This window comes from Pseudarthrobacter sp. NKDBFgelt (assembly GCF_046097905.1).
Classification (GTDB): Bacteria; Actinomycetota; Actinomycetes; order Actinomycetales; family Micrococcaceae; genus Arthrobacter; species Arthrobacter polychromogenes.
Genome location: NZ_JBJURL010000017.1, coordinates 1 through 57025 on the forward strand (window position 1 = coordinate 1; position 57025 = coordinate 57025).

General features: G+C 62.8%; 50 protein-coding genes and 2 pseudogenes (1 of these 52 cut by a window edge). 24 read left to right on the top strand and 28 right to left on the bottom strand.

Going from position 1 to position 57025, the window contains the following annotated elements:
* Positions 1–351: 351 nt before the first annotated feature.
* Positions 352–1695 carry an MFS transporter gene (locus ACKAE7_RS06725; protein WP_408978757.1) on the bottom strand — a complete coding sequence of 448 codons (1344 nt, stop codon included), beginning with the start codon at positions 1693–1695 and terminating at the stop codon, positions 352–354.
* A gap of 257 nt (positions 1696–1952) precedes the next feature.
* Between ACKAE7_RS06725 and ACKAE7_RS06730 the strand changes: the two genes are divergently transcribed.
* The 3 genes from ACKAE7_RS06730 to ACKAE7_RS06740 all read left to right on the top strand — a co-directional run bounded on the left by ACKAE7_RS06730 (position 1953) and on the right by ACKAE7_RS06740 (position 4829).
* On the top strand, positions 1953–2534 hold the full coding sequence (locus tag ACKAE7_RS06730) for a PadR family transcriptional regulator (RefSeq protein WP_408978758.1): 582 nt from the start codon (positions 1953–1955) through the stop codon (positions 2532–2534).
* A 152-nt stretch (positions 2535–2686) separates the two neighbouring features.
* Positions 2687–3784: an aromatic ring-hydroxylating dioxygenase subunit alpha gene (locus ACKAE7_RS06735; protein ID WP_408978759.1), complete on the top strand. Its 1098-nt coding sequence runs from the start codon at positions 2687–2689 to the stop codon at positions 3782–3784.
* 34 nt (positions 3785–3818) lie between these two features.
* Positions 3819–4829, top strand: a complete 1011-nt coding sequence (locus tag ACKAE7_RS06740; protein ID WP_408978760.1) for a PDR/VanB family oxidoreductase — start codon at positions 3819–3821, stop codon at positions 4827–4829.
* A gap of 99 nt (positions 4830–4928) precedes the next feature.
* Here ACKAE7_RS06740 and ACKAE7_RS06745 read toward each other — a convergent pair.
* Positions 4929–6277: pseudogene (locus ACKAE7_RS06745) on the bottom strand (CynX/NimT family MFS transporter).
* 69 nt (positions 6278–6346) lie between these two features.
* A complete protein-coding gene (locus ACKAE7_RS06750; RefSeq protein ID WP_408978761.1) occupies positions 6347–7675 on the bottom strand; it encodes an MFS transporter in 1329 nt (442 codons plus the stop codon).
* A gap of 229 nt (positions 7676–7904) precedes the next feature.
* On the opposite strand from ACKAE7_RS06750, the gene ACKAE7_RS06755 reads away from it, so the two are divergent.
* Both ACKAE7_RS06755 and ACKAE7_RS06760 read left to right on the top strand, forming a co-directional pair.
* Positions 7905–8738, top strand: a complete 834-nt coding sequence (locus ACKAE7_RS06755) for a shikimate dehydrogenase family protein (protein WP_408978762.1) — start codon at positions 7905–7907, stop codon at positions 8736–8738.
* Between the two features lie 203 nt (positions 8739–8941).
* Positions 8942–9733, top strand: coding sequence for an IclR family transcriptional regulator C-terminal domain-containing protein (locus ACKAE7_RS06760; RefSeq protein WP_408978763.1), 792 nt, complete (start codon positions 8942–8944; stop codon positions 9731–9733).
* Positions 9734–10233: 500 nt separating this feature from the next.
* Here ACKAE7_RS06760 and ACKAE7_RS06765 read toward each other — a convergent pair whose 3' ends face one another.
* The 15 genes from ACKAE7_RS06765 to ACKAE7_RS06835 form a co-directional block, all read right to left on the bottom strand.
* A complete protein-coding gene (locus ACKAE7_RS06765; protein ID WP_408978764.1) occupies positions 10234–10449 on the bottom strand; it encodes a hypothetical protein in 216 nt (71 codons plus the stop codon).
* Positions 10450–10747: 298 nt separating this feature from the next.
* Positions 10748–10999: a hypothetical protein gene (locus ACKAE7_RS06770; RefSeq protein WP_408978765.1), complete on the bottom strand. Its 252-nt coding sequence runs from the start codon at positions 10997–10999 to the stop codon at positions 10748–10750.
* Between the two features lie 259 nt (positions 11000–11258).
* Positions 11259–11837 carry an adenylate kinase gene (locus ACKAE7_RS06775; protein WP_408978766.1) on the bottom strand — a complete coding sequence of 193 codons (579 nt, stop codon included), beginning with the start codon at positions 11835–11837 and terminating at the stop codon, positions 11259–11261.
* Between the two features lie 178 nt (positions 11838–12015).
* Positions 12016–13059, bottom strand: coding sequence for a branched-chain amino acid ABC transporter permease (locus ACKAE7_RS06780; protein WP_408978767.1), 1044 nt, complete (start codon positions 13057–13059; stop codon positions 12016–12018).
* 2 nt (positions 13060–13061) lie between these two features.
* A complete protein-coding gene (locus tag ACKAE7_RS06785; RefSeq protein ID WP_408978768.1) occupies positions 13062–13928 on the bottom strand; it encodes a branched-chain amino acid ABC transporter permease in 867 nt (288 codons plus the stop codon).
* Position 13929: 1 nt separating this feature from the next.
* Complete coding sequence (locus tag ACKAE7_RS06790) at positions 13930–14652, bottom strand: ABC transporter ATP-binding protein (RefSeq protein ID WP_408978769.1); 723 nt, start codon at positions 14650–14652, stop codon at positions 13930–13932.
* Entirely contained in the window at positions 14649–15407 is a 759-nt protein-coding gene (locus ACKAE7_RS06795; RefSeq protein ID WP_408978770.1) for an ABC transporter ATP-binding protein, read from the bottom strand. Before ACKAE7_RS06795 ends, ACKAE7_RS06790 begins: the two co-directional genes overlap by 4 nt.
* Complete coding sequence (locus ACKAE7_RS06800; RefSeq protein ID WP_408978771.1) at positions 15404–16714, bottom strand: ABC transporter substrate-binding protein; 1311 nt, start codon at positions 16712–16714, stop codon at positions 15404–15406. Before ACKAE7_RS06800 ends, ACKAE7_RS06795 begins: the two co-directional genes overlap by 4 nt.
* Before the next feature lie 182 nt (positions 16715–16896).
* Positions 16897–18903, bottom strand: a complete 2007-nt coding sequence (locus ACKAE7_RS06805) for an acetoacetate--CoA ligase (protein ID WP_408978772.1) — start codon at positions 18901–18903, stop codon at positions 16897–16899.
* Positions 18904–18964: 61 nt separating this feature from the next.
* On the bottom strand, positions 18965–19855 hold the full coding sequence (locus ACKAE7_RS06810; protein WP_408978773.1) for an HAD-IIA family hydrolase: 891 nt from the start codon (positions 19853–19855) through the stop codon (positions 18965–18967).
* Positions 19852–21438, bottom strand: a complete 1587-nt coding sequence (locus ACKAE7_RS06815) for a pyruvate/oxaloacetate carboxyltransferase (RefSeq protein ID WP_408978774.1) — start codon at positions 21436–21438, stop codon at positions 19852–19854. Before ACKAE7_RS06815 ends, ACKAE7_RS06810 begins: the two co-directional genes overlap by 4 nt.
* Entirely contained in the window at positions 21435–22826 is a 1392-nt protein-coding gene (locus ACKAE7_RS06820; RefSeq protein WP_408978775.1) for an acetyl/propionyl/methylcrotonyl-CoA carboxylase subunit alpha, read from the bottom strand. The genes ACKAE7_RS06815 and ACKAE7_RS06820 overlap by 4 nt, the downstream gene beginning before the upstream one ends.
* Positions 22823–23365, bottom strand: a complete 543-nt coding sequence (locus ACKAE7_RS06825) for an acetyl-CoA carboxylase biotin carboxyl carrier protein (protein WP_408978776.1) — start codon at positions 23363–23365, stop codon at positions 22823–22825. The genes ACKAE7_RS06820 and ACKAE7_RS06825 overlap by 4 nt, the downstream gene beginning before the upstream one ends.
* Complete coding sequence (locus ACKAE7_RS06830) at positions 23362–24465, bottom strand: PEP/pyruvate-binding domain-containing protein (protein WP_408978777.1); 1104 nt, start codon at positions 24463–24465, stop codon at positions 23362–23364. Before ACKAE7_RS06830 ends, ACKAE7_RS06825 begins: the two co-directional genes overlap by 4 nt.
* Before the next feature lie 103 nt (positions 24466–24568).
* Positions 24569–26458 carry a PEP-utilizing enzyme gene (locus ACKAE7_RS06835; protein ID WP_408978778.1) on the bottom strand — a complete coding sequence of 630 codons (1890 nt, stop codon included), beginning with the start codon at positions 26456–26458 and terminating at the stop codon, positions 24569–24571.
* Positions 26459–26673: 215 nt separating this feature from the next.
* Between ACKAE7_RS06835 and ACKAE7_RS06840 the strand changes: the two genes are divergently transcribed.
* The 7 genes and pseudogenes from ACKAE7_RS06840 to ACKAE7_RS06870 all read left to right on the top strand — a co-directional run bounded on the left by ACKAE7_RS06840 (position 26674) and on the right by ACKAE7_RS06870 (position 32325).
* Positions 26674–27474, top strand: a complete 801-nt coding sequence (locus tag ACKAE7_RS06840) for an IclR family transcriptional regulator (protein ID WP_408978779.1) — start codon at positions 26674–26676, stop codon at positions 27472–27474.
* A complete protein-coding gene (locus ACKAE7_RS06845) occupies positions 27467–28303 on the top strand; it encodes an IclR family transcriptional regulator (protein WP_408978780.1) in 837 nt (278 codons plus the stop codon). Before ACKAE7_RS06840 ends, ACKAE7_RS06845 begins: the two co-directional genes overlap by 8 nt.
* A gap of 130 nt (positions 28304–28433) precedes the next feature.
* Positions 28434–29264 (top strand): amidohydrolase family protein, encoded by an 831-nt coding sequence (locus tag ACKAE7_RS06850; RefSeq protein ID WP_408978806.1) that lies wholly within the window; start codon positions 28434–28436, stop codon positions 29262–29264.
* 301 nt (positions 29265–29565) lie between these two features.
* Positions 29566–30756, top strand: a complete 1191-nt coding sequence (locus tag ACKAE7_RS06855) for a 4-hydroxybenzoate 3-monooxygenase (protein WP_408978781.1) — start codon at positions 29566–29568, stop codon at positions 30754–30756.
* Positions 30757–30796: 40 nt separating this feature from the next.
* A pseudogene (locus tag ACKAE7_RS06860) lies at positions 30797–31150 on the top strand (FCD domain-containing protein); the annotation flags it as partial.
* 207 nt (positions 31151–31357) lie between these two features.
* Positions 31358–31999 (top strand): biotin transporter BioY, encoded by a 642-nt coding sequence (locus ACKAE7_RS06865; RefSeq protein ID WP_408978782.1) that lies wholly within the window; start codon positions 31358–31360, stop codon positions 31997–31999.
* Positions 32000–32013: 14 nt separating this feature from the next.
* Positions 32014–32325, top strand: coding sequence for a CHY zinc finger protein (locus ACKAE7_RS06870; protein WP_408978783.1), 312 nt, complete (start codon positions 32014–32016; stop codon positions 32323–32325).
* A 1491-nt stretch (positions 32326–33816) separates the two neighbouring features.
* Here the strand turns inward: ACKAE7_RS06870 and ACKAE7_RS06875 are convergent.
* The gene (locus ACKAE7_RS06875) at positions 33817–34758 is read right to left on the bottom strand and encodes a 2-hydroxyacid dehydrogenase (protein WP_408978784.1); all 942 of its coding nucleotides are present in this window, start codon (positions 34756–34758) and stop codon (positions 33817–33819) included.
* Positions 34759–34913: 155 nt separating this feature from the next.
* Between ACKAE7_RS06875 and ACKAE7_RS06880 the strand changes: the two genes are divergently transcribed.
* Positions 34914–35462 (top strand): gluconokinase, encoded by a 549-nt coding sequence (locus ACKAE7_RS06880; RefSeq protein ID WP_408978785.1) that lies wholly within the window; start codon positions 34914–34916, stop codon positions 35460–35462.
* A 74-nt stretch (positions 35463–35536) separates the two neighbouring features.
* Here the strand turns inward: ACKAE7_RS06880 and ACKAE7_RS06885 are convergent, their stop codons facing one another.
* From ACKAE7_RS06885 to ACKAE7_RS06900, 4 genes are read right to left on the bottom strand one after another with little or no spacing between them, the layout of a single operon-like run.
* The gene (locus tag ACKAE7_RS06885; protein WP_408978786.1) at positions 35537–36358 is read right to left on the bottom strand and encodes an ABC transporter ATP-binding protein; all 822 of its coding nucleotides are present in this window, start codon (positions 36356–36358) and stop codon (positions 35537–35539) included.
* Positions 36359–36363: 5 nt separating this feature from the next.
* On the bottom strand, positions 36364–38124 hold the full coding sequence (locus ACKAE7_RS06890; RefSeq protein ID WP_408978787.1) for a dipeptide/oligopeptide/nickel ABC transporter permease/ATP-binding protein: 1761 nt from the start codon (positions 38122–38124) through the stop codon (positions 36364–36366).
* The gene (locus tag ACKAE7_RS06895) at positions 38117–39169 is read right to left on the bottom strand and encodes an ABC transporter permease (RefSeq protein ID WP_408978788.1); all 1053 of its coding nucleotides are present in this window, start codon (positions 39167–39169) and stop codon (positions 38117–38119) included. Before ACKAE7_RS06895 ends, ACKAE7_RS06890 begins: the two co-directional genes overlap by 8 nt.
* A 15-nt stretch (positions 39170–39184) precedes the next feature.
* A complete protein-coding gene (locus ACKAE7_RS06900) occupies positions 39185–40765 on the bottom strand; it encodes an ABC transporter substrate-binding protein (protein WP_408978789.1) in 1581 nt (526 codons plus the stop codon).
* A 295-nt stretch (positions 40766–41060) separates the two neighbouring features.
* On the opposite strand from ACKAE7_RS06900, the gene ACKAE7_RS06905 reads away from it, so the two are divergent.
* The 9 genes from ACKAE7_RS06905 (at position 41061) to ACKAE7_RS06945 (ending at position 49272) form a co-directional block, all read left to right on the top strand.
* Positions 41061–41693 carry an RraA family protein gene (locus ACKAE7_RS06905; protein WP_408978790.1) on the top strand — a complete coding sequence of 211 codons (633 nt, stop codon included), beginning with the start codon at positions 41061–41063 and terminating at the stop codon, positions 41691–41693.
* Positions 41694–41741: 48 nt separating this feature from the next.
* Positions 41742–43091 (top strand): MFS transporter, encoded by a 1350-nt coding sequence (locus tag ACKAE7_RS06910; RefSeq protein ID WP_408978791.1) that lies wholly within the window; start codon positions 41742–41744, stop codon positions 43089–43091.
* A gap of 92 nt (positions 43092–43183) precedes the next feature.
* Entirely contained in the window at positions 43184–43987 is an 804-nt protein-coding gene (locus ACKAE7_RS06915) for a LamB/YcsF family protein (protein ID WP_408978792.1), read from the top strand.
* A 48-nt stretch (positions 43988–44035) separates the two neighbouring features.
* Positions 44036–44833 carry a carboxyltransferase domain-containing protein gene (locus ACKAE7_RS06920; protein WP_408978793.1) on the top strand — a complete coding sequence of 266 codons (798 nt, stop codon included), beginning with the start codon at positions 44036–44038 and terminating at the stop codon, positions 44831–44833.
* Positions 44817–45857 carry a biotin-dependent carboxyltransferase family protein gene (locus ACKAE7_RS06925; protein WP_408978794.1) on the top strand — a complete coding sequence of 347 codons (1041 nt, stop codon included), beginning with the start codon at positions 44817–44819 and terminating at the stop codon, positions 45855–45857. The genes ACKAE7_RS06920 and ACKAE7_RS06925 overlap by 17 nt, the downstream gene beginning before the upstream one ends.
* Before the next feature lie 129 nt (positions 45858–45986).
* Complete coding sequence (locus ACKAE7_RS06930; protein ID WP_408978795.1) at positions 45987–46790, top strand: SDR family oxidoreductase; 804 nt, start codon at positions 45987–45989, stop codon at positions 46788–46790.
* 56 nt (positions 46791–46846) lie between these two features.
* Positions 46847–48019, top strand: coding sequence for a pyridoxal phosphate-dependent aminotransferase (locus ACKAE7_RS06935; protein ID WP_408978796.1), 1173 nt, complete (start codon positions 46847–46849; stop codon positions 48017–48019).
* Between the two features lie 8 nt (positions 48020–48027).
* Positions 48028–48642: a TetR/AcrR family transcriptional regulator gene (locus tag ACKAE7_RS06940; RefSeq protein ID WP_408978797.1), complete on the top strand. Its 615-nt coding sequence runs from the start codon at positions 48028–48030 to the stop codon at positions 48640–48642.
* A gap of 30 nt (positions 48643–48672) precedes the next feature.
* On the top strand, positions 48673–49272 hold the full coding sequence (locus ACKAE7_RS06945) for a TetR/AcrR family transcriptional regulator (protein WP_408978798.1): 600 nt from the start codon (positions 48673–48675) through the stop codon (positions 49270–49272).
* A 40-nt stretch (positions 49273–49312) separates the two neighbouring features.
* Here the strand turns inward: ACKAE7_RS06945 and ACKAE7_RS06950 are convergent, their stop codons facing one another.
* The 4 genes from ACKAE7_RS06950 to ACKAE7_RS06965 are packed head-to-tail and all read right to left on the bottom strand — an operon-like array spanning position 49313 to position 51888.
* Positions 49313–49819 (bottom strand): hypothetical protein, encoded by a 507-nt coding sequence (locus ACKAE7_RS06950; RefSeq protein ID WP_408978799.1) that lies wholly within the window; start codon positions 49817–49819, stop codon positions 49313–49315.
* A 1-nt stretch (position 49820) separates the two neighbouring features.
* Positions 49821–50030, bottom strand: a complete 210-nt coding sequence (locus ACKAE7_RS06955) for a hypothetical protein (protein WP_408978800.1) — start codon at positions 50028–50030, stop codon at positions 49821–49823.
* A gap of 20 nt (positions 50031–50050) precedes the next feature.
* Positions 50051–51109, bottom strand: a complete 1059-nt coding sequence (locus tag ACKAE7_RS06960) for an L-idonate 5-dehydrogenase (RefSeq protein WP_408978801.1) — start codon at positions 51107–51109, stop codon at positions 50051–50053.
* A 2-nt stretch (positions 51110–51111) separates the two neighbouring features.
* Positions 51112–51888, bottom strand: a complete 777-nt coding sequence (locus ACKAE7_RS06965) for an SDR family oxidoreductase (RefSeq protein WP_408978802.1) — start codon at positions 51886–51888, stop codon at positions 51112–51114.
* 524 nt (positions 51889–52412) lie between these two features.
* Between ACKAE7_RS06965 and ACKAE7_RS06970 the strand changes: the two genes are divergently transcribed.
* Complete coding sequence (locus tag ACKAE7_RS06970; RefSeq protein ID WP_408978803.1) at positions 52413–54830, top strand: hypothetical protein; 2418 nt, start codon at positions 52413–52415, stop codon at positions 54828–54830.
* Between the two features lie 303 nt (positions 54831–55133).
* Here the strand turns inward: ACKAE7_RS06970 and ACKAE7_RS06975 are convergent, their stop codons facing one another.
* Positions 55134–55700, bottom strand: a complete 567-nt coding sequence (locus ACKAE7_RS06975) for a recombinase family protein (RefSeq protein ID WP_408978804.1) — start codon at positions 55698–55700, stop codon at positions 55134–55136.
* 474 nt (positions 55701–56174) lie between these two features.
* Between ACKAE7_RS06975 and ACKAE7_RS06980 the strand changes: the two genes are divergently transcribed.
* A protein-coding gene (locus ACKAE7_RS06980) for a tyrosine-type recombinase/integrase (RefSeq protein WP_408978807.1) crosses the window boundary here: on the top strand, positions 56175–57025 show its 5' portion. The gene runs 274 nt beyond the window's last position; the window shows 851 of its 1125 coding nt (coding positions 1–851); the start codon lies at positions 56175–56177; its stop codon lies off the right edge, out of view.

Consider the following 57025-nt stretch of genomic DNA (forward strand, 5'->3'; position numbering starts at 1 on the left):
TCGCACTGACCTATCGAGCCGGCGTCGTCCTGTACGCCGTCGTCATCTGGCTACGCCAATAAGGAGACACACCCTAGACCATGCAGAATTTCAAGCGGTGAAATTTGATCAAGGCAGACCGTCATCGGATCGGCGACGGTCTGCCCTTCATCGCGGAGGGGAATTACGATGACTGCTGTTCAGTCCATGAGCTCGACGACCAACAAGGTGCTGGGCGGCATGGTCAACGCCTGGTATGTGCCCTCGTGCCCCCGCGTAAGAGACAACAGCCAAAAGGAAGTCGGGCTACTCGCCGAAACTTCCCACAACTCGAGCCACACAAGGGCCCCTTCTACAACTGCCACAAAACCCTCATGCCCGCAGCGTACGTTCTTTTTCTCTTTCATTCAGAGCACCGCCGTCTTGCTGTGATGGCCTCATTGCAGCGACCGCGCCACCGGCGACGAGGACTACCACGCCGACGCCCATGTAGAGCATGGATGCGGTCCAATGCGCGTCCAGGAGGGCTCCGGTGATGAGTGGGGCGACGATGGCGCCAATGCGGCCAATCCCGATCGCCCATCCGACGCCGGTGCTGCGGACGGACGCCCCGTATAGTGCCGGAGTGATGGTGTACATGCCGGCAATGCAACCGTTGATCAGCATGCCGACTACTCCGCCTGCCACGAAGGCCAGGGCAAGGATGCCTGCGGTGGAAATAAACATCACCATGGTGGCTGCAGAGAGCACGGCAAACACAACCATTACCTTGCGGCTGTTCCAGCGAATGGTTAGTAGGCCGTAGAGCAGGGATCCGAAAGTGCCGCCGAGGGTTAGCATGAGACCCCCGATGACGCCTTGGCTTTCAGTCATGCCTGCCGTGACGAGGAGTCGCGGCGTCCAGCTGTTCACGAAGTAGAACCCGAACATGGTCGCAAAGAAGGCAAGCCACACGAGCCATGTGGAGCGACGGTTAGCAGGAGTGAATAGTTCGGAAAGCTTGTTCTTGCGGTCCGCTTTTACTGAGTGGGTCGGGAGCTCTGCCACTTCTGGCTGCCCAATTTTGCGGGCAATCTTGTTGAGGCGACTGAGGACGTTACGGGGACGGCGGGTGGCCAGGAAGTCCACGGACTCCGGCAGCAGGATGGCCAGAAGAATCAGGACGGCGCCGGTGCAGATCCCGCCAAACAGGAATACCGAGCGCCAGCCGAAGCTTGCCTGGAGGGTTACCGCGGCGGCGCCGCCCAAGGTTGCACCGATGCCGTAACCGGCTGTGTAGATACTGATGGCCAGCCCACGCCACCGTTTGGAGGAGTATTCGCTGGCAATGACGTTAGTACAAGCGAGGATGCCGCCGATCCCCAGGCCGGTGACAACGCGCCATATCCCCAGTTCCACCGCCGATTGGGCAATGGAGGCGAGCAGCATCCCGGCGGTGGCTAGGCCAACGGAGATCAGGACCATGGGTCGGCGTCCGATGATGTCGGCGAAGGGGGCCAGGCCCAAGGATCCGATGGCCATGCCGACCAGTCCGGAGCTCAGCAGGATGCCCAGTTCCGCTCCGCTGAGGCCGAAGTCGCGTGTCACGCTGTTGGCTGTGAAAGCCATGGCCAAGACATCGAAGCCGTCGAGGGCGTTGAGGACAATGCACAGGCCTACGATCAGCCATTGGTACAGGGACATGCTGGACGCGTCGATGCGTTCTTGGAGTTGCATGGAGCTACTTTCTGGAGGCCGCGGACAAGCCGGGCAGGTGCTAAGTTTCATGCGGACGGGCAGGTGTGCCCGCCGGGACCAAGGCCGGCGCAGCCCTCATCGTCGAGCACGGCAGCCAGGCGACTATCTATACTGATAGTTAGATGTGGCGCGAGACACAGCATAACTATGAACATAGTTAGTTGACAAGAGGTTAGTGGACGCGGTGCCCGGCATGCGGTTATGCAGGGCGCCCTGACGGAGAGGATTGGTGGCAGATGAGTCTCCGCTACGCCCTGCTTGCATTGCTCACATCCCAGCCTCTTACGGGCTATGACGTTTTCAAGCACTTTGAGCAATCCGTCGGGTACGTCTGGCACGCTCCCGACTCGCAGATCTATCCCGAGCTCCGCAAGATGGAAAAGGATGGTCTTCTCAGTGGTATCGAGGAGCCTTGGGGGAAAAGGGGGAAGAAGAAGCGGTACCACATTACGCCGGAAGGGATCGAGGCCTTCCGGTGCTGGATGAATACCACTCTGGACTACGCCCGCGAGCGTGACCCGATCCACCTCAAGGCGGCCTACCTGGAGTGGGCCGAACCGGATGCTGCGCGGACCCAGATGCATGCCCACATTGCGTATCACTCTTCCCGCGCGCAGCAATGGCGGGAAATGATCGCCACCCTTGAGGACCGGACTAATCCCATCCTGGTGACGCGCCTCGCAGCGGCCCCTGAGGAGGATCGGGCCAAGATTGCGGGCTACAAAATTTTCACTTACGAAGGCATGATCGACCGCGCTAAGGCCGAAATCGAATGGGCCCGGCGCGGCCTGGAGCTGATTGACAAACTCGAGTCCTGACTAAAGCAGGCACGCAGACTTCCGGCCTGCACCTGCCTTCCGCGCCTTGCTGGACCTGGCTGCCCCGAAGAACGTTTGCCACTATCTATCAACATAGTTATGCTGTGATGCAGACCACTACCTATGTGGATAGATATAGCGAAGGAATGACCATGACCGCGCTGATGCAGTCCGTGAGTTCGACAACCAACAAGGTGCTCGGGTATCCGCTTAATGCCTGGTACGTGGCCGCCTGGGACCACGAGGTGACCCGGAAGCCGATGTCGCGGCGGATCGCGGACCGTCCACTCGCCCTTTACCGCACTGAGGACGGCAGGGCCGTGGCGTTGGCGGACGCCTGTTGGCACCGGTTGGCACCGTTATCCATGGGCAAGACCCTCGGCAAGGATCAAATCCAGTGCCCTTATCACGGCATTGTCTATAACTCCGCAGGCCGCTGCGTCTCCATGCCGGCGCAGGAGACCATCAACCCGAGCGCCACGGTGCCGTCCTTCCCTGTGATCGAGCGGTACCGGTATGTGTGGGTCTGGCTGGGCGATCCCACCTTGGCAGACCCGGACCTGATCCCGGACATGCACCAGATGAGTTCGAACGAGTGGGCTGGCGATGGTGAGACCATTTTTGCCCCGTGCAACTACCAGCTGGTGCTGGACAACCTGATGGATCTCACCCATGAGGAGTTCGTCCACTCTTCCTCGATCGGGCAGGACGAACTGAGCGAGTCCGATTTCGTCGTGACCCAAGAAGGCACGACCGTCACCGTGTCCCGCTGGATGCTCGATATCGACGCGCCGCCGTTCTGGCTCAAGAACATGCGCGACAAGTTTCCCGGTTTCGAGGGCAAGGTGGACCGCTGGCAGATCATCACCTTCCAGTCTCCGTCGACCATCAACATCGACGTCGGCGTTGCGAAGGCAGGCACGGGCGCGCCGGAAGGTGACCGCAGCCAGGGTGTGAACGGTTTCGTCATGAACACCATCTCACCGGAGACCGCCAAAACCTGTCATTACTTCTGGGCCTTCATGCGCAACTACCGCCTGGAAAGCCAGCTGATCACCACCCAGCTCCGCAATGGCGTGCACGGTGTGTTTGGGGAGGACGAGGCGATGCTCAAAGCCCAGCAGGAGGCCATCGACGCCAATCCCGACTACGAGTTCTACAACCTCAACATCGACGCCGGCGGCATGTGGGTGAGGAGGCTGATCGAGCGCCAGCTCGCTGACGAAGGCCGACTCATCCCAACCGTATGACCCGCACCAGTCCACCAAGAAGTTAGAAGAAGTCATGGCAGCAACGAACATAGAGGTCTGGCAGACCGGAACCGTCGTCGAAGCGCAGTTCGTCACCGCAGAGACTCGCCGCCTGGTCCTGTCCCAGCCGCTACCGAAGAAAGCGGAGCCCGGCTCGCATATCGACGTGATGGTCACGATCAATGGCGAACGGCACAAACGCTCCTACTCCGTAGTGGATTCAAGTGAGGACGGTCAGCGACTGGCCATAAGTGTCTTCCGGGCCCCACAATCCCGCGGCGGTTCGGTGTTTATGCAGGGACTGGAAGTAGGGGACCAGCTGGAGATCACCCAGCCCCTGCAGAACTTCCCGCTCCGTGTGGGCGCCCCGCGCTACGTGCTGCTGGCCGGCGGCATCGGCATTACCGCAATGGTCAATATGGCCCGTGTGCTCCGCAACATCAACGCCGATTACACGCTCGTCTACGTCGGCCGCAGCCGCGCCGCCATGGCCTACCTGCCCCAGCTGGAAGAGCTCCACGGCAACGCGCTCCAAGTCCACGTGGACGACAAAGGAACGGCACTGAAAGTCGACGAATTGCTCGCCGGGATGGACCCTGATACAGAGCTCTACATGTGCGGACCAATCCGGCTGATGGACGCAGTGAAACGAAGCTGGGACGCACGCGGGCTCAGCGTACCCAATCTCCGCTACGAGACCTTTGGCAACAGCGGCTGGTTCGACCCCGAGGAATTCGTCGTCCGTGTTCCACGCCTGGGCGTAGAGACGACCGTTCCAGCCGGAAAGTCGATGCTGGAAGCTCTCGAAGACGCCGGCGTAGACATGATGTTCGATTGCCGCAAGGGCGAATGCGGTCTCTGTGAAGTGCGGCTGCTGAGCCTACAGGGCGCCATTGACCACCGCGACGTCTTCTACAGCGAACGCCAGCAGAACGCCGCGGCCAAGATGTGCTGCTGCGTCTCCCGCGTCGTCAGCTCCGGAACCGGAACCGGCGCCCGTGCGCACTCGGCTGCGCCATCTGCCGTCATCACCATCGACGTTTAAGTGGTACATCCTTGGATCCTCCGAACCCGTAAGCCGTAATTCAACGTGCAAAACAAGAGGGCGCGCAACCCTCGTGCAGGCGTTGGAACTATATAGAGCTCAGAGCCGCCGACTCGGGCAGGGTCCTTGGGGTTGCTCATCTTCCAGCATGCGGGGCCCGTTGACCATCAGCAGCCCGGCGGTGAGGGCCAGCAGCCACCCACAGAGCAGCCCGAAGGACGTGATCCATGTACCGCTGATGTCGTGTAGGAGGCCGAACAGCAACGGACCGAGGCCGGCAAGGGAGTAGCCTACGCCTTGGGCGAATCCGGAGAGGGCCCCGGAGCCGGCGGTGGTGCGGGTTCGTTTGTTGATCATCAGGAGGGCGAAGGAATAGGTGCCTTGGCCAAGTCCGAACACGATGACCCAAAGAGGTGAGCTGGTCCCGGGTGCAAGGAGAAGTCCCCCGTAACCGAGGGCGAACAAGAGGGTAAAGGACAGGCCGATGGGGAACGGCCGTTGCATCTTCGCTACGAGCAAGGGCACGACCAGGCTGGTGGGCAGTCCAATGATGGCGTAGAGGGCGAGCATGGAGCCTGCTTCTCCCGGTGTGAAGCCGCGGTCAACAAGGACGGCAGGAAGCCAGGTGAAAATAGCGAACGTGTTGCTGGAACAGCCGGCGAAGATCAAAGCCAGTCCCCAACCGATAGGTGATCTCCAGGGCCTCGTGGTCCGGGGACGGGCCGGGAATTCCGGGTTAGGCGCGCCTTTGCCCGTCGTTCTGCCCGGTCACGTAGGAGCACGATGATCCAGGGCAGCGCGGCCGCAGCGCCCACGAGTGACCAGACGCCAACCGCCACCCGCCAGCCTGCTTCCTCCGAGATGGGCACCGCCAGCTGCGGAGCCACTGCGGTGCTGATGGCAAACAGCGTGACGTACAGGGCGGTGAGGAGCCCGACCCTGTCCGGGAAGTGCTTTTTGATCAACGGCGGCAGGACAATGTTGCCCAGGCCCAGCCCGATCATGGTCAGCAGGGAAAGCACCAGGAAGGCTGCAACGCTTGTTCCCAAGGCCCTGCCCAGCTGTCCGGCAACGGCCAGCAGTATCGCTGCCAGCATCAAAGGCTCAAGTCGGACGCGCGGTAACAACTGCGGGGTCAGGAATCCCATCAGGGCGAATCCCGCCGTCGGGAGCATCCCGAGCATGCCAATCGAAACTGCATCGAACGGCAGGTCCGTGGCTAGTAGGGAGATGATGGGCGAAACCCCTGCCACGGCCAGCCTGGCACTCAGGGCCATGAGAAGGATGCCGAGGAGTACCATCCACCGGCCGGAAGTAAGCGAACGCTTTCCCGTGTGCTGGTTCCCGCCCTTTGCCCTGCGCTGCCCGGTGCCCGTGGCTGCGATAACGTCACCTCGATCTTCGTCCTGGGGAGCCTGTCCCTTTTGCTGGTGACATACACACTGCATGACCACAGGCGGGGGAACCGGGGGTTGCTTGATTCCCCCGCCTGTAGCGCTAATGATTGCGGCTTGGTACTAGGGGACAGGGTTGCCCAGTTCGCGCAGGGGTGTCTTGGATGTTTCTTTGGCCCAGAGTGCGCCGGCGACGGCCAGCACGGAAGAGGCTGCGACGATCCACGCCGCGGGTCCCCAGTTGGCTTTTTCTGCTCCAACAAGGGCGGTTCCGAGCAGGGGGGTGAAGCCGGCGCAGAGGATACCGATCTGCAGGCCGATGGCCATGCCGGAGTAGCGGACCTTGACGTTGAAGAGTTCCGAGAACCAGGCCGGGTAGACCGAGTTCGAAGCAGCATAGGTGCCGGCGGTGATGAGCGTGCTGGTCAGGAAGATCATCGGAATGTTGCCGGTGGAGATGACGGAGAAGTAGACGAAGATCATCAGGCCCGAACCCAGTACGCCGGTGATGAAGACTTTTCGCCGCCCGAAGATATCGGACAGGCGGGCGAACAGCGGCTGGGACACGATGGCGATCACGTTGCCGACGATGCTGACCCAGAGCATGGTGGCTGCGGGGACACCGACGGTGACGGCGTAGGCCAGGCCGAAGGACTGCATGAACGTGTTGGTGACGACTTGGAATGACATCAGTGCCACCTGGATGAACTGCGCAGGGTGGGTTTGGAGCATCTTGGCGAACGGAAGCTTTACCAGCTCGCCTTTGTCATGCTTCTCTTCAAAGACTTCCGGTTCTTCCAGGGAGCGGCGGACCAGGAACGCGACGATGAGCACGAGGATGGAAAGCCAAAACGGGATGCGCCAGCCCCAGGACAGCCGGTCGGCTTCGCTCATGGCGGCAACGGGAAGGAAGGCCAGCGAAGCGAGCACAATGCCGGCGGAGATGCCGCTCATGGCGAAGCTCGCGAAGAAGCCACGGCGGCCTGCAGGCGCTTCTTCCATGGTCAGGGCAGAAGCACCTGCTGTTTCGGCGCCCGCGGACAGACCCTGCATGAGGCGCAGCAGCACCAGCAGGGCAGGGGCCCAGTAACCGGCTGTGTTGAAGTCCGGCAGGACACCGATGAGGAAGGTTGCAGCACCCATCAGGACCAGCGTCATGACCAGCGTGTTTTTCCGGCCCAACTTGTCGCCGAGGTGCCCGAAGAGCACCGCGCCGAAGGGCCGGGCGACGTAGGCGACGCCGAAGGTAGCGAATGATGCCAGCAGGGCGACAGTGGGATCGCCGGCGGGGAAGAAGATTTTGGAAAAGATCAGGGACGCCGCGGTGGCGTAGATGAAGAAGTCGTAGTACTCCAGGGCGCCGCCGAGAAACGCGGCAAGGGCGGCCTTCTTGGCGCGCTTGAGCCGGCGTTCGTCTGCGGAAACCGTGGGGCCGGTTGCAAGGTTGGTCATGGGGAAGGTCCTTCCACTTTGAAAGACGTGGGTTGTAAGGGAGTCTGAACTACACTTTGTTCGTATGTCGAACTCGCGTGCGTAAAGCGCGCATTAGGGCTAGAGTACATCACAGTGAGAGGCGTCACAAGGCAAGTGATATTGCCGGGATCGAGCCGCTCATCGGCGGCAGGGGTCGGATCCTGCTCAGCTCGCCAATTTGCCGTCAGCAACGTACGAGGGAGTCGTTATGAAAGATCTGCCGACGCGCAGGCTGTTCCTTATCGGTTCGGAGGCATCGAAGGCCATGTCACCGGCGTTGTGGAATCCTGTGTTGAATGAGGTTGGAGCGGGCTGGATTTACGAGGCCTGGGATGTACCGGCCGATCAGCACATGGCAGGAGTCCGCCAGGGGCTGCTTCAACCGGACGTTGTCGCTGCAAACGTGACGATGCCTCACAAGCGATGGGCGGCCGGGACGGCAGATGAGGTAACAGAACAGGTCCGGCTCAGTGGCGCCGCGAATTTGCTGGTGCGCCGTGGCGAAACATTGTCTGCTCACAACACCGACATCAGTGCCGTTGAGGAGCGTCTGGCAGGCAAGCATCAGAGGCATGCGCTGATGCTCGGCGCAGGAGGAGCGGCAAGAGCGGCAGTAGTTGCCCTTCGGGGCAACGTCGACAGGATAACTGTCACCGACCGCGATCCGAGCGCCTCGCAGCAGTTGGTGGCTCTCGCTGCGGGCCTGGGCATTGCGGCGTCCACAGCCAGTTGGGGCGAAGCCCAGGACCAGGCCCGCGACGCCTCGCTGATAGTCAACGCGACACCCATCGGGAAGAACCTGGACGACCCCCCGGCTTGGGGAAGCGCAAGGCTGGACCCCGGCGCGCTTGTCTACGACTTTGTGTACTCGGACCACGTCACCGCAACTATCTCCATGGCAAGGACACAGGGAGTAGAGTGCACCGACGGCTGGGATCACTTGCATGCACAGGCCGCGGCCATGATCCCCCTCCTCGGGCTTCCCTTGAGAACCCACGCCTTACTGCATCAGGCGCTGTCCCATGTGCACATGCAGGCCTAAGGCCTCCTTGCGCTTCTGGTCGTGCGCCCGTGGTGCCCCAGTTGCCGGCAAAGTCGAAAGTACAATCTCGGGCCCTCTGCTGCCCGCGCAGGTCGCTGATCTCCTCCGCGAGGAATAGCGGTGCGGGCCGTCGGGATATGCTCGATATAACCCGGCCGATAGCAGTGGTCGTCGGGTGCCCGGTACTTGCGGAAGGGAAGTTCATGGACGAGCATCCGGCGTATTTTGTGAAGTCCGTCGAGAAAACCTTTGACGTCCTCCGCGCTTTCAGTCCAGACACCCCACGTCTGACCGTCTCCCAAATCGCAGCACAGGCAGACCTGACCCGCGCCTCGGCTCGACGCTTCCTGCTCACGTTGGTGGACCTCGGCTACCTACGAACCGACGGAACACATTTTGAGCTCACTGCCCGAACATTGGAAATTGGGTCTACATTCATCGCCGGCCAGTCCCTTCCAGGCGTCGCCGAACTGCACCTGAAATCACTTGCCTCCGAGCTCGGTGAAACGGCCTCCCTCTGCGTTCTCGACGGCACCGACGTCGTCTATATCGCCTGCGTCCCGTCCCCGCGAATCCTCAACGTGTCCATCAGCGTTGGCACCAGGTTCCCGGCCTGGGCCACATCCATGGGCCGCGTTCTACTCAGCGCCCTGCCTCCCCAAAAACTGGATGCATACTACGAATCAGTGCAACTGCAACGATTCACCGAACAATCGATCGGCAGCCTGGACGCCCTACGAGCCGAGATACAGCAGGCCCGAAAACAGGGCTGGGCCATGGTTTCCCAGGAACTGGAAGACGGCCTCAGGGGAGTGGCCGTTCCTGTCTGGAGCGGGGATAAAGCTGTCGCCGCGGTCAACGTTTCCCTCCAAACAAATCGATCGGCTCCGGAAGTCATCGAGCAGGATGTTGTCCCTCTCCTCCAAAAAACCGCCCATGAAATCGGGCTGGACTATACCGGACGAACAGCCCACCGCTTCAGCACTGCATCATAGGTCTGGGGAAAGTCAGACCTAGGCCGTAGAGCCATCAGGCCTGCAGCGAATCTAGGGAGCCCGAGGAACAGAGTTCCGGCAGCGGACAGCGCTGACGGAACGGCTGACCCTCACATCGCCGACTGTGGTGTGGCGCAGCTACTGGTAGACCGTCTCCCGGCTGATCCCGTAATCGTGGGCAAGGACGCTTCCTAACACCGGCGCCGGCGCGCTGGATCGGTTCGGCCGCCCTGCCTTAAACCTACGAGTCCGCAGTGACGATAAGAACTAATCCGTCGGCCTGGCCCAGTTGAAGGGCATACGCGGGAGTGGTGGCCGCACCTGCTTCCACTCGTCCGTCAAATGTGAGGGACGCCATGCAGGTGGGTGAGGCGATTGTTGGCGGATCTCTCCGAGCTCGAATGATCTGCAATTACGTCATGCAAGTCCATGGTTAAGCTCAGGAGCCAAGGAGCGTTGTTGGACACAACCACGCATTTATGCTGATGCCTCCGCACTTCCTACAGCTCGCCCATTCTCCTGATCGTGTGTTCGTGAATGTCGAGCAGCATGCGTTCGCCTTGGTGTGTATGTATCCACACCAAGCCCTTGGGAGGGTGCGTGATATCCACTTTTCCTCCCCAGCGGGCACCGCTTGGGTCGGAGGCTTCGACGTTATCCCCAGGCACCAGTGAAAACACAAGCCGCACTTCTTCCGCCGTCAGTACTTCTTTCATGCCGAAACCTCCTGATGCGCAGTCGTGGGATGGGGTTTAGTCATGCTTGCTGACAAACCAATAGGTCCCTGGTCCAAGTCAATCCCCGGGTCATTGAGTATTCGTCCCGAAAGAAAGTCGTCATGCTGGCGGCGGCACGTCGGTGGGTTCTAACGGGTTTCGTTGACGTTGTGAAGACAATCCCGGGTGATGCGGGCAGGTCATTGTTGGGATGGTTCTTCTGCCGGACTGCGTGGTTGTATTCCTGTGTCGTTTGATACCGAGACCTGCCGTAGGGGGTGCACGTGGTCGTTGGGCTTCAGAACGCCTTCGGGTCTGTGAGTGTTTGGTAGATGTCCGAATGGTGGAACAGCTTTCGGCCTGCTCCGTCGTCTTGGAGTATCCACATGATGTCCCCATCCGTTGTTACGGCGTCAACGGTTCCAGATACTCGTTCTTTGCTGGTTCCGACGAGAAGTACTGTGTCCCCCGGGCGGAGGTCGTTCCAGTTGGTGACGACAGATCGGCGGAATCCAAACCGGGTCGGTTTCCGGTCTGGATCGTCGACCATGTCTGCACTGTGGTGCGTCCTGGTTCTGTCGGGCATGGCTTCCCTACTGGTTTGCAGGGTCATGTTCTTCTCCTGTCAGGATGATGAGTTGTCGAAAATGTGTCGCAGTGTTTGTCGAAGCTGATGCCAGTGAGCGCAGGATGCGACGCGGGGCGGGGGCACGTATTTAGAGATAGCCGTTTCCTGCCGCTGCCCCGAAGCGGACCTGCTGCCCTCGGCGCAGGGGCCCGCTCGGTGTGGAGGCACCGCCGTCGGCCAATCAAGGAAGAAGGAGGCTGTGGCCTGCCTTAATGGCACGCTCGGTGACCTCATCCATGGTGCCGATACCGTCGATTTGGGTCAGGATGCCGCGCTCGGCATACTTGGCCACGACGGCTTCCGTTTGCTCGTGGTAGAGGTCGAGCCGGTGGCGGATGACGGCCTCGTTGTCGTCGCTGCGCCCCGTTTCCTTGGCACGGCCCAAGAGTCGCGCCACGAGTTCCTCGTCGTCGGCGGTCAGCTGCAGGACGACGTCGAGGCTCTGGTTTCTGTCGGCCAGGATTTCGTCCAGGTAGTCGACCTGGGCCGTTGTGCGCGGGTAGCCGTCAAGCAGGAAGCCGTCTTCGACGTCGCTTTCACTGAGGCGGTCGCGGACCATCTTGTTGGTCACGTTGTCCGGAACAAAGTCTCCTGCATCCATGTACTTTTTGGCTTCGACGCCGAGCGGTGTTTCGCTTTTGACGTTGGTGCGGAAGATATCTCCGGTGGAGATGGCGACGACATCCAGGCGCCGGGAGATGCGTTCCGCCTGCGTTCCCTTACCGGAACCGGGTGGTCCGATAATCAATATTCTGGTCATGGCAATAGCCTTTCGTCGTGATGTGTGTCGGGGAGGCTTTTCGGTTAAGGGCCGCTGTGGGACGTCGGTGACGAACGCCATCGGAAGCAGTTGCCGCAGAGTGTGGGCGCCAGGAAGCGTGTTTCGTCCAGCTGCCCTGGTGGGTAGGTTTCCTGCCGTTTACGCGTGTCCTGCTGCCTTACGTCCGCACTGACTGCGCAGGTGGCCGAACCATAGGTTCATCGAGTTTGATCCGGTAGGTGACGGGGAAGAGCTGAACGCCTGTCTTCTCGGTGATCTTTCCCCAGATGCCGTGAGGCAACCAGATGGCGGCCGCGGCTCCGATGAGGCCGAGAACGATCATGTACCAGGATCCGTAGCCGGCGAGCAGTTGCTGCAGCACGAAGAAAACGATCGCACCGATCAGCGGTCCCTCCAGGTAGCCGATGCCGCCGACAATGACGATGAAGATCATGTAGGCGGACCATTGGACGTTGAAGATCGCTCCGGGTTGGACGCTTAGGGCGTCGATGATTAGTAGTCCGCCGGCTGCGCCACATCCTGCGGCGGAGACAAGGTAGACGAGGCGTTTGGACCGTGTGACATCCACTCCGTTGGCTTTGGCGGCTGTTTCGTCGTCGCGGACCGCTGTCAAGGCGAGACCGGTGCGGCCGCGCAGCAGCAGATAGCAACCCAGGATGGTCAACACCGCAAGGCCCAGCGCCGCCCAGTAGACCAGGGCGCCCCGGAATACTGGGTCAAGGCCCCTGAGCCCGGGCAGCGATTTGCCGCTTGCACCTCCCAGATCAGCGAAGCGGATGACGATCAGCCGATAAACCTCCGCGATGACCCAGGTGCCCACGGCGAAGTAGTCGCCGCGTAGTCGGAAGGCCAGCCACGAAGTTGGAATTGCGAACGCCGCGCAGGTCACTGCTGCCAGCGGCAGCGCCAGGAAGGGCTGGATGCCCATAGTCGCGAATGCCAGCACCGAGTAGGCTCCGATGCCTACATAGGCCTGCTGGCCGATCGAGACCATGCCTCCGAAGCCGGCGAGCAGATTCCACATGCTGGCCATGATCAGCAGCACGAAGAACATGACGAGGGAGCTGGTCGTGCCTGTGTGGGCCACGTACGGCATGGCAACCAGGGCAAGGGTGGCGGCTGTGAGGAGAACAGCCCACGTTTTGGAGGCACGTCCGGACCGGATGACGATGGCCGGGAATGAGGGTGAGAGGGTTTTCATATTTATACGGCTCTCTGTGGAATCAGGCCTTGGGGTCTGAAGGCAAGGACGGCGAGGAACACCAGGTGGCCGGCCAGCAGTGTGCTGGAGGGGTCGATGTGCGCGGCGAACGCTTGTGCCAGTCCAAGCACGGTGCCGCCCAGAAGGGTTCCCCACAGTGAGCCGAGGCCTCCGATGACTACGGCTTCGAAGGCGAGGATCAGTTGGGCGGGGCCAATGGAGGGTTCGAACGAGGATCGGGCACCGGACATGATGCCGGCCAGGGCTACGGTGCCGAAGGCCAGGGCCGTTGCGACGGCGTAGAGGTGTCGGGAGTTGGCGCCGACCAGCGAGGCTGCTTCGGCATCATCTGAGACCGCCCTCATCATGCGTCCGGTCTTGCTTCGTTTCAGGAACAATTGGATGCCGACGATGACGCCCACTGCGAGCAGCAGGGTCAACAGGCCGACGTATGACACCGATACTGAGTCATTCAGTCGGAACGCTCCGGTGTTTAGAGCGCCCATGTCAATGGAGCGGGTGTCGGCGGAAAACGCCTCCAGCAGGCCGTTCTGGATGATGATCGAGAGGCCAAAGGTGACAAGGAGAGTGGACAGCGGTCCGGCTTTTAGGCTGCGGCTGAAGACGGAGCGGTGTAGGGCGTAGCCGAGGACCGCAAAAATGGGAAGGGTCACCAGAACTACCAGCCACAGGGGAAAGATCGTCCCGCCCAGGAAGGTCAGAACGATGTAGGCGGCGACCACTGCCAGATCGCCGTGCGCGAGGTTAACCATCCGCATCACGCCGAACATGATTGACAGGCCAGCCGCGAAAAGCGCGTACAGACCGCCCAGCAGGAGTCCCTGCACCAGGGTGTTGACTAGATCCATGTCAGTTTCCTTCCCTCACGGCAGGTTCGAGACCAAAATAGGCCTGTTCCACCTGGGCGGGCGTCAGGTCAGCGGGTTTTCCTGAGAGCACGGTCCGTCCTTCGAGTAAGCAGTGCACTTCGTCGGCGGCGGCCAGGGCCTGTGAGACGTCCTGCTCCACGATGAGCACCGCTGTTCCCCGGGCCGCGATTCCGGGAAGAATTTTGTACATCTGTCTCACCACAGACGGGGCGAGTCCCAGCGAGAGTTCATCTATGAGAAGGACTGTGGGGTTGGTGAGGAGGGCCCTGCCGATGGCGACGGCCTGCTGCTGGCCCCCGGACAACGAAGCGGCGTTCTGATCAGCCCGTTCACGCATCCAGGGGAACAGGTCCATGACGGCGCCAACATTCCAGTCTCCCGGGCGGGCCCGATAGGTTCCTGTGGTCAGGTTCTCTTCCACGGTCAGTGACTTGAAAAGCCTTCTGCCCTCGGGAACCAGTGAGATTCCTGCTGCCACCCTGCGATGCGCCGGAAGGCGGGTAACGTCGCTGCCGTCCAGGAGCACGCGGCCGCGCGCTGGAATATGGGCTCCGGCTATGGCACGCAGGAGCGTCGATTTGCCCGCCCCGTTCGCGCCGATGACGGCTATGGTCTCACCCTGAGTTACGGAGAGGTTGAATCCCCGGAGGGCCTGGAGCTGGCCGTGGTAGACATCCAGGTCCTCGACTTCGAGCAAGCTCATTGCAGGGCCTCCGTGTCATTGGCAGGAGCCAGGTCCGGGCCGGTGCCGAAGTACAGTTCAAGCACCGCCGGATCGTTGAGGACATCCTCAGGCAGTCCGTCCGCGACGAATCTGCCTCCGGCCAGGCAGAGCAGCCGGTCAACTGATTTCACAAGTGCATGGACGACGTGCTCGATCCAGATAACGGCGACACCGTCGGACTTCACATTCGAGATGAGCTCCACGAGCTCATGCACTTCCGGATCCGTCAGTCCGCCGGCAACTTCGTCCAGCAACAGGATCTGGGGCGAAGTGGCCAGGCCTCTGGCCACTTCAAGACGCTTTCGCTGCAGCAGCGACAGCGAGCCCGCGCGGGCGTTGGCGATGTTGTAGAGCCCGGCAGTGCCCAGCACGTGGGCGGCTTTATCGGCGGCGGCCTGGCCACGCAGCCCTGCCCCCTGTGTCGCCGGAACCAGGACATTTTCAAAGACGGTCATTTTTTCGAACGGCCTGGGAACCTGGTAGGTCCGGCCGATGCCGTCACGGCATCTTCGATGGGCTGGCATCCCGGTCACATCTGTTTCCTTGAAACGGATGTGACCGGCATCTGGGGCCAGGTCGCCGGAGATCATGGCGAACAGGCTGGACTTGCCGGCCCCGTTCGGGCCCACTATGCCGATGGCTTCTCCGGCTTGGACCGTCAGATCAACTCCATCGGCGACGACGACCTGGCCGAACCGTTTGGCAAGGCCCTGCAGCTCCAGCAGGGCTGTCATGCGCTGGTCGCCTCCAGTTCTGCACCAATTGGGATGTCCTTGTTCGGGGTGTTGTCGACCACGGTGATGTCCCAAGGGAATTTCGAGCCGGGACGCCACTGGCCGCCGACCGGGCGCAGGAGGGCGATTCCCGGCTGGGGCCCGGTGGTGAAGTCCAGCGGGCCGCTCATCCCGGTGGTCTTCAGGTTCCGCAGTTTCTCGGCAACATCTTCCTTGTCCTTCGGGTCATTGGCGTTCTTGAACGACTCCACGGCGACTTCGAACAGCGAGTACACCGAGCCCAGAGCCTGTGTCCATTGCTTACCCGACGTTTCGGTGAAGCCGTCGGCAAGCTGGCGGGCGGTGGTGCCGTCGAGGCTGGACGTGTAAGGATGCCCGGGGCTCCACCAGACCGCGCAAGCGATGTTCTTGGTCAGGTTGCCCAGGGCTTCGGCTTCGGAGGGGAACAGCATGACCTTGGCCACCGTGGCGAGTTTGGGGCGGTAGCCCTGCTGTGCAGCCTGCTTCCAGAAGGTCTGAAAGTCCGGCGGGATCGGGGTGCAGGTAAAGATCTCGGCGTTCTCAGCCTTGAATTTGGCGATGGACGAGCTGAAGTCGCTGGCACCGTTCTGGTAGGCCCCGCCGTCGATCATCTTAAAACCCTTGGCCGCAGCCAGCGGAGTCAGTCCGGCGCGGAAGGCATTCGCGTCGGAGTCATCCGGCCATAACGCCGCGACGTTGCGGTTGCTTGCTCCGATCCGCTCCCACATGGGCGTAAAGCAGTCCGCGAATTGCTGCATGCCGAAGAAGAAGGTACTCGTGTATTTGAATCCTTCGCCGGGCTTGCCTCCGCGGCCGTGGAACCACGCTTCCCATGGTGTGATCGTGCTGACGTTTGGGACCCCGGACGCCTCGCACTGGTCAGCTACCGGGTTGGTGGTATCCGGTGTGCCGGATCCGACGATGAAATCCACCTGGTCCTGGGTGATGAGCTCCTTTGTCACGGCAGATGCCCGCGTGGCGCTGGACTGGGTGTCCTTGACGATGATTTCGATCTTCCGGTTTGATCCGCCTGCCGTGAATCCGTTGCGCAGCGCTTCCTGGACCTTCTCCACAACGAACTTGTCGGCGGTCGCGAAGCCGGCCAGAGGACCGGTCTGGGGGCTGACGAAACCGATTTTAAGTACCCCACTGCCTGAGGCATTGCCGGCGCCCTGCAGACCGCTGCAGCCACTCAGTGCCGATGAGCCGCCGATGGCGGCGGCACTGAGGCCAAGTACTTTAAGCAGGTTTCGACGGTCCATTGCGCCAAGAATCTTTTCTGACATGACTGTGCCCTTTTCTGAAGTGAACGACATGAACGGAAATGCTGAAACGCGTTTTATGCACGGTTGTGGACATGACTGAGCCGGGGCGGGGGGCGTCGTGGGAGCGTCCCGACCGGTTCTACTGGGATGTTGGGGGAGGTGAACCGACCCGGGGAGGCGCATTTACCGTCCCCGGGCGGGGCTTATTGGTGGTGTTTTGAGAGGTACAGCCGTGCCTGGTCGATGAACCAATCAACGGATTCGGGGTTGGCGAGCGACCCGCGGTTGATGGCTGTCTCGGGGCTGTGTCCGGTGAAGAGCTTCTTGATGGGCACCTCGATTTTTTTCAAGGCGTGAGTTACGGGTACGGCAGGGACGGCGATAATGTCGTCCGGGACGTGTCTGGCTGAGGTCAGCTGGCGGATGGTGCCGTTGATCTTGTCCCTGAGTTCTTCGGTAAGCCGGGATCCTGGCTTAAGGGCCACGAAGAGCGGCATGTAGTAGCCGCCGCCTGATTGCTCCAGACCGATCACCATGGATTCGGTGACCTCGGGTACATGCTGCAGTGCCGCGTAGATGTCGGCGCTGCCGAGGCGGACTCCGGACCGGTTGAGTGTGGCGTCGGAGCGGCCGTGCACCGCGAAACCGCCGGCCGGAGTCTCGGTGATCCAGTCACCCTGGGTCCAGACGCCGGGGAACTTTTCAAAGTAGGATCCCCGGTATCTGTCGCCGCTTTCGTCGCCCCAGAAGAACACCGGCATGGACGGCATGGGACGGGTGATGACCATTTCCCCGACTTCACCGATTACCCGGTGCCCGGCGTCGGACCAGGCTTGGACTGCCACGCCCAGCAAGGGCCCCTGGAGCTCGCCGAGATGGACCGGTTCCAGGGGATTGGATCCGATGAAGCCGCTGCAGATGTCGGTGCCGCCGGTGTCGGAACCTAGGTGCACGTCTTGCTTGACATGCTCATGGACCCAGAGCCAGGTGGAATCGGGCAGCGGGGAGCCGGTGGAGAGGATGGAGCGCAGCGTCGAGAGATCCCATGACTGGCCCGGTTCCAGACCGGCTTTTTCGACAACGGAAAGGTAGGCCGCTCCGGTGGCGAACATCGTCGCTCCGGTTCGGGAGATGATGTCGAACTGACGGTCTTTCCGCCCGTACATGGGGGATCCGGCGTAAGTGACCACTGAGGCGCCCGACATCAAGTTGTTGACCAGGGTGTTCCAGACCATCCACGAGGTGTTCGCGGCGACGTAGTAGCGTTCGCCGGGACCCATGTCCTGGTTCAGACCGGTTCCTTTAAGTGCTTCCAGGGTCATGCCGCCATGGCCGTGAACGATCCCCTTGGGAGCACCGGTCGTGCCGGAAGAGAAGAGAACCCAGAGTGGGTGATCAAACGCAACCCGTTCGTAGCTGGGCTCCGTCGGGTCGGTTACCAGGGAGGCGAAATCGATCCGGTCCGTGGGGGCCCCGGCCTCTTGGCCGGTATTCCGCAGGAGGATGGTGTGCTCCAGCCCGGGCAACCCGGCTTCGACGTCGGTCAGGTGCTGGAGCCGGTCAAAGTCCTTTCCATTGAACCGGTAGCCGTCGACGCCGATTAGTAGTTTCGGTTCAAGCTGGCGAAGGCGCTCCAGGGTCGCGGCAGCCGAGAGATCGGGGGAGTTGATCGTCCATATGGCTCCGACGGCGGCCGTTGCCAGCAATCCGATGATTGCTTCGGGGACGTTCGGCAGGACGGCGGCGACGCGGTCTCCGCGCCCGATGCCGAGGCGCCTGAGGTGGGCGGCAAGGGAGGTGACTTGGGCCTCCAGTTGGCGCCAGGTCAGTTCTGTGACGGAGTCGTCTTCCTGGATTGTGAGTACCGCTGTAGTGCCGGCCATTTCCGGGTCGTGTGCGTGGCGCAGGACGTTCTCGGCGAAGTTCAGCTTCGCTTTCGGGTACCACACTGCTCCGGGCATCCGCTCTTCAGCCAGAGCAGGCCCGTCGAATCCTTCACCGAGGACGCTGAAGTATTCCCGCACGGCGTCCCAGAATCCGGAGAGGTCTTCGACGGACCATTGCCAGGTTTCCCGGTAGTCATTGAGGTTGACGCCTCGGTGCTCGGCTACCCAGCCCATGAAATCCCACAGCCGTGAACTTTGCTGCTGCTCGGGAGTAGGTTTCCAAGTCACCCGGCGGTGTTCCGCCGTCGTGCTTTGAAATGACATCTTTGTCCTTTTCTTGTGCATCAAATGGATCAGCGTTGGGTTCGGCTGTTCACTGCGGTTCTCAGCTCAGCGGGGCGGCTGTATCTTCAGGGGCGAGAGTGAACAGTTCCACCAGGTCGTCCAGGCTGTCCACGATGAGATCCGGTTGTTGATCCTGCCGGGTAAAGGCGGCGTCAGCGGCGGAGTGCGTTCCGGTCGTCACCAGGACACCGAGGGCGCCTGCGGTGCGGGCCATCCTGCATTCGAGGGTGAGGTCGTCGCCGATGATGAGCATCTGGGATGGCAGGACCTGCAACCGGTGGGCAAGGACGGTGATGGCCTCCTGTGAGGGTTTCCCGAGGACCCGGTAGGGGCGGCCCGTGACGTGGCTGAGACCAGCTGCAATGAAGCCGGAGACGCCCACGTTCAGGCGCTGCTGGGAGGCAAACGATGGCGCGTCGGAGGTGCAGTAGATCTCTGCTCCGGCAAGCACGGCCTCTGCGGCCGCCTGGATTTTTTCCTTCCCGAAGGCCGTGTCCCAACCGATGACCACCGCGGCAGCGTGGGTGGGCTCACCGGCCAATGCCTGGTCAATGTCAACGAGGTTCAGTCCCCGGCGTTCAAAGTCGTCCCGTACGCCGGTGCCGCCGAAGACCAGCAGTGGCCGGTCCGGATAGAGGTTCTGCATTGTTTCGGCGGCCACGACGGCGGGTGTCAGCACTTCGTCATCGCGGACGTCCAGCCCGTGGGAGCGCAGGGACGCACCGATCTGGGCTGGTGTCTGCATGGAACCGTTGGTGAACACTGCCATGGTGCGCCCGGAACTGCGGACGAGTTCGATGGCTTCCGGGGCCCCGGGCAGGGTTTCACCGCCGTGTCCGCTGGGCCCGTCGGAGAGGACCAAACAGCCGTCGATATCGAACATGACGCCACGGACGTCGGCGAGTCGGGCCTGGAATTCGGTCCGGTTCATGAGGTCTCTCCGTTTTGGGCGCGGCGCAGTTCGACTTTTTCGGTGCCGCGGCTGACTGCCAGGTATTTCCACTTGGGAAGTTGGTGGGCTGCTCTGATAAATTCCGCGACGTTGGTTACCGGGGCAGCGGCCCGGTTGGCGCCGGTTGGTGTCCACCTGGGCGCTGGCCCTGCGGCGAGCATGGCGTCGACCTGGTCTCCCGGCAGCACCATGCGCAGCAGCAGCTCTTCTTCGCTGAGCTGCCTGCCGAATTTTTGGGCGTATTCTTCATGAAGTTCGGCCAGGGACCGCTCCGCCACGGGTTCGGCCAGTTCTTTGGCCCGGGGGAGCTGGGACACTTTTTCCATCACCTCGGGGGCTATTTCCCCTTCCGGTGCCCCGAAGTTGCCGAGCACGAATCTGACGACCTCGTCGGGGATGCGGCTGTACCGGTCCTGGCCGGACTTGCCGGCGAGCACGTTCATCAGGGCTTGGCTGCCCACGAACTGGCTGAATGGGGTGACCATGATGGGGTAGCCGAGGTCAGCCCGTACCCGCCCGGCTTCCTCAATGACCGCTGGCAACTGGTCAAGCATGCCCAGTTCGCCGAGCTGGCGCTTGAGTGTGGACATCATGCCGCCGGGGACCTGGTGCACGTGGGGGCTGAGGTCGTACTCGGTGGGAACACCGGCCGGTAGTCCTTGGGATTCGGCGATGGAGTAGAGGATGTCAGCGGCTGCGGAGGCCGCTTCGCGGTTTACCTGGACGGGGATGCCGAGGGCGTCCAGGTTGCCGACGAGGTTTTCCAGGCCGGGCTGGGCGGTTCCGTTGGAGAGCGGTCCCAGGCCGGTGTGGAGCACGTCAACGCCCAGTTCGGCGGCAATGAGGTACAGCTGGGAGGCTGCGCCTGTGGTGCAGTGGCTGTGCAGTTCCAGGGTCTTGGCCCCTGCCGCGGCACGGATGCCGGGGATAAGCTGGCGGGTTCGTTCGGCAGTGAGCAGTCCGCCCGGATCCTTGATGTAGACAGTGTCGACGTATTTACTGGCGCTGCAGAGTCTGGCGTTTCTGCCGTAGCTTTCGTCGGTGTGGACGGGGCTTTCGGTGAAGGTTACCGCCGCGACGACCTGTTCGATTCCTTCCTCTTTGGCCCATTGGGCTACCCGGAGGAGGGATTCGACGTCGTTCATGGGTTCGGCGATTTGGAGGCGGCGCAGTCCGTGGGAGGCCATCAAACGCAGCGCCATGCGCATGACGGTTTCGGAGGCTTTGTCCCAGGACATGAAACGCATGCCGGTGGTGATGGCGGACAGCGGCGTGTTGGGCATGACTGCACGCATGCGTGAGATGCGTTCCCAGGGGTTTTCCCGGTGAAACTTTACGCCCATGGAAAGGTTCGTTGAGCTGGTGAAGTCGATGGCTTCGTAGCCCACCTGGTCCAGCAGGGGGCCGACGGCTTCGACCATTCCCGTGGTCAGTCCGGTGGCGCCCCAAAGGCTTTGGTTTCCGTCGCGCAGACTGGTATCTACCAAGCGGATGGTCTTTTGGCGCTTTGAGGGCTGGTCCCTGGTCTCGGCCCGGGTCTGCGGGGTTGCGGTTGCGGTCATTTGACGGCCTCCTTCAGCTGGGCGTTTCGCTGTTCCCAGGCGGGGGCGAACCATGAGGTACTGACCCCGCCTTGGATGAAGTCGGGGTGGGAGAGAACAAATTCGTGGAGGGGGAGGGTGGTCTTGACCCCTTCCAGGACCACTGCTCCGGCGGCGGAGCGGAGGGCTTCGACGGCGGCATTGCGGCTGTGGGCGCGGACGATCAGCTTCGCCATCAGGCTGTCGTAGAACGGCGGGAACGCGTACCCGGCCCGTACGTGGGTATCGACCCGGATTCCGGGGCCGTCGGGCCAGTGCACGTCGGTGATTAGGCCAGGGTTGGGACGGAAGTCATTGTCCGGGTCCTCGGCGTTGATCCGCACTTCGATGGCTACTGCCGGCGGGACGGGGGGCACGTCGGGGAGCTGGGGGTCCTGGCCGAGGGCGAGGCGCAGTTGGGCGGCGACAAGGTCGATGCCGAAGGCTTCTTCGGTGACGGGGTGTTCGACCTGGATGCGGGCGTTCATCTCCAGGAACACCACGTCTTCGGATTCGGTGTCGACGAGGAATTCGACAGTTCCGGCGCCGCGGTACTGCAGGGCCCGAACGAGCGCGCGGGACGCTTCGTGCAGCACGGACCGGCGGGACTCGGAAAGTCCGGGAGCGGGGCATTCCTCGATGAGTTTCTGGTGTCGGCGTTGGACCGAGCAGTCGCGGTCCCCGAAAATTTGGGCGCCGCCTTTCCCGTCGCCAAATACCTGCACTTCCACGTGGCGCGCGGCGGGGTAGAAGCGTTCCAGGTACAGGGAGCCGTTTCCAAACGCCGCCTGCGCTTCGGCAGCGGCCTGGGGTGCCAGGTCCGCCAGTTCAGCGGTATCGCGTACGAGGCGGATGCCGCGCCCGCCACCGCCGTGGACGGCCTTGATCAACAGTGGGTATCCGAGGGAATCGCCGAGTTCAGCGGCGGCGGCCGGGTCATCGATTTCAACGGCGACAGCCACCGGGACTCCGGCCGCGACCGCAACCCGGCGGGCGCTGCTCTTGTCACCGACGGCACGGAGTGTTTCCGGCCGGGGGCCGGCGAAGGCAATACCTTCGGCTTCGAGGAGCTCAGCGAGTTCGGGCTGTTCACTGAGGAATCCGTAGCCGGGGTGGACCACGTCTGCACCTGCGTGGACGGCGGCTTCGGCAACATACTCGGGCCGCAGGTACGACCGGCCGGCCTGGGCGGGTCCTATGACGATGACCCGGTCCGCCAGGCGCGCGGCAAGAGAGTTGGTATCGGCGGCGCTGGCGGCAAGCACCGGGCTGGCACCGATCCTGCGTGCGGCGGCAATGATGCGCACGGCGATTTCGCCCCGGTTGGCCACCAGGATTACCGGTTTCTTTGCCTCGTTGTGCCCGTTCACGGCGATTCTTCCCGGGCGATGACGGCCAGCGGCTGGCCGAACTCGACCTGGGCGTTGTCCGCGGCCAGGAACTCGGTCAGGGTTCCGGCAGTGCCTGCCGTCACCGGGTTCATCAGCTTCATAACCTCGATGATGCCGATAGTCGTATCTGCCTCCACGGCCGCCCCGGGTTCGACAAAGGGCGGCGCCCCGGGGGAGGGACTGCGGTAAAAGACACCGATAATCGGGGCTGTCACGACAGTGCTGTTGGAGCCCGGCTCTGCAGGAGCCGGGGCCGAAGGCGCACGTTCGGTAACGGCGGGTTCGGTAACGGCCGGCGCCGCTGAGGGTGCGGCAGCCGGGGCATGCCCGTTCGGTGACGGTGCCATGGACTGCGTCGTTGTCCCGGCCGTGGGGGAGGTGACGGGCATCTCTGCTGAACGTGAGAGGCGGACGGAGACATCTCCGAACTCCACGGCGGCGGATTCGTAGGCGCCGTCATCGAGTTGGGTGACGAGGTCAAGAACGTCCTGCCAGCTCGGTGTAGAGGGGGTGCTCATTTGGTACTGCCCTTCGCTGCGGCGGCAACGAACCCCAGCAGGTTCGACGTTGCCTTGGTGGTGTTCTTGCTCTTTTCTTCCTTGCGCTTTTTCCAGTTGGTCTCCGGGCGTGATTGCAGCAGCATGACCTTGGGAGTCCCGTCGGCGTCATGCTCCAGCGCCCATTCGATGTCCTGCGGGCAGCCGTAGTGTTTCTCCACCCGCAGGGCGATGTCAGCCAGTTGCATCACTTCGGGTTCGCTGAGGCAGGCCACGTCACGGCGGGCTTCGTCCACGTCCCGGAATTCGACGCCTACCCCGCCGGGGGCTGGAACGTATTCCTGGGCCTTGGACGCGATCCGGGTCTTGGTGAGCGTGGGGCCGATTTTGTTCAGCCAGTACTCGTCCGGGGTCACTTCGCCGGAGACAACGGACTGCCCGAGTCCCCAGCTGGCGTTGATGGCGATGACCGACCGGTCACCGGTGCGCGGGCTTACGGTGAAGGTGACTCCGGCAACGTCGGCGTGGGCCATCAGCTGAACGGCGACGGAGATCTTGGAGGCTTCCGAGGCCTCCGCGGCCGACATGCCGGAGCGGTAGGCGATCGCCTGGGGTGTGTACAGGCTGGCCCAGCATTCGCGGACCTTGGCGATGACGTCATCTTCGCCCACGACCCACAGGTAGGTCTCCTGCTGGCCGGCGAAGCTGGCGGCGTCGCCGTCTTCGTCGGTGGCTGAGGAGCGTACCGCGACCGGGACGCGGTCGGGCTCGCCGGTTCCGCGCCGTTGCGCCGTTTCCCTTGAGAGCTGCAGATACGTCTCGCGGATCTCCTGCTCGATGGCGGCCGGCAGTTCGCGGCCCAGGATCAGGGCCACTGCTTCGTCGTGCGCCTGCTGCAGGGAGGCATTGTTCTGCGCGTCGGCCCCCAGGACGATCCGCAGCAGCTGCTGCCGCAGGTCCGACGCGTCCCGGTAGTCCTCGTAAGCGTCCACTGTGACAGCGAAACCATCCGGAACGGGCAACCCGGCCTGCACCATTTCGCCCAGACTGGCGCACTTGCCGCCGACCAACGGCCGGTCGGCGCTGTTGAGTTCGTTGAATTTCCTTGTGTACTTTCCCACGGTGTTCTTCCTTCTTCGGTGGGGGTCGGTTCCGCCGGCAGCAAGTGTGAGTCCGCTGCCGGCGGATGACTGTGTGTTGGGGGGCCGGGGCCCGTACCTTCTGTCAGGCGTCGGTGGACTCATCCAGGATGGTGACGGTTCCGGCGTCGCCGTCAACGCGGATCAGCTGGCCGGTCTTGATGGTGGAGGTGCCGAATCCGGTGCCGACAACGGCCGGGAGACCGTATTCACGCGAGACGATGGCTGCGTGGCACATGATGCCGCCGATATCGCTCACGGCGCCGCGGATGCGCCCGAAGACAGGTGTCCAGCTGGGGCTTGTCACGGGGGAGACGAGGATTTCGCCTTCCTGCACGGTATCGAGCTGATCGGGGCGGAGCACTACGCGCGCACGGCCCTCCGCGATTCCAGGGGAGCCGGCGAACCCTGTCAGTTCAGTCCGGCTGCTGCCACCGTCCTGGGCTGTAAGCCACCGTTCGACGGTCTCCGGCGTGATGCCCCAGAGCATGATGGTCAGCGGTTCATTGACTTCGCCGGGCACCGGGCCCAGGGCCGGGGGCGGGTTCCAGCTGCTGAGAGCTTCGTAGATTTCTTTGCGCCGCTTGATGATCTCGGGCCAGTGGTAGCCGCCCTGGGGTTTGCCGCCGGCAGCCCAAGCCATTTGCAGGTCCACGATGGCTTCCTCGACCTCGGCCCGGCGCAGGAAGAAGATATCTTCAACATCGTCCCAGAAGCCCCACGCCTGCAGCAGCTTGCTGAATTCGCGGGCCTTGTTCCAGAAATTCGTCAGGAACCAGTGCTCGACATAGAAGTTGTGGTTTTCCACGTAGGGGAACACCGTCCGGGACAGGCCTAGGCCGGCGTCGAAGGCCGGCAGGTCCTCCTCGTCCAGGAGCGAGCGGTAATGCACGACCAGTTCGTCACGCTCGGCCTGGAGCTTATCCAGTGGCCTTTTCAGGTCGTCCCCGCCGCGCAGCCGGACAATGTAGTCTCCGATGGCCTGGATGGGGAGCTGCAGATTGTCGATCCAGCTGCGGTGGGAGTGGTACATGCCGGACCCGTACGAGAAGTAGAACCACGGGTCCTTGCTTTCCTCGAGGGCGGCCAGCCACGCTTTGCCGGCCTCCGAGCCTCCAAGACTGCTCAGCAGGTCTTCCTCAGTGTTGGCGGCCTGGACGAGATCGCCGACACCGAGCTCCTCAGCCTTCCGGGCCAGGGCCCGAAGTTCGTCATCGGGACGGAAGAGCAGAACGTCAACACCGCTGACCATGCGGGAGATGGTCTGGTCATCAATCTCGGGGAAGTGCTCCTTACAGAGCGTCAGGAACTGCAGGTAAGCCGCGTAGCCAAGGTTCAGGAATTCCGAATGCAGGGTCCAGATCTGGTCACCGTGTTCGAGCAGCCGGTGGTAGGCGGCCAGGAGCAGGTTGCCCTGGCTGGGGCCGCGGTCTTCGGTCACTCGCTCGAGGGCCTCGAATTCGGACAGCGGCGGAACTTCCAGCTCGTGGACGGCCCGGATAGCACCGGTGACGCGTCCTTCCCATTCGGCGTAGAGGGTGTCCCAGTTCTGAAAGTAATAGCCGGCACGCTTGCCAAATTCCTCGGCCCGTCGTGCCTGTTCCTCGTCGTCCGGGCTGGGAATCGTGGACATGTAGGTGTAGCCGTTGATGACACGAACGTCCAGGCCCTTGGCCGGGGGCAGCGCAAACACGCGGGTATTGGTCACCCCGGTCCCGGTGAAGGCACCGTCGATGGTGACCTGGTCAAACGGGTAGGAAACTTCCGGGTAGTGCAGTGAGTTCCGGAACCAGGTTTTGGCAGAATCCTCTGCGCGGCGCGTGGGCAGGAAACGGTTGTGGTAGGCGTACATTTCCTCCCACCCCTCGGCTCCCTCAGGCGTCTCGATCTCGTAGGGATCCGGGAAACTGCGTTCCTGCGGTCCGTTCTGCACTGGAACGGAGGTTTCGTTCAATTCGCTGTCCGTGGTGGTCATGACTGCTCCTTTGCGTCCATGGATGTCCGGATGACAGGGGGACTGGTTTCCAGTGTGAGCACGTGTGACTCCAATCACCAGCAACCTTTTCACTCAGCGAAAAGAATCATTTTTGTGAACCCTAGATCCTTTAGGACCAAGGGTTCTCCAGCCAGTTCTTTTCATCGAATGAAACAAGGGTTAGAGTGTGCTCCGTAACCGGAAGGAGGAGGACCATGGCAGCCAGTGATGCCGTTTCGCCTGGAAAATCCGTCACGGAACGGGCTTTTGCGGTGCTCATGTCCTTCGATATGGGGCATCGTCAGATGACCCTGTCGCAGATATCCCGACGGAGCGGGCTGCCGGTGGCGACGACCTTCCGCCTCCTGAACCATCTGGAAGCCATCGCGGCAGTCGAACGGGATCCTGCCGGCCGCTACGCCATAGGCCCCAAAATCTGGGAACTGGGAATCCTCGCCCCCACACATGACGTCATCGGCATGGGAACCCGCCCCCTCTTGCTCCGTCTTGCAATAAAATCGGGGATGATGGTCCGGGTGTTCGTTAGCAACGGAGAGCGTGCGCTCTGCGTTGAAGAGGTCCTGGCCAACGGTGCCAGTGCGCCGGGCAGCGGTCCCGGAATGACCCTGCCCCTGGTCGATTCCGCCGCCGGACACGTCCTCATGGGAGGTATGACCCCCGCAGCCAGGAGCGCCTTGCCGTTGACTCATACCACCTTCGCCCGGATGGAGAAGAGCATCACCGTTGCCACTGAACGAGGGTGGGCACAACGATCTGACGCGGCAGGGCACGTTGAATATGCCGTCCCAATCCGCGCTGAAGGCCGACCGCCCATGGCCCTGTCCCTGAGCACATCCCCGGCGGCCTCAGCCTCCCCGCGGGCAGGGGTTTCCATCGAGACGGTGCTTCCCGAGATGAGGGGAGCCGCCCGCAGCCTTGCTGCCATCCTGGCACCCACCACAAGGGCTGGCGAAGACCCTTTAGCAACCACTGGAAGGGAGAATGGTGATGAGTGATAAGCCATACAAAAGCTCGGCGAAGTCCGTCACCGCGAGGGCACTGGCCGTACTCGCCGCTTTCGATGTTGAAAATCCGCTGCTTACGCTCAGCCAACTCGCCCGCAGAGCCGGGCTTCCGGTGGCTACGGTGTACCGCCTTGCCGGGGAGCTCGAAGACGGACGTTTCCTCCACCGGGACAACGCGGGCCGCTACGGACTGGGCGTGCGGCTGTGGGAGATGGGCTTGCTCACACCCATCCACGGACGGCTGCGTGAAACTGCCATGCCGTTCCTCCTCAACCTTCAATACGACTGCAGGGAAACCGTACAGCTGGCCGTCTGCGACGGAACCAATGCCATCTACATCGAAAAGCTCACCTCTGAGGTATCCGTTCCCCTTGAGAGCCGCATTGGTGCACGCATACCGCTCCATGCCACAGGCGTCGGCAAAGCATTGCTTGCATTCAGCCCGGAGGCCTTCACTGACGCGATACTCGCCATGCCCTTAGCCCGGTACACGCCGGAAACGATCACCGACCGAAGGTCACTGTCGCGGCATCTGGTGCAGATCCGCCAGAACGGCTTCGCCCAGAGCCACCAGGAATACCAGCTCGGATCCTCTTCCATCGCCGCCCCGGTCCTGGTGGGCGGCACCGTCCAGGCCGCAATCGGCATTGTCAGCTACAGCCTCAGGACCGACATGGCCCAGTACGCCTCGTCCCTGCTGCGCGCAACGGAAGGATTGGCCCGACGCCTTGAAGACGTCGTCGGAACAGCGTATCCGAGCATCAGTGAACCGCTCTCGGAGCACGGCGCCAACGGCACGGATCCGATGCCCGCTCGGTAAAGGACCGAAACCGCCATTAAACACCCCGACAACCGCTCCTGACAGATTCGCAAGAACCCCTCCCCCGAAAGAGGATTGACCTGTGTCCTATGAACCCCACCTGGACGTCGAATCACTCGTCGCCATCGACATGCACGTCCACATCGAAGTCGATGACCACGGCCATAACGCACTGCCCTCACCACTGGTGGAAGCAGCCAGCAAATACTTTAGGACCAGTGGCCCCCGGCCGGACCTGAACGCCATCGCCGACATGTACCGGGAACGCAAAATGGCGGCCGTGGTCTTCACCGTGGATGCTTCGAGTCACCTCGGCCACCCACCAAACAGCAGCGAGGACATAGCCCGCGGCGCAGCCGTCAACAATGACGTGCTGATCCCCTTCGGATCCGTGGACCCGAACAACGGACCCGAAGCCATCAGCTGCGCCGTCCAACTGGCAGAGGACTACGGCGTACGCGGATTCAAGTTCCACCCCAGCGTCCAAAACTTTGACCCTAGCGATACAACGTTCTACCCGCTGTACGAGGCCCTTCAAACGCTGAAGTTGCCGGTCATTTTTCACACAGGCCAAACCGGTATCGGATCCGGGCTCCCCGGAGGGTTCGGCATCAAACTGGGGCTATCAAACCCCATCCTTCTCGATTCCGTGGCCGCCGACTTCCCAGACCTGCAAATCATCATGGCCCACCCCTCCGTCCCTTGGCAGGAAGAAGCCCTGGCTGTAGCGACTCACAAAAAGAATGTATGGATAGACCTCTCAGGCTGGTCGCCCAAGTACTTTCCCAAAAGCCTTGTACGCCAGGCAAATTCGCTTCTCCAGGACAAGGTGCTGTTCGGCTCAGACTTCCCCCTGATCACGCCAGACCGGTGGATGAAGGACTTTGCGCTGCTCGATCTGCACGACGAAGTCCGACACAAAATACTCAAAAGCAACGCAATTCGCCTCCTCGGACTCTAGCCAGGGGTTCCCGCGGCTTGCGGCTGCCCCGGATACAGAGCCAAAGGGAATAGCCCACCAATGCTGCGCACGGCGTCGCTTGGAGTCGTGTCCCCTTGCACGAAATGCACCTGCAGGAGTTAGTGCCCGCGCTACAGAACTCCACCGAGGGGCTGGGCGCTACTTGACAGATCCATAACCGCAACCCCATTCAACGGAATGTGTGTGTCCGGACCAACAGAGCGCGACGCACACTGGTTGCCAGCCAGACCTACAACCCGGCACCGCTCAAGCGGAGCCCCGCAACGAAGCGAGACGCGCCATGGCAGCACGCAAGACCATCACCACCCAAGTAGCCATCATGGGAGCCGGGCCCGCAGGGCTGATGCTGTCCCACCTCCTGGCCAAGGCCGGCATCGAATCCACGGTCATCGAAGTCCGCAGCCACAAGGAAATCTCCGAAACCGTCCGCGCAGGCATCCTGGAGCACGGGACCGTGAACATGCTGGTGGACAGCGGCGTCTCGGACCGGGTGCTGCGCGACGGCGACCGGCACGACGGCATCGAACTGCGGTTCAACGGCGAGAGCCACCGCGTCGATTTCAAGGACCTCGTGGGGGAGTCCGTGTGGCTGTACCCGCAGACGGACGTCTTCCTGGACCTCGCCGCACGCAGGAAGGACGACGGCGGCGACGTCCGCTACAGCGTCACCGACACCACCGTCCACGACCTCGAAGGCAAGCCAAAGGTCTGGTTCACCGACGCCGACGGCATGGAGCATGAAATCCAGGCCGACTTCCTGGTGGGCGCGGACGGCTCCCGCAGCCACTGCCGGTTCCAGATCCCCGAGGCGCACCGCAAGTGGTACTTCCACGAGTACCCGTTCGCCTGGTTCGGCATCCTGGCCGAAGCCCCGCGCAGCTCGGATGAGCTGATCTACGCCAACTCGGACAACGGCTTCGCCCTGATCAGCCAGCGCACCGCCACGGTGCAGCGGATGTACTTCCAGTGCGATCCCAGGGAAAACGTGGCCGAGTGGGACGACGACCGGATCTGGGCCGAATTCCGCAGCCGCGTCAACGGCAACGGCTTCGAGCTCAAGGAAGGCCCGGTCATCGAGAAGATGGTGCTGCCGTTCCGCAGCTTCGTCCACACCCCCATGCGCTACGGCAACCTTTTCCTCGCCGGCGACGCCGCACACACCGTTCCGCCCACCGGGGCCAAGGGCCTGAACCTGGCCATTAACGACGTCAAGGTCCTCTTCGAAGGGCTGGACAGCCACTACAACTCCGGCTCGGACAGGCTGCTGGAGACCTACAGCGACCGCGCCCTGGAGCGCGTATGGAAGGCCCAGCAGTTCTCCTACTGGATGACCACCATGCTGCACACCCCCGCCGGCGCCGATGACTTCTCCCGCGCCCGCCAATTGGGCGAACTCAACTCTGTGGTGACTTCCCGGCACGGCATGGCCTACCTCGCCGAGGCCTACACCGGCTGGCCCGGCACGCGGTAACTGCAGCCTTCTTGGACATCTCCGCCGTAAACGGACGCGTTTCACTGATCACTTCTCGCTTGCGGAAATAAACCACGCCCTCCACTTGCAGCTGTGGCACGGCATGCACAGTCCGTCGCTCATCGGACTGTTGGAATGCCTGGACCAGCAGGTGCGCCGGTACACCCTCACCACACTGTCCTACCGGGGCAGGTGGCCCGTGGTGCTGGCCGACTACGCCGAACTGCTGGCCGCCATCGAGAACGCCGACGCGGAGCGGGCGGACGCCTTAGGCATCAGGTTGAAGATGTCCACCGAAGATCCCAGGCTGCTCTGGGGCGAATCCGCGCCCTGGCTTCGTCCCTTACAAGACCCGCCGGCCCCGATGTTCCTGCATACTCCATCGCAACAGTAAACCCGAAAGTCGGGTGCAGGCATCAACCGGCGCAAAGAGGTGGGCCAGGCTCCAAAGAGCCTGGCCCACCTTGCTAAAGGCAGATCGCTGGTTTGTGGCAATTCATCCATAGATCGTCGGCGCCGTCGTGGCGTCGCTACAAAATGACCGTAGACAGGGCTCTGTAGCCTTCTTCGGAGGACCCGACCACCATTCACAGGAGGAACCATGAGCCACCAGACGACCTCGACTTCGGCACCGCGCCGCCCGGCCCAGACCAGCCCCCGCACGCCACGTCGGTTGTGGGATGCGCAGTCGCTGGCCCTTATCTCCGTGTTCGCCGCCTTGATCGCAGCCTCGGCCATCGTCCCTGGTATTCCCGTCGGAAGTTTCGGGGTGCCTATCACGCTGCAGACCCTCGCCATCATGGTGACGGGCCTCGTCCTGGGCGGATCACGTGCCGCCGCAGCGGTGGCGCTCTACCTGCTCCTTGCGTTCGCCGGGCTGCCGATCTTCTCGGGCGGCCGGGCGGGCCTGGCTGTCCTCGCCGGCGGATCCGCCGGATACATCGTGGGGTTCCTCCTCGCCGCTCTGCTCGTTGGCATCGCCGCCGAGCAAATCATCCGGCGCCTCCCCGCCAAGCGGCGCGGCCTTTGGTTCTTCCTCGCTGCCATTATGGTGACCGTGGTCGCATCGCACATGCTCGGCGTGCTCGGCATGATGGTCAACCTCAAGCTGTCGTGGCAGGCTGCTTTCGCCAGTGACCTCATCTTCTACCCGGGCGATATCGTGAAGGACGCCGTGGCATCCGCTGCCGCTGTGGCCGCGCACCGAGCCTTCCCGGACATCCTCGTGCGCCGCGTGAAGTAAACGAGGCCAGAGCAATGAGGATCTTCGGCAGGATCGTAGACGACGAAACCCGCTGCATTCACTACCACACCGACGTAGATGTGATAGCCATAAAGTTCAAGTGCTGTCTTCGGTACTATCCCTGCCACCTCTGTCACGAGGAAGAGACAGATCACAAGGTCCAAACTTGGCCCAGGAACGAATGGGCAGAGCCAGCAGTTCTGTGCGGTGTCTGCAAAGGCGAGATGTCCATCCACGCTTATCTGGCAACGACATCTTGCCCAAATTGCGCCACTCGCCTGAACGAACGGTGTGCCGCCCACACGCCTTTTTACTTCCAGACCTGAACGGAACCTCTCCGATGATTCCCCGCGAAGGGCGACTCCAGCGCACAGCGGCTTTGCAGTTACACCCCAGGGCGGCAGTATGCCTGCCCCAGCGCAGCCACACCACAAGAGCTCTTGCCTTCATTTGCGCCTGAGAAGCTCTAGGGGACTGCGTCCACGAGTCGTCTAATCCGCTTCTGCGGGTTCTGCTGAAGAGCCGATAATGGAGATTCCGTCAGCCTGCCTCGACAGGCAGACCCTTGATTGTTGATTAGGCCGCCGAAACTGGTGGTGAATTTGATCCGTCCATGGCTGGGGTCAATTCAGGTTATCCACGGCTGGAAGTGGGAGCCCTTGGGGTAGCTCCCTGGTAGCGGTAGCGGTGGATAACCTAGGAGAATTGTCCCCGGCGGTGGGCGGCGGCACCGTACTGCTTCATGGTAGAGCGGGGAAGTAATTCCCACTGCTTCTGCAGTCCAAGGCAAGGAGAAGTGTCAGGTGGGCTGTCCTTAACTTGACGAGCCCCGGCGCGTAGCAAATGCTCCGGGCGTCCGGACCCTAGTCCTGGTTGGCATGAGGCTATAAGGTGGGTTGATCTCTGACGGGTCCCGCTCTTCGGTACGGCCACGGACCTAGCCATGCTGTTAGCTTCTAAATCACCGACTTTTGGAACGGCGTGCGGCTCCCATTCGTCCTGATCCTCCAGCGAGACGACCCGTTCATTGAGAGAACCGAACGTATGCCAGTCAGAACTTGGGTGCATACTGCAACTGCTCCGCACCAATCATCTCTCTCTGTTGTGGTCCGCGCCCGGCCGACAAGCTGTGGATCGTTCTTTGGCTCGCGTCTTCGTGGGCAGTTCCTAGCGTCTGAAAACCCCTGACTTGCCTAGTTTTGCGCGCCTTGATGGCGGAAGTGCATAGTCAAGCACCCACTGCGTCCGGCTTCCCTCCAAGCTCGGCATCAATTCGCCCTTCTGGATGTAGCGGAAGGGATGTGGGTCATCTATCGGCCGCCACCAACCGCTTTCGGGAGCATGCGCACCGGTGACTGCCCGGACACCGGGCCCGGAATTCGGGGCGGTGTCAGGATGGTGCAACTCGGCTTGTGGGGCCCCAGAGGGGCGCAAGACTCCTTCGAGGTAGTCGATCGACTGTCCTGGCCGAACTCTTGAATCGGACTCGTACGGGGCCTTCATCGTGCTGCGCCCGTTGCCGCCGTAGCCCTGACCTCTGCGGCCCCGGTGCTGTTATCCCCGAATGAGGAGATGTCGTTTGCTCCGGCGGCAGACCCTGGACCGGCGACGGCGGGAATGGGGACGCCTGGAGCCGTAGATCTGCCTTGCGGGAGGGCAACACGGAGGCGGTCTTCGAACTTCCGATGGACGAGGGCTCTGCTTTTCATGACAGTTTTTCGTTTTCTGTGTCGGATGAGCGGGTGGGATAGAAGTCGTATCGCGCCGGCTGGGTTCGTGTGGAGGTGTGGTTTGTGGGTGAAGTTGGGCGACGGGGGTCAGAAGGGTCCGGCCTGGACCAGGTTCGCCGGCCGTTCCCCGTTAGCCAGTGCCGTCAGCTGCGCTGCAAGGAGCTTCACGATCCTCGGTTCAAAGGCGGAGGCGTTGCCGCCGATGTGCGGCGTAATGAGGGCGTTGGGGCTTGTCCACAGCGGGTGGTCCGTCGGCAGCGGCTCCGGGTCCACCACGTCAAGGGCGCAGTGAAGACGGCCGGAGACCACTTCCGCTGTCAGGGCGGCGGTGTCCACTACCGGCCCGCGTCCCACGTTGACCACCAGCGAGCCGTCCGGCAAGGCTGCGAGGATAGTTGCGTCCACCAGCCGATGCGTGTGGTCGTTCAGAGGCGTCACGGCAACCAGCACGTCATGGGCTTTCGCCAGCTCGGCAAGCTCGGAAGAGGCGTGAATGTGTCCTTCGCTGTCGTCGCGTGCACTGCTGCCCACTCGGGTAATCTCCACTTCGAAGGGCGCGAGGCGTTTCGCGATCTCGTGACCGATTCCGCCGACGCCGACGAGCAGAACGCGCCTGTCCGCCAACGAAGACCGGCGCTGGGGCAGCCAGCTCCCGGTCTGCTGGTTCCGCACGGCGTCGTCGATGCCGCGAAGCTTTGCGATGATGAGGCCGATGGCCAGCTCGGCGGTTGCCGCTGCATGAACCCCTGAGGCGCTGGCGACCGCAGCTGAGGGCCCCGCCGCTTCACGGACGCCATCGAAGCCCGTGGACTGGGTCTGGACGAACTTCAGGTTCGGGGCCTTGGAGAGCGAGTCGAGGACGGCGGAAGCGTCGATGTAGGGGAGGACGACGGCGTCGATATCAGCAAGGTCAACGCTCTCCGGATCGGACTTGAGATCCCACACGGAAGCCTCGATTCCTGCCGGCAGGGGCTGGAGCTTGGCGAGCAGGTCCCGGTCCGGGAGGGTGACTGTACGAACTGTTTGCATGGTGCGCCTCATCGTTAGTTGTGATCCCAGATCCCTTGGTAATGCCGCCGGAGGCCCGTTGACTCCGCCCAGATAAATCTGAGAAACTTTTCTCATCTGTGATAATCATCGCACTTCTGGAAGTGTCAGGCAAGAGCTCGGCGGAGGCAATTCAAGTGAGTAACAAAAGGTATCCACCCATGGTCATCATGGGTGTGTCAGGTTCGGGAAAATCGACAGTAGGAGCGTTGCTGGGGCAGCGGCTGGGCATCGGGTTCATCGACGGCGACGACCTTCACCCGGTGGAAAACAAGGAGAAAATGCGCGCGGGAATCCCGCTGGACGATGACGACCGCTGGCCATGGCTGCAGGCCATTGGGCGGACGCTGGCGTCACAGCAGCAGGTAGGTAACGGCGTCATTGTGGCCTGTTCCGCCCTGAAGCGCCGTTACCGTGACCTCCTGCGGGAGCACGCCCCCGAGGTGCTGTTCCTGCACCTGGAAGGCTCCGTGGACACACTCACCGCGCGCATGGCCACCAGGAACCACGAGTTTATGCCTGCCAGGCTCCTGGCATCGCAGCTCGAGGCCCTTGAGCCGCTGGAGTCCGACGAAGCGCACGTAATCCTGGACGTGCGCCAACCAGCGGCAGAACTGGCCAAGCAGGCAGTCGCCGCCCTCAATGCCCGAACGGCAAAAGCAATAACGACGCCGGCAGGGGAGTAGGCGGGCCCCGCATTTCCGTGTTGACGCCGAAAGCCGGCCCGGGCACGGTGCCCGGGCCGGCTTTCTTGCAACTGTTAGGCCGCGGCCTTCCTGCGTTCTCCGATGTCGAAGCCCGGGCCGCCTGGGACGGAGTCGATGAGTTTTCGCGTGTAGGGGTGCTTGGGGTTGCCATACACGCTGTCCACGTCGCCTAGTTCCACGACCTCGCCGTGGAAGAGGACCATGATGTCGTCGCTGACGTGGTGCACCACGTCCAGGTCGTGGGAAATGAAGGCCATGGTCAGGTCCAGTTCGGTGCGCAGGCGGCTGATCAGGTTCAGGATTTCCGCCTGGACGGACAGGTCCAGCGCCGAGGTTATTTCGTCGGCGATGATCAGTTTGGGTCCGACCGCGAGTGCGCGGGCAATGGCGATGCGCTGGCGCTGCCCGCCGGAGAACTCGTGCGGGTACCGGTCGGCCACGTCGGCTTCCAAGCGGATGGTTGAGAGCCAGTAGGAGATTTTCTCTCCGTGGGCTCGGGGGTTGGATCTCACTGGATCGATTGCCTCCGCGAGGGTCTGCCCGATGGTGCGGCGCGGGTTCAGCGAGGAGTAGGGGTCCTGCGGAATCATCTGGACTTCCCGGCGCATGGCGCGGCGCTGTGCCCCGGTCATTCGGTCCACGTCCTGGCCGTTGATGGAGACGCTGCCGGCGCTGACCGGATTCAGGCCGACGATGGCTTTGGCCAGGGTGGACTTTCCGGATCCGGATTCGCCGACGATGCCGAGGGTTTTGCCGCGCCTGATGGAAGTGGAGACGCCCTTGAGGACCTTGGCCGCGGAGTGTCCGGAGCCGAAGGAGACTTCAAGGTCGCGGACTTCCAGGACAGGGACGGCGGAGGTTGGGGTGCTTGTCATGGCTGTTACTTTTTTCCTTCCGGGCGGACGGAGCCGGGAGCGTCCTCGGGGACTTCGTCGTAGGTGAAGTCTTCGGCGCGGACGGAGACGAGTTCGGCTTTGCGCTCGGCGATGCTGGGCGTCGCGGCCAGCAGCGCCTTGGTGTAGGGGTGCTTGACGTCGCCGGCGGCCAGTTGGGCGCCGGTGAGCCGCTCAAGGATCTTGCCGCCGTTCATCACGATGACCTTGTCGCAGAGCGCCTGTACCACGCCGATGTCGTGGGAGATGAACAGCATGGCCGTGCCCATTTCCCGGTTGATGGTGCGGAATTGGCGCAGGACGTCGGCCTGGACGGTGACGTCCAGTGCTGTGGTGGGTTCGTCGGCGATGATGAGCCGTGGGTCGGTGACAAGGGTGGAGGCGATCATGGCCCGCTGCAGCATGCCGCCGGAGAGCTCGTGGGGGTGCTGCTTCATTCGGGATTCCGGCTGGGTGATCCGGATGTCCGCCAGCGCTTTGACCATTCTGCTGTAGGCAGTCTTCTTGGGCTGCTTCAGGTGCACCCGGCTGACTTCCGTGAGCTGGGATCCGATCCGCAGGGCCGGGTTGAAGCTGGTGCCCGGGTCCTGGTACACCAGCCCGATGGAGGTGGCGAGAGTCCGTGGGTCGTTCTTCTTGAGCAGGTCCAGTTCGCCGAGGCGCATGGTGTGTGCCGTGACGGTCAGTTCCTCCGGGAGCAGCCCGGCGATGGACATCGCGGTCAGGGATTTGCCGGATCCGGATTCACCTACGAGTCCTACGACTTCGCCGGCGTTGATGCTCAGGGATACACCCTTTACCAGGGGGATGCCGTTGGGGGTGCTGACGGTGAGGTTATCGACCTCTACCAGGGCTTCCTGGTCGGCGCGCATGGAGGCCGGGAGTTCTGAGGCGGCCTTGACGCTGCCGAACTTCCGTCCGCCGCGGGGGTCGGTGGCGGCGGCGAGGCCATCGCCGATGAGCATGGCGCTTAGCCCCGCGACGGTGATCATGATCGAGGGCATTACGGCTTGGAGGGGTTGGGAGTATATGTTCACGAGGGCTTCGTTGAGCAGGCGTCCGAAGTCGTACTCCGGGTTCTGGACGCCGAGTCCGATGAACGAGAGGCTGGACAGCTCGATGAGGGTGGTGGCGAAAACGGTGGCGGTGAGGACCAGCAGAGGCTCTGCCATGTTGGGCAGCAGGTGCCGGGTAATGATTTTCGGACCTGGGACGCCCAGCAGGCGTGCGGTGGAGACGTAGTTGCGCTGGGAGATGGAGGCTGCCATGTTGGCCGTGAGGCGGGCGAAGGCAGGGATGCTGGCGATGGCGATTGCGAGGACGGCAGACCAGGCCCCCTGCCCTAGGATTGCGGCGATGAGCAGGGCGAAGATGAGGCTTGGGTAAGCGACGGCGGCATCGATGACGCGCAGGACGGCATTGCGGATCCGCGGCGGGGCGAGCCAGATGAAGGTGCCAATGAGAACGCCCCCCACCACTGAGATTACCGTTGTGGCTGCGGTCATCAGCAGGGTGAGCCGGGTGGCGACCAAGGAGCGGGCGAGGACGTCGCGGCCAAAGTCATCGGTTCCCAGCCAGTGCTCGGGGCTGGGGCCCTGGGATGCGTTGGCGGTGAGCTTTTCGGCGGCTTCGGTGAGGAAGAGGGGTGCCAGGAGGCCTGTCAGGACCATGATGGCCATCAGCACGATGCCGGTGATGAGGCCGGTGGTCCATCGGAAACGGCGTTGAGTGCGGCGTTGTTCAGCCATGGGACTTTCCTCCTCCGAGGGTGCGCGGGTCGATGAGGCCGAGGATGACGTCCACCAGCAGGTTGAGGATGATGGCAAGGAATCCAAGGACCAGGATGATGCCCTGGATGACCGGGTAGTCCTTGTTGATGATGGCTGTGACGATTTCCTTGCCGAGTCCGGGCCAGTTGAAGACGTTTTCGATGATGATCGCGCCGCCGAGCATGCCGGCCAGGATCAGGCCGGCGAGTGTCAGGGTGGTCGTCATGAGATTGGGCAGGGCATGGCGGGCGTACAGCCGCAGGGCAGGCAGCCGCCAGCCGCGCGCTGTCCGCAGGTAATCCTGTTCCAGGACGGTGGAGGTTTCGCGGCGGACCACACGGGCGATCGAGCAGATGGGCGCAATCGAGAGGCCGACAACCGGAAGGATCAGGGAACTCAGTGTTGCTGCCCCGGCGGCAGGTAGGACCTTGAGGATGATGGCGAAGACCACCACCAGCATCGTGGCGATAACGTACTGCGGCACGGCCTGGAAGAAGCCGGTCAGCATCCCGAAGGACACATCAAGCGCCTTCCGGCGGCCGCCGCGGGTGAGGATACCTACCGCCATTCCTGCCGGAATGGACACCAGGAGGGTCACGATGATGCCCAGGACGGCGAGTTCGGCCGTGAAGGGCAGCTTGGTGGCGATGATCGAGGACACCGAGGTGCTGTAGGCGAAAGATTCGCCCAGGTTGCCGGTCAGCAGGTTTCCGACGTATTGGATGAACTGCAGGTGCAGGGGCTGGTTCAGTCCCAGGCTTTCCCTGATGGCTTCGATCTGTTCGGTGGTGGCGTCAGCACCTGCCACTGCTACGGCGGGGTCGCCGGGGATCAGCGGCACCATAAAAAAAGTCACGACGACCAGCAGTGCCACGGAGAGAAGGACACCGCCTGCACGGCGCAGGGCATAGCTTGCCCAAGGGGAAAGACCCCGGGGGCCGCCCCGGGGGCCTTTGGCGGCCCCCGGGGTCTGGCTCTCTTCAAGGATGACGACTTCCTTGGAGAGCATCGTGGGTTCGGTCATCGTGGGAACCTTTTCTTACTTGGTTATGCGCATGGTGGCGTAGTCGACGATGCCCGAGGGGGCCTGGATCGAGAATCCAGCGCGCTGGGCTACGATCTGGGGCTCGCCCACGAACGGAACGATGTCGTTGTCTTCCAGGATGCTGATCTGTGCCCGCTCATAGGCCGCGCACCGCTCAGCTTCATCAGTGGCCGACTGCGCGGTGGTGATCTCGGCAAGGATGTCGGCGTTCTCGCCGCCGCCGATGTTGCGGCCGCCCTTTTCGGTCGGAACACCGGCAATACGGGTGAGGGAGGCCGCGACCGTGCCGACGAAGTTTGCGTCGCCCTGGATGGTCAGGTCCCAGGTTTCGGGCTTGGTCTGGGTCATGGTGGCCCAGGTTCCGTTGTCCACGAGGTTCAGGTTGACGGTGGCTCCTGCTGCGCGCAGGGCCTCCTGGACATAGGTGCTGCCGGCGCCGTTCGGTCCGATGCTGGTGGTGCCGACCATCTTGAAGGTCTTGCCGGCAAGTACTGCCTTTGCGGCTTCTGCGTCTTCCTTGGTGAAGTGCGAGTTGTCTTCCAGCGCGCACGGGACGGTGGGGGCGACGATGGAGGTGTAGGGGATTCCCTTGTTGGCGTAGGCGGCGGCGTTGAAGGCCTGCTGGTTCATCAGCTGGGCCACTGCCTTGCGGAGTGCCGGATCGGTGAAGGGGCTGCCTTCACGCTGGTTGAACAGCAGGAAGATGCCTGCAAACGGCACGGAGGTAACGGTGTAGTCCGCATTGCCTTCGAAGCGGGCAGTGTCGGCAGGGGCGATGTCAGAGATGTCCATTTCTCCGGTGAGGAGTTGGTTGGCCACTGTGGTTTTGTTGACGCCGGGGAAGAACCGCACGGTCTTGGCCGGGGTCCCTTCGAGCTCCTTGGACCACTTGGGCCAGGCGCTGTAATCCTCCCGCAGCGTCATGTCATAGCTGACGCCGTGGCTGGCCTTCGTCAGGGTGTACGGGCCGGAAAAAGCTCCCTGCACCGAACCCTTCGCCAGGCCTTCCATATCTGCGAACCCGGCGGGGCAAATGATGCCGGTCTGCGCCAGTGTCAGGCCGCCGATGAGCTCTGACCAGGGCTGGGCAAGCTTGATGTCCACGGTTCCGGCTGAATCGTCGCCGGTGATAGTGGGCTGCCCCGGGCCGAAGACGAGCTTGCCGAAGTTGTTCTTCGTGGCGGGGTCGGCGAAGTAACTAAGCGATTTCGCGACGATGCTGGGGGTGATGGGGGTGCCGTCGGCGCAGGTGGCGTCCTTGCGGATGGTCAGCTTGGCATCTGTTGCCGTCGAGGTCCATTCGGTGGCGAGGCCACCAATGAACTTGCCGTCAGCGTCGCGCCGCACCACGGTGTCGAAGAGGAAGCGGGCCACTTCGTAGTCGTCCTTGGCATTGGCCTTGGCCGCGTTGAACGTGGTGGGGTCCGAGTTTAGGGCGGTCCTGATGGTGTCCGTCGAAGGGCCGGAGGTTCCGCCGCCTCCGCCGGTACTGCCGGTGGTGCCCGTGGTGCAGCCGGTCAGCAGCAACGCTGCCGCCGCCGCGGCTGCGGCCAGGGAAGTAATTCGTCCGTGCATGGTCTCTCCTCGATACAACGGGATGATCTGCGAGAAAGTTCGCGAATGAGAAGAGTTTCTCTTATTGCCGGAGTCAAGTCAACGGAAATGTGTGAGGTGACACACAGCCGTTACATGGGCCGCCGGGAATTTACACGGTGGCAACAAGCCGCCGTCTTATTTCCTGCATTCAGGCCGCAGCCCTTGACGGATGGACATTGAAACGCGAAACTTTTCTCATATGTGATTGCCGCCTCATCTGACCATTGGAGTCAAAGGGCCGGCGTCGTTCGCAGAACCAACAAAGGTGACAACCATGGCAACAACACTTGAGCTCACAGTCCGCAAGGCCACCTGGACGCGCCCGGCCCGGGAACTGGTGAAGGCCTTCGAAGCCTTCCCAGTGGCCAACATCGGGGACGCCATGGAGCGCCTCGGCATTGTCGACGGCGGCATCAGCGCCGTCTGGCCCGGCGCCCACTGCGTGGGCTCCGCACTGCCCGTCCTTGGTGCGGCAGGCGACAATGCCGCCGTCATCGAGGCCCTGAACTACATCCAGCCCGGAGACGTGATGGTCATCAACGGCTTCGGCCACGAGCACCGCGCGCTGGTGGGCGAACAGCTCTCACAGCGTTTCGAAGCTGCAGGCGCCACCGGCGCCGTCATCGACGGCTACATCCGTGACCGCCACACCATCACGGAGATCAAGTTCCCGGTCTTCGCACGTGGCGTCACCCCGGCCGGCCCGTTCAAGAACGGCCCGGGCGTGATCGGCGAACCCGTCGCTATCGGCGGCATCGTGTGCGCCGCCGGTGACATCGTCGCCGCCGACGATGACGGCGTCGTCATCATCCCCCAGGCCCGGGCGGCCGAAATCCTGGAACGCGTCATTGCCGTCGCCGCCCACGAGGCCGAAATGACGGCTGAAGTCACCCGCGAATACAGCTGAGCGCCGCTGTTCGGCGCCATGAACCAGCCCTAGACTGAAAGACATTCAATGACTACTGCATCGACGGACTCAGTGGAACTGAACACCGCTCAAATAAAGGTCGTCACCGCTGACGGCAAAGTGGTGCGCAAGGCAACCATCGCCGGCACCATGGGCTCCTTCGTGGAGTGGTACGACTACGGGATCTACGGGCTGCTGACCACGTACCTGGCCATCAACATCATGGGGTCCAAGGACCTCGGATCCCTCCTGCTGACCAACGTCGGCTTCCTGGTCAGCTTCCTCGCCCGCCCCTTCGGCAGCGTCATCTGTGGCTTCCTGGGCGACAAGCTGGGCCGCAAGAACCTCCTGGCCGTCCTGCTGCTCCTGATTTCCGGTGCCACGGCGTGTATCGGGCTTATCCCGTCCTCGTCCGTGATCGGATGGGCCGCTCCGGCACTCCTGATCCTGTTCCGCATCCTCCAGGGGTTCTCCGCAGGCGGTGAGGTCGCGGGAGCCATGGCCTTCGTCGGCGAGTACGCACACAACAAGCACCGCAACTTCTCCATGAGCTTCATCGCGGTTGGCTCCTTCTGCGCCCTCCTCTTCGGCAGCGCACTCTCCGCCACCCTCATCACCACCCTGGGCGACGCCACCATGGAGTCCTGGGCCTGGCGGATCCCGTTCCTCTTCGCCCTTCCGCTGGGCTACGTGGGCTACTACATCCGCTCAAAGATGGAGGACACCCCGCACTTCGCCGCCCTGCGGGAGCGCAACGAAGTGGAACGCAACCCGCTGAAGGCTGTCTTCACCTCCAAGCGCCACCTGAAGGCCATCGCACTGACGATCTTCCTGCCCGCACTGAACGGCCCCGGCTACTACCTGCTCTTCGCCTACATGCCCACCTATCTGAAGACCCAGCTGGGCACCGGCAACAACTTCACCATGGTGCAGGCGCTGATGGTGACAGCCGTCAGCCTGGTGGCCATCATCATCAGCATCCCGCTGATGGCCCGGCTGTCGGACCGGATCGGCCGCAAGCCGGTCCTCGCCGGTTCTGCCGTGCTGATGGCGCTGGTCTCCTACCCGATGTTCGCGATGATCACCACCGGCAACATGCTGCTTGCCTGCGTCGCCACCGTAGTGATGGCCATTTCCTTCTCGGGCCACGCCGCCGTGGTGCACACCGTACTGACCGAAATGTTCCCCACCACCGTCCGCTACAGCGCGTACAGCATCGGCTTCAGCATCAGCACCATCATCTTCGGCGGCAGTGCCCCGCTGGTGATGACGGAGATCATCAAGTCCACCGGAAACAGCATGGTCCCGGCCTACGCCGCCATCGGTACCGCAATCATCACACTGGTTTCCGTCAAGTTCCTGAAGGAAACCAAGGGCCAGCCGCTGGCCACCCACTAACAAGACGCGAACGACGGCGGCCTGCCGCCATTGCCGGGAGGCCGCCGTCGAACGGACCATAAGCACCTCAACAAGAACCATCGGGAGTCACCTTGGGCATCAATTCAGTCGCCGTCGTTGCAGACCTCGGCGAGAGCTACGGAAATTACAGCATCGGCGACGACGAGGCCCTCCTGGGGCTGGTCACGGCCTCCAACATCGCCTGCGGCTTCCACGCCGGGGACCCGCGCGTCATGGACGCCACGGTGAAGTCCTGCGTGGAGCGCGGCATCGAGCTGGGCGCCCACCCCGGTTACCCGGACCTGGTGGGCTTCGGCCGTCGCCTCATCGAGGCGAGCGAAGAGGAGATCCGCACCGATGTCCTCTACCAGATCGGCGCCCTGGACGCGTTCGCCCGGATCCATGGCGGCAGAATCAGCCACGTCGCCCCGCACGGCCGGATGGGAAGCATCGCCCAGACGGACGCCAAGCACGCCCGCGCCATCACCGACGCGATCAAGGCGTACGACCCCTCCTACATCGTCATCTGCCAAAACGGGCTGCTGGCAGACGAATCCCGCAAGCGTGGCCTCGAAGTGGGCTACGTCTTCCTTGCCGACCGCGGCTACGGCGAGGACGGCATGCCCGTCTCCCGCAACACCGAGGGCGCCCTGCTCCACGATCCGGAAGAGATCGGCCGGCGGGTTGTTCAGGTGGTGACGGCAGGAACGGTCCGCGCTGTCACAGGCAAGGTGGTCCCGCTGGGCCACGACGCCGACGTCGTCCTCCTGCACGGGGACCACCCGCAGGTGCTCGAGAACGGCACCGCCCTGCGCGCCGCCCTGGACAAGGCCGGCATCGCGGCCACCGGTCTGCAGGAAGTCCTCGCGGAGAAAGCCAAAGTGGCCGCGGCCTGACCTCTCCTCCTTAACCATGACCGCCGCCCTTACCGTCGAGCAGGACAAATGACCACGCAACCACCGCCAGCAGCGACCCTCCGCCGTCCTCCCGGCGTGGAGGGCGAGCCCTTTGGGGATTCAGCCCTCATGCTGAGGATCGCCGACGACAATCCCGAGGTCCGGCGGGCCGGTGCAAGGAGGTTGCAGGACATCCTTTTGGAGGTGCGCCCTTACGGGGTGCTGAACCTGGTGGCCGGTGCAGAATCCCTGCTCGTGGAGTTTGATTGCCTCGCAGTAAGCCACGGCCAGTTGGCGCAAACGGTCCGGCTCGCCGTGGCCGGGCTGGGGCTCCAGGACGCCGGCCCGGCCGCGGGGGCCAAGGATTTTGTGATCCCCATGGTGGTCAGCGAGGAATTCTCACCGGACCTGCCAGGTGTTGCCGAGGAACTGGGACTGAGCCAGGAAGCCACGCTCACGGCCCTGACGTCCTCGATGCTCACCATCAATCTCCTGGCCGCCGCGATGGCCCCCATGATGGCCGGCGTGCAGTTCCCCGGCCAAGTCAGCCGCTGCGCCGAGCCCCGGACGGACGTTGCTCCGGGGTCGGTGATGGTGGCGGGAACAAGCGCCATCATTCAGCCGTTCCCTGGGCCGAGCGGCTGGAAGGTAATTGGCCGTACGCCTCTGACCATCTGCGACATCCATGAAGAACCCGCGACGTCGTACCGGCCGGGGGACCGCGTCAGGTTCACGGTTATTGCGGAAAGCCGCTGGGCTGAACTGGAAGGCACATTCCTCCGCCCGGCAACCCCGCAGGAATCGGCACCTCAGCAGGAAGGCAGCCAGCATGGAAGCGAAGGCTGAGCAGGAGGTCACCCTCACCATCTCCGAGGCCGGCTGGCTGTCCACCTTCCAGGACCTGGGCCGTGAAGACTCGGAATACATGGGAGTTCCCTGCGGCGGTGCCGCCGACCAGCACTCAGCCGCCACGGCCAACATTCTGGTGGGCAACCGGCGCGGGGCACCGCTGCTGGAAATCATGGGTAGCAGATTTGCCTTCACGGCCTCCCATGACGTCTTTATCTCGGTTACCGGAACGCCGGCCGACGTGGCTGTCGGGGGAGTGCCGGTGCCTATGTGGCAGCCGGTCTGCGTTCCGGCCCGGACCCGCGTGGTCATCTCGAACGTGAGGGACGGGATGCGCAACTACCTTGCCTTCAGTGGAGAGTTGGACACGCCACGCTTTATGGGCAGCGCTGCTCCGGAATCGCGGATGGGGTTCCCGCAGCAACTTGAAGCGGGCCAGGCAGTAGGGCTAACCAGCCGCTACCGGGGGTTCAGCCAGCCGTACCTGGGGCAGCCGCTGTTTCGGCTACCGGTTCCGGTGCCTGACTTCAGCCCGAAGGTCTGGACCGTTGATGTGGTGGAGGGTCCGGAAACGGACAGGACGCCGGGCATCAGGGAGCTGCTGAGCAACAGTGTTTACACCGTCGGCGGAAAATCCAATCACGTGGGACTCCGCCTCGACGGCCCGGTCGTCCACCCGGAAGGGCTGGGCGAAATCATCTCGCACGGCGTGCCGATCGGAGCGTTCGAGATCCCGCACGGCGACGAACTGATCATCCTGGGCCGCTCCCGCACCCTGACGGCGGGATACCCCATCGTAGCCGTCGCCACCAAAGCCTCGCTGCCGCTCCTGGGCCAGGCCAGTCCCGGGCGGAAGATGACCTTCCGGTGGGTTAGCCAGGAAGCCGCCGTCGAACGCTGGCGTGAACAGCAGCGGCTGCGATGCGCCCTGGAGGAGCGGGTGCACAACCTCTTCGCCGCCGTCGGGCTTCCCTTCGCGCAGGCTGCAGAGGCCACGCCGCCCGGAACGCGTGCCGCCTGAGAACTGTTGACGCCCCCAGATTCAAATGAGAAACTATTCTCAAATCTAATCTTGTTCTTGTTTTAGCCGGAGCCCCGGTTCCACCTGCCGCGCTGCCTCCCGCAGCGCGCCGGAAGAAAGAGACGCACCATGGAGCTTCTGAACGGCAAAGTTGCAATCATCACCGGCGCCGGCACCGGCATGGGCCGCGAGACCGCCAAGCTGCTCGCGGCGGAAGGCGCGATTGTGGTGCTCGTGGGACGCCGGCAGGACGTGCTGGAGGAACTCTCCACCGAGATCGCGGCCGTCGGCGGCCGCTCCTACGTGCGTACCGCTGACATCGCCAGCAAGCATGAGGTGGAGGCTCTCATGGCCTGGACCCGGGACACCCTGGGCCCGGTGGACATCCTCATCAACAACGCCGGCAGCGCCAGCAAGGTCCTCAACGTGCGCTGGATCGCCGAGGAGGAATGGAACCAGGTCCTGGATGTGAACCTCAACGCGGTCTTCCTCCTCACGCAGGCGGTGCTGCCGGACATGCTGGGCCGAAACACCGGGACCATCATCACCGTCTCCTCCCTCGCCGCAGTGACACCTAACCTGCTGGGCGGCGCTGCCTACGGGGCCGCCAAAGCGGCGGTACGGAACTTCATGACATACCTGCACACCACGTTCCGGAATGACGGACTGCGCGCCGTCACCATCCTCCCGGGCGAGACGGCCACACCCATCCTGGACAACCGGGCCCGCCCGCCGCACCAGGAGGAGAGGGACGCCATGGTCCAGCCTGAGGACGTGGCCCGCGCCATCCACCTGGTGGCAACGCTGCCCCAACGCACCGTCGTCCAGGAACTGGTGATCGCTCCCACGGTGCAGCGAGACACCTCCGGTGACATCGAAATCAGCCGCTGGACCGGAGCGCCCGCAGCGGACCTCCCCAAGACCATCGCCTAACGCGGCAGCCATTTTCACCTGAACCCCAAAACTTCCTTGTCTGAAAGGACACCTTCGTGACCACTCCTGCAGCTCCCAGCGTCCTCAGCTTCCCACCTTCGGAGGCGGTCCAGCGCGTGCTCCGGACGTCCCTCCGCGTCCAGCAGCCCCAGTCAAGCGGCGACCTCGTGTCCCTGGCCATGGGGGAGCCCGACTTTGACACCCCCCAGCAGGTCCGCGACGCAGCCGCCCAGGCACTCCAGGACGGCCACACCCACTACTCGCCGCTGCTTGGCGAGCCCGCGTTGAGGGATGCCCTTTCCGTCAAAATCGGTGCCTTGCTGGGCTCCAGCGTCAGCACCAGCGATGTCCTGATAACCCAGGGCGGCACCGCCGGACTGGCCGCCGCCATCCTGGGCACCGTGAACCCCGGGGACAAAGTGGTGATTCCGGATCCCACGTACTCGCTGTATGCCGACCTGGTGAGCATGGCCGGCGGCACCATCGTTCCCGTACCCCTTGCCGAGGACCTGCACTGGGACCTTGAGGCACTGGCCGGGGCGCTGGAGGGGGCGAAGATGTTTGTCTTCTGCAACCCGTCAAACCCCACCGGAATAGTCCACTCCCGTGCCGAACTTGAGGCCCTGGCCGGGCTCGTGGCCGGCACCGATATTTTGGTGCTCTCGGACGAGGCGTACAGCGACTTGGTTTACACGCCGGAACCCTTCACGTCCGCCTTGGAGATCGAGGGCCTCGCCGGCCGAACCATCTACTGCCAGACCTTCTCCAAGAGCTACGCCATGACCGGCTGGCGCGTCGGGTATCTCTGGGGCCCGGCGGACGTTATCGCCGCCGCTGCGAGGGTGCACAACACCTTCAATGGCTCCATGAATACCGCCGTCCAACTGGCCGCCCTCACCGCGTTGCAGACCTGCGGTCCGGACATCGAGCGGATGCACGCTTCTTACAAGGGCCGGCGCGAACTAATGCACAACGGGCTGAAGGACATTCCGGGGCTAACGGTCAGCTCCCCGGAGGGCGCGTTCTACCTTTTCCCCAAGTACGACGCCGACCTGCCGGCAGCAGAAGTGGTGGCGCACCTGCGCACCCACGGAGTGGCTGTCCGTCCCGGCAGCGAGTTCGGCCGCAACGGAGAGTTCCACCTGAGGCTCTCGTACGCGGCCAGTGCAGAGGCCATCGCAACGGGTGTGGAACGGCTGGCAGCCGGCTTCGCAGCCCTCAAGCAGTAGAGCCATCAATGGCTACCACCAGCGCCGCTCCCGGGTTGCGCAGCGATACGCTGCGCAACCGCAAACACATCATCCGGTCCGCGGGCAAGCTCTTTGCCGAGGGCCGTCAGGCCACCATGGCTGACATCGCGCGGGCTGCCGAAGTCTCAACAGCTACGGCCTACCGGCATTTCGCCTCCGTGGACGAGGTCCTTGCCCGTTTCCGTTTCGACGTGGGCAGCGAGCTGCTGGAATACAGCCAGCAACAGCAGGCCTCCGGATTGGAGCTGCTGCGCCTGGTGAGCAGCAAATGGGTGGAACTGGTGGTGACCCACGGCCGGGCCATGGTGCACACCAGGTCCGGGGAAGGCTACCTGGCACGCTTGCGCACCGGTGCCACCCACCTCACTGTCCAAGCGGACGCCCTCAGTCCGGCGCTGCGGGACACTTGCCTTGAACTGGGCGTGGAGGATCCCGGTGACGAGGCGATGTTCCTCTGGAACGTCCTGTTCGACCCGCGCGAAATCTTCGACCTGATTGAAACGCTCGGACTAAGCCCGGAGGATACGGCACGGCGCCTCGTAGCCACGCTCGTGGCGGCCCTGAAAGGCTGGTGCGGCCCGAACGCCGGGAGCAGGCAATAAGCTTGGTACGCAACAGAAAGGGGCTGGGACGTGCGAAGCGACACCCAACGTAACCGCAGGGATCTCGTCAACGCGGCCGGTGCCCTGTTTGCCGCGCGGCGCGGGCCCGTCAACATGACCGACATCGCCAAGCACGCCGAGATCTCCACCGCCACTGCCTACCGGCATTTTGCCTCGGTTGAGGATGTCCTGGCCGAGTACCGCTTCAACGTGGGCCAGAAGCTAAGGGATTACAGTCTCAAGCAAACTACCGGCGGACTGGAACTGCTGGAAGCGGTTAGCCGCAAATGGGTGGACCTGGTGGTCAAGCACGGCGGAGCCATGCTCTACACCCGTTCCGGCGAGGGCTACCTCGCCCGGCTCCGGAGCGGCGCGTTCTACCTCACTGTCCAGGCGGAGGCACTGCAGCGGCCGCTGGAGGAAGCCTGTGCCGAGCTAGGGTTGAGCCCGCTGGGGGACGAGGCGATGTTCCTCTGGAACATCCTTTTTGATCCCCGCGAAATCATGGACCTCATCAACACTGTCGGGCTGACCAAGCAACAGGCTACCGAGCGGCTGGTCGCGGCGCTCCGTGGGGCCCTGACGGGCTGGGACGAAGACAAATCCGGCGGAACGAAGTCCACGACCTGACCCGCGTTTTCTGACCTGCACCCGTTCAGCCATAAGGGCTTCAGCCGCGTTCTGCCAGCCGTACACTTCGTAAGGTTATTCCTCGCATCTCGCTGCGGATTCTCTCGGCCGGAACCGCCGCCAGCGAAGCTACTTCAAAGAGGTCCAGCTGGTCTGTCTTCAAGGCCATCACGGTCAGTGAGCGGCGCCGGGCCTCCAGCTCCGATTTGTGCCTGATGGCGTCCGCCAAAGCCTGCGCCTTTTCCCCGATCGTCGTCAGGTGCTCCCGGGCCGGCCACCCTGCCGGCTGAAGCTCCGTATATCCGGCGCCGATCCGGCGCCGAACGTCAAACTTATTCACGCCCGCAGCAGTGGCGATTGCCGCAATCGGGACGCCGTCGGCCAAGGCTTGGGCCACGCTCTCGTTCCGCTGCCTGATGGCTGTGCGGATGCTGCTGTCAGCCTGCGCGATGTGCTGGCGGTTCAGTGCCAGTTGGCTGCGCAGCGCCTCCTGGTCGATGGGTTCGAAGCGCCGGCGCCGGCCAGTGCGCAGTGGCTGGACGCCCACGTTAGTGCCTGTCCGCTGCCGGATCCAGCACCCACACCACGGGGGCGCCGTCGAAGGGCGGCATGAGGCTGCCTTCGAAGAACAACTGGCCGTTCTGCTGGTTGCCGTTCGGGTTCCACCGGCCACTGACGGGGCAGTGCGTTCCGGTGCCGGCTGTCATGGCCCGGGAGGACCGGCAGCGCAGGGCGGTTGCCTTGAAGGTGGAAATCATGGTGATGCTCCTGGTGGGCGCTATTCGTTGCGGAAGGAGATGAGCACCTTGCCGGACTTCGTGGGGTCCTTGGCGAGGTCGAAGGCTTCGAGTGCCTGGGTGAAGGGGAATTCGTGGGTGACCACAGGGTCCACATACAGCGAGCCGTCCGCCAGAGCGGCCAGGACGTCGTCGATCTCGTCGTTGAACCGGAAACAGCCAACAAGTTGCAGTTCGCGGGTGATGGCCAGGGAGATGGGGACGGGCTGGTCACCGGTGGGCAGAAGCCCCACCATGACCACGCGGCCGCCGCGCATGGCGCCCCGGAGTGCTGATGCCAGACCGCGGTGGTTGCCGGAGGACTCCAAAACCACGTCGGCCTCGACGGCCGCGATGGCTTCGGTGTCCGTGGCGAGGATGGTGCCCGTGGCGCCTACCGCCGTGGCGATCTTCAGCGGGGCTTCGTGCATGTCGACGGCGATGATTTCCGCTGCGCCTGCACGCTTGGCTACGGCCACGATGAGGCTGCCGATGGGACCACTGCCGATCACCAGGACGCGCTTGCCGGTGAGATCCCCTGCCTGGGCGATGGCATGCCAGGCGACGCTGGCGGGTTCGGCCAGGGCCGCCACACGCAGTTCAAGTCCATCCGGGAGCCGCCGGAGCATCCTGGCCGGCAGCACGCTGAACCGGCTGAACGCGCCTTGAGTGTGGGGGACGCGGGCGGCGCTGCCGAGGTAGGTGCAGCCGGGGGAGAGGTTAGGCCGGTCCTCGGGGTAGCGGACGCCGGTTCCGCCGGGGGTGGCGGGGTGCACGGCAACGTTGGTGCCGGCTGCGGGGCCGGACCCGTCCGCGGCCGCCTGGACTACGGTGCCCACCACTTCGTGGCCAAGCACCAGGGGAGCGCGGAGGATGGATTCGCCGGCGGCGCCGTGGAGCCAGTAGTGCAGGTCCGAGCCGCAGATGCCGCCGTAGGCGATGTCCACCACGGCTTCGTGGGGTTGGGGCGCTGAGTGCTCGATGACTTCGATTCGGAGATCGCCCACGTCATGGACCACATCAGCCGGGCCGGTTACTGCGTTGGTTGTTGCTGTTGTCATTGTCAGACCACCGTCGTCATTCCGCCGTCGATAAATATTGTTTGTCCGTTGACGTAGTTGGACGCGTCCGACGCGAGCCACGTGACCGGCCCGGACAGGTCGTCGACTGTTCCCCAGCGGCCTGCAGGGGTCCTGCCGAGAATCCAGGAGTTGAATGCCTCGTCATCAACAAGGGCCTGGGTCATCTCCGTATGGATGTAACCGGGGGCGATGCTGTTGATCTGCAGCCCCTGGGATGCCCACTCTGCAGTCATAGCGCGGGTGAGGTTGCGCAGGCCGCCCTTGGCTGCCGTGTAGACGCCAATTGTGGGCCGGGCAAGGTCCGACTGGACCGAGCCGATGTTGATGATCTTCCCACGCTTGCGCTCCATCATCCTACGGGCGACTTCACGGCCCACCAGGAAAGCGCTCGTGAGATCAGTGGCCAGAACCCGGTTCCAGTCGGCGACGTCCAGCTCTAGCAAAGGCACGCGGTGCTGTATTCCGGCGTTGTTCACAAGGATGTCCAACTGGCCGTACATGGTCTCGGCCCGGGCTACTCCGGCCGCAACTGCGTCCTCGGCGGTGATGTCGAATGAGACCGCACCGATCCTGTCCTCCCCAAAGATGGCAGCCAGTTCTTTCCGCGTGGCTTCCAGCCGGGCCGGGTCCAGGCCGTGAAGCACGACGGCGGCACCAGCCCCTGCCAAGCCAGCCGCCAGGGCCTTCCCTATGCCTCTGCTTGATCCAGTGATCAGGGCAGTCCGCCCGGTCAGATCAAAGGGTGACGGATGCTCCATGGAGATGCCTCTTCTCGACGTACACTGCGGGTGCGGTAGTGCTCTAAGCCACTACTTGAGCCTACGGCGACCCCACTGCTAGAGTCAAGAACAATTTCTCATTTGCGAGATTATTATTGTTTTGAATCTGAGGATGGCTGGGGGAAACGCGGATCCTGTGGGTCCGGTCATCAGAGCTGGTCTCAGTTGTCTGTGGAAATCGATCTGGCGTGCCCTTTGCGGATCCGGACTGCGACGACCCCTTCACCGCTCCCGGCATGCGTCAACGGTTGTGACGCGGGCACGAGAATTCGCCAAGAAAAGAAGAGTGAGGCCGCGCCCATGGAGGCAGGCAGAAAACGCCACGGATAATGGCATGAAACAAGCCTTTCTATTGGCACTCCCCCGCCTGTTTCCAAAGGCCAATAACCGTGATTCTGTAAAGCTGGGGAGCGGGACACAAGAGCACGTGCTGACGGTGCGACCGTGGAGCAAAGCGCCCGCAACTGCAATGGCTTGTCATAGGTCGCTGCAATACTTGCGGCATGAACTCCACACCCGGTCGCCTAGATGTTGTGGGCAGCAATATGGCCAACAGCCTCAATAGGGCTGTTGGCTACTACCAGCACATGGCCACGAGCATGACGGTCAATGATGACCCTCAGACATATCTGCGAAACGCGATAACTGCCGCCCAAATATCGCTAGAGCAGCATTTGCGAGGCTATGACTCATTCGATGCGCTTGCCTTCACTCGGCTCGCTGCCGGTCCGTGGGATTTCACTGGTCTCAGGGAAAGCGAAAGCCAGGTCGAGGGGTCCCAAGCTGCCCAGGATGTCGTTGCGCTAACGCTGCTGGGGATGGGGCTGCCACGGCAACCGTTAACGGGGAAAAACTCCGGTCAACCAAACCCTGCAGAAGCGCTTCGTTTGGCTGCGGAAATTGTGACCGCGGCGCGAACACTCGCTCTGTTTCGCGGCCAGAGAGCGAACCAGCCGCTCGGTATTCTCGCTGGCGAGTTCATGGGGTACGAGCTGTCTGTCCGCGGACGCCAGTATGAATCAATCGCCCAGGAAGTTAATACTGAGCTCATCGGTCACCCAACCGTCTCGTCTGTCTTGAGTAACGTACTCGGATTTACTCTCAACGACGTCCGTGCTGTCCGCGAGGCATCAACGGCCTTAATGAACGAGCGCTTGTTTGGTGCCCGGGACAGAATTGGGGAAGCCAGCAAAGCCGGCGTACCGGCCGATCCGGAATCTTTCACGCGCGACATTAATCTCATGATGAATGAGTGCCGGTTGTTCGGCGCGGTTTCAGCTGCTGATGTTGCTGACCGTTCTGGGGTCGAGGAATCGACTGTGCGTGCAACTCTGGACTTCTTAAGCACCACCCGGCCGGTGGAAACCCACATCAATCCAGTCCTACGGTTCGTTGATGGTGAACTTCCGGCTCCGTGGGGATGCATCGCTGATGGCGATGAATACCTCCTTCTCAACGGTTTCCTGAGCGAAGATGAGTTGCGCCGGAATCTCGAACGTGGCCTCATCTCGGCTGCTGCCGAGAAAAAGAGCGGGGCCGCAAAACTGTGGCCGAAGTATGACAAACGGCGTGCTGTTTACTCCGAGTCGAAAGCTGCTGAACTACTTGGCAAGCTCTTACACGGGGCTAGACCGCACTGGGAAGGGCAGAAGTACATCGCTCCTGTTGATATCAGGGACACACGCAACCTGGGTCGTGAGGGCGACCGTACTGCTGTAGAGACTGACAAGTACGAGTCTGACATTTTGTTCCTGGTCGATGGAGTGGCTTTTTGCGTTGAGGTGAAAGCCGCGTCCATCACCGAGAAATCCCGCAGCGGCAACCCCCAGCGGTTAGCCAAGGATCTGCAGAAGACTCTCAAGGAGGGCAACGAGCAAGCCGATCGATTGACGCGCCTTATAAGCACAAACGGCGGCGTTTGGAGCGTCGAAGGCGAATGGCTCGACTTGTCGTCAGCCTCCGAGATTCACTCAATCGTCGTGATGCTCGACGACATGGGCCCCCTATCCCTGTCCATGAACGTGCTGGCGAACGAAGGCATCATCGAATCTGACGAAGTCCCGTGGATCGTCAGCATGCACGACTTGACCGTGATAAGCCGAACCGTCGATCGCCCTGCCCAATTCCTCGAATACCTGCGGCGTCGCAGAAGCCGCAGGCTCGCGACAATGGTCGATGGCGTGGACGAGTTGGACATGTTCATGTGGTTCCTCACAGGAGGAATGTACTTCGACCCTGACCCGCACGAGATAGCCCGGCACATACCAGTCGAGTCGCCTGTCAAGGCCTACGAAGTGCGCCGCTACGAAGCGCAGCCTCGTGTTCGACTAGGCACGCTTACTGACCCACTCGATGCATGGTTCTACTGGCAAGAAGGCCTTTCACGGACTGAGGCGGCAAAGCCAAGCAGGCGTGAGCAGCTGTGGGTTGAGCAGTACCTATCCGCCAGCGAAGCAGCCAAGACTTCTGGATGGCTGCGATTTGGCGCCGATTTGGTTGCCCTAAGCGAACGCGCCCAAGGAAATATTGGGAAGAATCTAAAGGAATTGAGGCGAGCAGCACGGGGTGGTGGCATTGAACGCAGCCTGACAACACACGGTGTCAGTCTCTACGGATCCTGGCTACTCACGATATCCGTCGCGCCGAAAGATGCGAGCACGCTCCACCTTGCCGAGTATACGGATGACAAGCAGTACCAGACGCACTCCAACAGAGCGATGTTGCTGCTCTATCAGCCTGACGGAACGCTAATCGGAACGCGCTACCGGGGCACGTCACAAGAACGAACCGCCGACCGCGACCAGGCCGTAGAAATCGCCCCGCTAAGAGATCTTAGAATGACCTTCACTCAACTACCTCCCAGTGCTCGGCGCAGCACAGTCCGCCTGCGTGGCGGGCGAGGAAAGAAGAAACGCAAGTAGCCGCCCAGCTAATGCGCGACCACCACCGCCAGATAGTTCATTGCGCGTTCAACCGCCGCGAAGCGGCTAACTAGCCAGCCAGCGAGCTGGAACAAACGGGGATGCTCTTTGGCGGACCAGGCGCAGCCGGCAGGACAAAGGCCTGATGATTGGCGAAACTCCGGCCAAATAGCGGTTGGCCGAAGTTCCGAAGTTAACACTGCAGGGTGAACCTTGAGATTGGCTGGGAACAACCCCGGTATCCGGCAACGCTATGGCGAACGGCCTCCTCAAGAGGTTCTGGGGCCGGGGGAGTGGTTGGGTTCATTCCAGTCTGGCGTGACGGAGGTACTGGTAGACGGTTTCCCTGCTGATGCCGTAGTCACGGGCGAGGACGACTTTCGGGATGCCGCTGCCGGCGCGCTGGACCAGTTCGGCGGCACGCTCCGGTGTCAGGGTTTTCTTCCGTCCCTTGTAGGCGCCGCGTTGCTGGGCGAGGGCGATGCCTTCGCGCTGGCGTTCCCTGATCAAGGACCTCTCGAATTCGGCGAATGCTCCCATGACCGAGAGCATGAGGTTGGCCATGGGGGAGTCCTCACCGGTGAAGACGAGCTGTTCTTTGAGGAACTCCACCCTCACTCCGCGCCTTGTGAGGCCCTGGACCAGGGCGCGCAGGTCATCGAGGTTTCGCGCAAGCCGGTCCATGCTGTGCACGACGACGGTGTCCCCCTCGCGGACGAAACGCAGCAGCTCGATCAGCTCCGGGCGCGCGGTGTCCCGGCCGGAGGCCTTGTCCGTGAACGTCCGGTCGAAAACCTGGCCTTCGAGCTGGCGCTGCTCATTCTGGTCGAGCGTGCTGACCCGCACGTACCCGATGCGCTGACCCTTCACGGCCGCCTCCCGTTCGTCGGTATGTGAGAACGAGTGTCAGCTCACGCGAGGACCACGTCAAGACCGGCCGGATCCGGTGGAAGCAGCGGCAACGCGAAGGTCGGGGTCCTGGTTCCAACTGCATCGAATGCGAAGCCTGATTGCCCCGAAAAACACTCCGCAGGGTGCGGGATCAGGATCCTGCAGATAGGCCGCAAATGATGCATCCGATGCAATAAGCAGGGTTCAGCCTTACATAAGATCCGTTATCGGCTTTTAAACAACGGGAGTAGAAGTAGCTGCGAGAACTCCCGTTCCTCAACGAAATCAGTGTTTTCGCAGGTCAGACCCTCGTTGTGGCGATGGGTGTGTTCGGACGCCGGAGCACGAATTTGCCCTTGGATCCCTTGCCGCTATAGGTTTCCTGCATCTAATGCATGTTTCCATGGTTTAGGGGTTGGAGTGAGTGGTGCCGTTCCGGGTTTTGTCCCGAGGATGCTGGTGGATCCGGACGTTGGGCTGTTCAGGGCCGACGAGCGGGTTTTTACGGCCATGCTGGATGGCTGGCGGGCGCAGATGCTGGCCCGTGGGCTCACGACGGACACCATCAAACAGCGCTGCCAGCTGCTGGAACGGTTCCAGGAGTTCACGGGTGAGTTTCCGTGGCAATGGCGTCCGGCAGACGTCGATGATTTCCTGGCCGGCCTGCGTTCCGGTGCGAAGCCGATCAGCCTGAAGACGCTGCGCTCTTATAGCAATGCCGTAGCGATGTTCTGCGCCTACCTGACGCATCCTGGCTACGGCTGGGGTGAGTTCTGCGAACGCACTTTCGGCGACATTCCGAGCCAGATCTGCTTTGAATGGAACACGCCCAGGCACACGACCGACGACGCGGTCCCGGCAGCGCGGCGGGCGTTCACCAAGGCGGAACTACAACGGATTTTTGACCATATCGACGATCTCGTCGACCGTGAATATGCTGCGGGAACCAAGCGGTGGCTGCCCCTGTTCCGCGACTCGGTGGCATTCAAAGTCTGTTATGCCTACGGGCTTCGCCGGCGCGAGATGACGATGCTGGATCTGGAGGACTTCGGCCCCAATCCCCACGTCACCGACTATGGCCGCTTCGGTGCCATCCAGGTGCGGTTCGCCAAAGGCACCGCAGGTTCCGGGCCCAGACGGCGCACTGTTCTGACCGTGCCGGAGTTCGATTGGGTCGTGGATCAGCTGAGGACGTGGACCTCCGGCGGGATGCGGGCCAATTTCCCAACAGCGGACCGGTCATCGGCGATGTGGCCCAGCGAGCGGGGCGCCCGGATGTCGCTTGGTTCTTTCGGGGATGCCTT

Bases quoted from the DNA above. Each gene is read 5' to 3' on its own strand.
- ACKAE7_RS06725 (WP_408978757.1), bottom strand. From the start codon at position 1,695: ATGCAACTCCAAGAACGCATCGACGCGTCCAGCATGTCCCTGTACCAA.
- ACKAE7_RS06730 (WP_408978758.1), top strand. From the start codon at position 1,953: ATGAGTCTCCGCTACGCCCTGCTTGCATTGCTCACATCCCAGCCTCTT.
- ACKAE7_RS06735 (WP_408978759.1), top strand. From the start codon at position 2,687: ATGACCGCGCTGATGCAGTCCGTGAGTTCGACAACCAACAAGGTGCTC.
- ACKAE7_RS06740 (WP_408978760.1), top strand. From the start codon at position 3,819: ATGGCAGCAACGAACATAGAGGTCTGGCAGACCGGAACCGTCGTCGAA.
- ACKAE7_RS06750 (WP_408978761.1), bottom strand. From the start codon at position 7,675: ATGACCAACCTTGCAACCGGCCCCACGGTTTCCGCAGACGAACGCCGG.
- ACKAE7_RS06755 (WP_408978762.1), top strand. From the start codon at position 7,905: ATGAAAGATCTGCCGACGCGCAGGCTGTTCCTTATCGGTTCGGAGGCA.
- ACKAE7_RS06760 (WP_408978763.1), top strand. From the start codon at position 8,942: ATGGACGAGCATCCGGCGTATTTTGTGAAGTCCGTCGAGAAAACCTTT.
- ACKAE7_RS06765 (WP_408978764.1), bottom strand. From the start codon at position 10,449: ATGAAAGAAGTACTGACGGCGGAAGAAGTGCGGCTTGTGTTTTCACTG.
- ACKAE7_RS06770 (WP_408978765.1), bottom strand. From the start codon at position 10,999: ATGGTCGACGATCCAGACCGGAAACCGACCCGGTTTGGATTCCGCCGA.
- ACKAE7_RS06775 (WP_408978766.1), bottom strand. From the start codon at position 11,837: ATGACCAGAATATTGATTATCGGACCACCCGGTTCCGGTAAGGGAACG.
- ACKAE7_RS06780 (WP_408978767.1), bottom strand. From the start codon at position 13,059: ATGAAAACCCTCTCACCCTCATTCCCGGCCATCGTCATCCGGTCCGGA.
- ACKAE7_RS06785 (WP_408978768.1), bottom strand. From the start codon at position 13,928: ATGGATCTAGTCAACACCCTGGTGCAGGGACTCCTGCTGGGCGGTCTG.
- ACKAE7_RS06790 (WP_408978769.1), bottom strand. From the start codon at position 14,652: ATGAGCTTGCTCGAAGTCGAGGACCTGGATGTCTACCACGGCCAGCTC.
- ACKAE7_RS06795 (WP_408978770.1), bottom strand. From the start codon at position 15,407: ATGACAGCCCTGCTGGAGCTGCAGGGCCTTGCCAAACGGTTCGGCCAG.
- ACKAE7_RS06800 (WP_408978771.1), bottom strand. From the start codon at position 16,714: ATGTCAGAAAAGATTCTTGGCGCAATGGACCGTCGAAACCTGCTTAAA.
- ACKAE7_RS06805 (WP_408978772.1), bottom strand. From the start codon at position 18,903: ATGTCATTTCAAAGCACGACGGCGGAACACCGCCGGGTGACTTGGAAA.
- ACKAE7_RS06810 (WP_408978773.1), bottom strand. From the start codon at position 19,855: ATGAACCGGACCGAATTCCAGGCCCGACTCGCCGACGTCCGTGGCGTC.
- ACKAE7_RS06815 (WP_408978774.1), bottom strand. From the start codon at position 21,438: ATGACCGCAACCGCAACCCCGCAGACCCGGGCCGAGACCAGGGACCAG.
- ACKAE7_RS06825 (WP_408978776.1), bottom strand. From the start codon at position 23,365: ATGAGCACCCCCTCTACACCGAGCTGGCAGGACGTTCTTGACCTCGTC.
- ACKAE7_RS06835 (WP_408978778.1), bottom strand. From the start codon at position 26,458: ATGACCACCACGGACAGCGAATTGAACGAAACCTCCGTTCCAGTGCAG.
- ACKAE7_RS06840 (WP_408978779.1), top strand. From the start codon at position 26,674: ATGGCAGCCAGTGATGCCGTTTCGCCTGGAAAATCCGTCACGGAACGG.
- ACKAE7_RS06845 (WP_408978780.1), top strand. From the start codon at position 27,467: ATGAGTGATAAGCCATACAAAAGCTCGGCGAAGTCCGTCACCGCGAGG.
- ACKAE7_RS06850 (WP_408978806.1), top strand. From the start codon at position 28,434: ATGCACGTCCACATCGAAGTCGATGACCACGGCCATAACGCACTGCCC.
- ACKAE7_RS06855 (WP_408978781.1), top strand. From the start codon at position 29,566: ATGGCAGCACGCAAGACCATCACCACCCAAGTAGCCATCATGGGAGCC.
- ACKAE7_RS06865 (WP_408978782.1), top strand. From the start codon at position 31,358: ATGAGCCACCAGACGACCTCGACTTCGGCACCGCGCCGCCCGGCCCAG.
- ACKAE7_RS06870 (WP_408978783.1), top strand. From the start codon at position 32,014: ATGAGGATCTTCGGCAGGATCGTAGACGACGAAACCCGCTGCATTCAC.
- ACKAE7_RS06875 (WP_408978784.1), bottom strand. From the start codon at position 34,758: ATGCAAACAGTTCGTACAGTCACCCTCCCGGACCGGGACCTGCTCGCC.
- ACKAE7_RS06885 (WP_408978786.1), bottom strand. From the start codon at position 36,358: ATGACAAGCACCCCAACCTCCGCCGTCCCTGTCCTGGAAGTCCGCGAC.
- ACKAE7_RS06890 (WP_408978787.1), bottom strand. From the start codon at position 38,124: ATGGCTGAACAACGCCGCACTCAACGCCGTTTCCGATGGACCACCGGC.
- ACKAE7_RS06895 (WP_408978788.1), bottom strand. From the start codon at position 39,169: ATGACCGAACCCACGATGCTCTCCAAGGAAGTCGTCATCCTTGAAGAG.
- ACKAE7_RS06900 (WP_408978789.1), bottom strand. From the start codon at position 40,765: ATGCACGGACGAATTACTTCCCTGGCCGCAGCCGCGGCGGCGGCAGCG.
- ACKAE7_RS06905 (WP_408978790.1), top strand. From the start codon at position 41,061: ATGGCAACAACACTTGAGCTCACAGTCCGCAAGGCCACCTGGACGCGC.
- ACKAE7_RS06910 (WP_408978791.1), top strand. From the start codon at position 41,742: ATGACTACTGCATCGACGGACTCAGTGGAACTGAACACCGCTCAAATA.
- ACKAE7_RS06920 (WP_408978793.1), top strand. From the start codon at position 44,036: ATGACCACGCAACCACCGCCAGCAGCGACCCTCCGCCGTCCTCCCGGC.
- ACKAE7_RS06925 (WP_408978794.1), top strand. From the start codon at position 44,817: ATGGAAGCGAAGGCTGAGCAGGAGGTCACCCTCACCATCTCCGAGGCC.
- ACKAE7_RS06930 (WP_408978795.1), top strand. From the start codon at position 45,987: ATGGAGCTTCTGAACGGCAAAGTTGCAATCATCACCGGCGCCGGCACC.
- ACKAE7_RS06940 (WP_408978797.1), top strand. From the start codon at position 48,028: ATGGCTACCACCAGCGCCGCTCCCGGGTTGCGCAGCGATACGCTGCGC.
- ACKAE7_RS06955 (WP_408978800.1), bottom strand. From the start codon at position 50,030: ATGATTTCCACCTTCAAGGCAACCGCCCTGCGCTGCCGGTCCTCCCGG.
- ACKAE7_RS06960 (WP_408978801.1), bottom strand. From the start codon at position 51,109: ATGACAACAGCAACAACCAACGCAGTAACCGGCCCGGCTGATGTGGTC.
- ACKAE7_RS06965 (WP_408978802.1), bottom strand. From the start codon at position 51,888: ATGGAGCATCCGTCACCCTTTGATCTGACCGGGCGGACTGCCCTGATC.
- ACKAE7_RS06970 (WP_408978803.1), top strand. From the start codon at position 52,413: ATGAACTCCACACCCGGTCGCCTAGATGTTGTGGGCAGCAATATGGCC.